This window comes from Streptosporangium sp. NPDC000396, assembly GCF_042898655.1.
GTDB lineage: Bacteria > Actinomycetota > Actinomycetes > Streptosporangiales > Streptosporangiaceae > Streptosporangium.
In genome coordinates this window covers 57,672-114,228 of the sequence record NZ_JBIAZA010000023.1, presented here as the reverse complement: position 1 = coordinate 114,228, position 56,557 = coordinate 57,672, and the positions used below count along the sequence as shown (strand labels likewise).

Genomic DNA, 56,557 nt, shown 5'->3' with positions numbered 1-56,557 from the left:
CCAGGAAGGTCCTGCTCCAGGCGCCCTGATCGGCCGAAGGCCCTCATCGGGCCGTGCCCGTCACAAGACGGGCCCGCCCGGAGCCGGAGGGCCTCAGAGCTGGACGGCCTTGACCTCCAGGTATTCCTCCAAGCCGAACTCGCCCAGCTCGCGGCCCAGGCCCGACTGCTTGTATCCGCCGAAGGGAGCCCGGGGGTTGAACTGGCCTCCGTTGACGGCCACCTGGCCGGTGCGCAGCCGCCGTGCGACGGAGACCGCGTGTTCCTCGTCGCCCGCCCACACCGCACCGGCCAGGCCGTACGGCGTGCCGTTGGCGATGGTGACGGCCTCGTCCTCGCCGCGGCTGTAGGGGATGATCGTCAGGACCGGGCCGAAGATCTCCTCCTGCTCGATCACCATCCCCGGCTCCACCCCGGCGAACACCGTGGGCTCCACGTAGAAACCCCGCGGAAGGGGACGGTCGGCGCCTCCGGCGACCAGCCGGGCCCCCTCTTCCTGGCCCCGGTTGATGTAGCGGACGACCCGGTCGCGCTGCGCCGCGGAGACCAGCGGGCCGAGGCGGGTGAGCTCGTCGAACGGGTCGCCGACGGTGTATTTCCGGGCGGCCTGGACGGCCAGGCCGACGGCCTCGTCGTACTGGTCGCGGTGAACGATCATGCGGGCCCAGGCGGAGCAGGTCTGACCGGAGTTGAGGAACGCGTTGGCCACGGTCACCTTGGTCGCCGTGGCCAGGTTCGCGTCCGGCAGGATCAGGCTGGCCGACTTCCCTCCGAGCTCCAGAGCCACCCGCTTGACCGTCTCGGCGGCGAGGGAGGCGACCCGGCGCCCGGCCCTGGTCGAGCCGGTGAACGACACCATGTCCACGTCGGGATGGGTGACCAGGGCCTCGCCGACCACCGGGCCGTATCCGCTCACCATGTTGAACACCCCGGCCGGCAGCCCGACCTCGTCGAAGATGCCGGCCAGCGCGTAGGCCGCCAGCGGTGCCACCTCGCTCGGCTTCAGCACCACCGTGCAGCCGGCGGCGAGCGCCGGGCCCACCTTGCACACGACCTGGTGGAGCGGGTAGTTCCACGGCGTGATGGCGGCGACCACTCCGGCCGGCTCCCTGAAGATGCGGGAGTTGCCGACCTGACCGCCTTCGAAGTCGTATGTCTCGGCCAGCTGGGCGTAGGAGGCCAGCACCCCGGCCGGCATCAGCGTCTGCACCTTCAACGCCACGCCGTACGGCGCGCCCATGTCGGTGGCGATGATCCTGGCTATCTGGTCGGAGCGGTCCCGTATCAGGTCGGCGGCGGCGGCGAGGACCTTCCCCCGCTCCGCGGGAGCCGTGCCGGACCACGAGGGCAGGGCCGCGCGAGCGGCGGCCACGGCGGCCTCGACATCGGCGGGTGACCCCGCGGGGACCTTGTCGATCGTCTCCTCGGTCGCGGGATTGACGACATCAATGCTCTCGCTCGACGCCGAAGGCCGCCAAGCTCCGTTCAGATAAAGATGGCGCATGCCCCTCATCCTTACGCGCGGATCGTCATAAGGCGAGAGTCCAGCAGGTCAGAGGATGCCTTCCCAATCGCACGAAGATCGCAAATAGGTGGACGCGGTCCCTCGCCGTGGCGAGCACTCGGCCGCCCTTGCGACGAGAGTACGGCGAAGCACGCTTCCGGGTGACAAATAGTCAAGATCTCTAAAAAATCGCGATATCTGGATAAGCACAGACGGGTGTTCGCGGAGGCCCGTATCAGGCATCCGCCTCATCTCCCCGCCCGCCCCGCATCCCCGCCCGCCCCGCCGCGACCTGGTCCGGTCCGGCGGGGCGAAGCCGAGGGATCAGCCGGGATCAGTCGAAGATCGGGGGCCGGGTGCGGGAGCGCTTGAGCTCGAAGAAGCCGTCGACGCCGGCCACCAGGCGGACGCCGTCCCAAAGCTTGGCGGCCTCCTCCCCCTTGGGCGCGGGCGAGATGACGGGGCCGAAGAACGAGACACCCTCGACCGAGATCACCGGAGTGCCGACCTCCTGGCCGACCCGCTCGATGCCGTCGTTGTGCGAGGCGCGCAGGGCCTCGTCGTGCTCCTCGGAGTCCATCGCGTCGGCGAACGCGCGGTCGAGCCCGGCCGCCTCCAGCGCCTCCTCCACGGTCTCGCGGAGCTTGTCGAGCTCCTCGATCCTGCCCTGGTTGTGGAGACGGGTGCCGAGCTCGGTGTAGAGCCGTCCGACCGTCTCGGAGTCGTACTTCTCCTGCACGGCGGTGACCACCCGGACCGGGCCGATGGCCTTGGCGATCTTCTCGCGGTAGGTCTCCGGGACGTCCTTGCCCTCGTTGAGCACGTTCAGGCTCATGATGTGCCAGCGCGGCTCGATCGGCCGCACCTTCTCCACCTCCAGCAGCCAGCGGGAAGTCATCCACGCGTAGGGGCAGAAGGGGTCGAACCAAAGGTCGACCGGGGTACGCTCGGTCATCTCTCAGCTTTCTGGTCGTGAGGCGTCTTCGCGATAGCCACAACCTGAGACCAAGAGTTTCCTATTCCATGCGCGGATTATTACGTTGACGGGCGGCTTTATCCTCAGATGTGGTGATCGATGTGCCCCTTCCCCTCAGGGGAAACGATCTTCCGTCTCACATGGCAGGATTCAGGAATTCCTTCGCAGCGGAGCGAGGGAGGTTGTGACGAGGAGCAGCTGTAGTGGCAGGCAATCTGACCCGTGACGAGGCCCGCGAGCGCGCACGACTGCTGAGTGTGCAGTCATACGCGGTGGAGCTCGACCTGACCGAGGGTGAGGAGCGCTTCGAGAGCGTCACCACGGTCCGGTTCACCAGTACGCAGGCGGGTGCGGAGACGTTTATCGACCTGGCCGAAGCCAAGGTGCGCAAGGCCGTACTGAACGGCACCGAGCTCGACGTGAGCAGCTACGACCCCGCGACCGGGCGGCTACCGCTGCCGAACCTGGCCGAGACCAACGAGCTGCGCATCGACGCCGACTGCGTCTACACGCGCACCGGCGAGGGCCTGCACCGTTTCGTCGACCCGGTCGACAAGAGCGTCTACCTGCACAGCCAGTTCGAGACCGCCGACGCCCACCGGATGTACGCCTGCTTCGACCAGCCCGACCTGAAGGCCACCTTCGAGCTGACCGTGCTCGCGCCCTCCGGCTGGGAGGTCGTCTCCAACGCGGCGCCCGACTCCGTCGAGGAGCTGGAGGAGCACCACGGCCGTCACGGCGTGCTCCAGGCCGCCAGGCGCTGGCACTTCCCCGCCACGCCGGTGATGTCGACCTACATCACCGCCCTGTGCGCCGGGCCGTACCACAAGGTGACCTCCGAGCACGACGGCATCCCGCTGGGCCTGTACTGCCGGGCCTCGCTCGCCGAGCACCTCGACCCCGACAACCTCTTCGAGATCACCCGGCAGGGCTTCGACTTCTTCCACAAGGTCTTCGGCCTGCGCTACCCGTTCGGGAAGTACGACCAGCTGTTCGTCCCCGAGTTCAACGCGGGCGCGATGGAGAACGCCGGCTGCGTGACCTTCCTGGAGGACTACGTCTTCCGCTCCCGCGTCACCGACGCAGTGATCGAGCGCCGCGCCGAGACGATCCTGCACGAGATGGCGCACATGTGGTTCGGTGACCTGGTCACCATGCGCTGGTGGGACGACCTGTGGCTGAACGAGTCGTTCGCCACCTACGCCTCGGTGCTCTGCCAGGCGGAGGCCACCCGCTGGGGCCAGGGCGCCTGGACGACCTTCGCCAACGTGGAGAAGTCCTGGGCCTACCGCCAGGACCAGCTGCCCTCGACCCACCCGATCGCCGCCGACATCGTCGACATGCACGCGGTCGAGGTCAACTTCGACGGCATCACCTACGCCAAGGGCGCCTCGGTGCTCAAGCAGCTCGTCGCCTACGTCGGGCTGGACAACTTCCTGGCCGGTGTCCGCGACTACTTCAACGAGCACGCCTGGGGCAACACCGAGCTGAAGGACCTGCTCAGCGCGCTGGAGCGCACCTCGGGCCGCGACCTGTCCTCCTGGTCCAAGGAGTGGCTGGAGACCTCCTGGGTCAACACGCTGCGTCCGTCGTTCACCACCGACGCCGAGGGCCGCTTCCTCTCGTTCGACGTCCTGCAGGAGGCCCCGGCCGACTACCCGACGCTGCGTTCGCACCGCGTCGCCATCGGCCTGTACTCCCTGCAGGGTGACGCCCTGGTCCGGACCACGCGGGTCGAGCTCGACGTGGTCGGCGCGCGTACGGCGGTCGCCGAGCTGGTCGGCGAGGTCCAGCCGGACCTGGTGCTGATCAACGACGACGACCTGACCTACGCCAAGGTCCGGCTCGACGAGCGCTCGCTGCAGACCCTGGTGAACGGCGGCATCGCCAGGTTCACCGAGTCCCTGCCCCGCGCCCTGTGCTGGTCGGCGGCCTGGGACATGACCCGTGACGCCGAGATGTCCACCCGCGACTACGTCGCCCTGGTGGTCTCCGGCATCTCGTCGATCAAGGACATCACCGTCGCCCAGACCGTGCTCCGCCAGGCCCGCCTGGCCGTCCAGCAGTACGCCGACCCCGCCTGGCGCGCCCAGGGCCTCGCCCTGCTGGCCTCCTCCCTCCGCTCCCTCCTCACCGAGGCCGAGCCCGGCTCCGACCACCAGCTCGCCTACGTCAACGCCCTGGCCGCCGCGTCGACCTCGGCCGACGACCTGGCGTTCCTGAAGGGCCTGCTGGACGGCTCGACCGTGCTCGACGGCCTGACGGTGGACACCGACCTGCGCTGGACGCTGATCCACGCCCTGGTCTCCGGTGGCGTGCTCGGCGAGGAGGACATCGCCAACGAGCTTCTGCGCGACGCCACCGCCACCGGCGAGCGCTCGGCCGCGCTCAGCCGTGCCGCGATCCCCACCGCCGAGGGCAAGGCGAAGGCCTGGGCCTCGATAACCGAGGGCAAGCTGAGCGGCGCCCTGCTCCGCTCGACGATCGCCGGTTTCATGGACCCGCACCACGCGGACCTGCTGGAGCCGTACGCCGCGAAGTACTTCGACGAGATCGGCCGGATCTGGAAGACCTGGACCTCCGACAGCGCCCAGAACTTCGCGAACGGCTGCTACCCGGTCCTGGCCATCTCCCCGGAGACCGTCGCCAGGACCCAGGACCTCATCTCCGCGAGCCAGCCCCCGCACGCCCTCAAGCGCCTCCTGCTGGAGGGCGCCGACGGCGTCAGCCGCGCCCTGCGCGCCCAGGCCAAGGACGCCGCCTCGGCCTGACCTCACCTGACCTCCTGGTGCCGGCCGACCGGAACGCCCCTCGCCGTCACGGCGGGGGGCGTCCCGCTTTTCCGGGCAGCGCCCGGCGCCCGCCCGCCGTCACCGCAAGGGGCGGACCGGCGCTCCCAGCAGTTCCAGGTGCCGGGCCGTCACGAGGTCGTGCCTCAGCGCCAGGGAGACGATCGCCGCGCGCTGCCAGTCGGACTTCCCGGGCTGCTCCGGGGTCTTCACGCGGAGTTTCACGCGGGCGAGATAGTCGATGTGGAAGTTGACCGCCGAACGGCCCAGGCCGAGATGGGCCAGGCGGATGATGATCTCCGGAACGGTCGGGATCACGGTGGAGAGCGGGTCGCGCAGGCGGGGTTCGCAGAGCGCGACCAGGATCAGGAAGTATTTCGCGGTGACGTCCAGGGGGAAGGCCAGCACGGTCTCCGTGCCCTCCCGGGGCGCGTCGGGGTGGAACAGCGTGTGTTCGGGGGCGAACACCAGGAAGGACACCGATTCGGCGGGCAACCGTACCCGGGCCAGCTCGAAGGGGATCGGTGCCCGCACGCGGCCCGGCGGCACCTTGACGAACTCGCCGCCGCCCTCGGGGTTGTCGACCACGTAGGTCGACGCGCGGCTCAGGTTGGAGATCAACCAGTAGTCGTCCACCACATCGATCCGCCCCGCCAGCCGAGAGACCGCGGGATCCGGAAGCACCAGGTCGGCCGGCCCCCTGCCGAAGGTGACGTGCTCGCCGGGGGCGACCTCCAGCACCTGCTCATCTCTCTGGATGAGGATCCCTGAAACCTTACAGATACTCACGGTGAGGATCCTTTCGCAAACTGTGAGCACCCGAGAGAGAAAGGGAGAACACAGATGCGCCTCAACGCCATCATCGCCGCACTGCTCGCCGGAGCCGCGATCACGGCCGCAGCCCCGGCCGCCCAGGCCGAGACCAAGTACTGGGTGGACACCCACGGCACCGCCACGGGCTTCTACCACGGAGGATTCCTCTACGCCGGCACGAACTACGTGTTCTGCAAGCGCTGGGGCGACCGGGTGGGCACCGGCAACGAGTACAACCACTGGTGGCTGCTCACCGACATGGACACCGGTGGCCGCGACTACATCTCGGCGTACTACCTCAGCCGCTGGGGCAATGACGAGGCCAAGGACAACTCGGGCGCGGAGATCCCCAACTGCTGACAGAAAGTAATCGACACGCGACGATGGGTGAATGGACGTCCCCCTTGAGATCGGCCGCTACCGCGTCGAGCGGCTCCTGGGCCAGGGCGCGTTCGCCACGGTGTGGCTCGCGCACGACGATGATCTGAACGCCCCCGTCGCCGTCAAGGTTCTGGCCGCGCACTGGGCGAACCACCAGCGGATACGCCGGCGGTTCGCCCAGGAGGCCAGGATGATCCGGCGGGCCGAGTCACCGCATGTGGTGCAGGTGCACGACATCGGCACACTGCCCGACGGACGGCCGTTCTTCGTGATGGGCCACGCCGACCTCGGCACCCTGCGCGACCGGCTGGCCGGTGGCCCCGTGCCGCTGGGTGAGGCGGTCCGGCAGACCCTGGAGATCGCGATCGGCGTGGCCGCCCTGCACGACCACGGCATCGTCCACCGCGACCTCAAGCCCGCCAACATCCTGATCCGCTCTCTGCCCGGCGGCGGGGAACGGCTGATCGTGGCCGATCTCGGCATCGCCAGGGAACTCGCGCAGACCTCCGGCTTCACGCTGCCGGGCGGCACCCCCGGCTACATGGCGCCCGAACAGCTCAGCCCCGCCTCCGCCCCCGACGAGCGCGCCGACGTGTACGGCCTGGCCGCGGTGGCCCACCACCTGATCACCGGCGAGCCGCCCGGCCGGACCCCGAGCCGGATCTCCTCACCCGCGGGCGAGGTCATCGCCCGAGCCCTGGCCGACGACCGCGACGCGCGCTGGCCGGACGTCCGCGCCTTCGCCTCGGCACTGGCCACGGCCGCCGGTGAGCCCCAGCCGCTGCCGGGCGGGGCCGGGAAGAGGCCGAAACTGCTGCTGGCCGCGCTGCTGACCATCACGGTCGCCGTCGCCGGGGGTGTCACGCTCGCCGTCCGGCGTGACGACGGCGCGTACGAGCGATGGTTCCGGGCCGGCGCCGACATCCCCGAGGAGTATCGCGCCGCGATCACCGAAGCGGGAACCTGGTGCACCGACGTGCCCGGCCTGAGCCCCGCGCTCATCGCCGCCATGCTGAAGGCGGAGAGCGGTTTCGACCCGGAGCTCGCCGACGACACCACCAAGGAGTACGGCATCGCCCGGTGGACTCCGGACGTCCTGGAGCCCTACCTGCCCGCGAGCTACTCGCGCTCGCCGCGGGCCGGGGCCCTGGACCCCGAGGTGGCCATCCCGGCGATGGGCCGGTTCCTGTGCACGCTCGGCCCGAAGGTGCGCGACGTGCCGGGCGATCCCGCGCTCAATCTGGTCGGCGTCTACCGGAGCTCGGTCGCCACGGTACGGCAGGCGAAAGGCGTTCCGCCGAGGTGGCGCGACCATGCCGGAAAGGTCAGCGCCTACCTGAGGGCCTACCGGCCGTGAGCGTTCCGCCCCGGCCTGCTCGGGGCCGGGCACGCGTCATGTCGATCGGTCTTCTTCCGGCCCGGTGATCCGCTCTGACGCGACCTTGAGCTCACTTTGAGGGCCGCCGCGAGACTCGGATGCGATAACCCCGCACTCAAAACCCTAGGAGAGGCGGAAAATCAATTGCGGCCCAGTGAGTGATCTCGTACGTTGCGATCGGCATCGTCGAATACGTCGTGAGGACAACCGCGTGACCCCGCCTGCTCTCTTCGCCTGACACCTTCCCACAGCGCTCTGACGCCGACACGGTCGGCTCCGCCGGGCTGCCCCAGGCCGCCCTGGCCCTTCAGCGTTTCAGGCCGCGCGAGCGCGGCCTTTCGTCAGGTCTTAGAGAGATCATGTCCTCACAACCCCATAGAGATCATTTCGTGCTGTCCTGGACCGTGCGCCGGACCCGCCTGCCCCTCCTCTCCCTTCGCTGCCTGCGGTGCCGTGCGGCGGTGGCCACCGCCGCGGAGGGCAAGTTCCGGGTCAACGCCAACGGCAAGCTTCTCGACGTGTGGCTTCTGGTCCATTGCGTCTCCTGCGGCCAGACCTCGAAGGTCACGGTGCACGAGCGGGTCCCGGTCCGGTCCATCGACCCGGTCCGCCTGCACGCGTTCGAAACCAACGATCCGGCGCTCGTCGCCCAGACACTCCTGGACCCGCTGGTCGCCCGGCGTAACCGGTTCGCCCTCGACTGGAGCGACGCGTGGTGTCTGGTCACGCCCCCGGGTCCGCCCGCGGACGCGGGCTGGCCAATCCGGGTGGAGGTCGAGTTCCTGGACCCCGTCCCGGTCCGTCCGCAACGGCTGATCGCCCAAGGTCTCGGCATCAGCAGGAGCGAGACCGAACGCCGGATCAAGTGCGACGTCCCTCTCGTCCGCAGGACGAGCACGGATTTCGCCTTCATCGTCCATCCCGGCCCTCAGGGATGGGGGTGAGGTGTGATGAAGGATCGCCGCCGCGAGCGGCATGATCAATGCGGCCAATCTGATCAGATGATGATAAAAATAGCCCCTACCTGCGAGAACGGACCAACACCCACTTTGCGCAGATAACACCCCCCTTCACTCACAGGCCATGAGAAGGTGATCATGTGGAATCGGCGCGCGATCTGCTCGTCTCCCTCGCGCGGAGATACGCCTTCGCCGACCTCGGAGCCCTCGCCTCGGACGTCGTCGAGAACGCGGAGGTCATCGAGGCGGTATGCGAGTTCGGGCAGCGGCTGCTCTCGCTCGACGCGGAGGACTTCGCCGCCGAGGCGCGGGCCGTACCCAACGATCTGAGGCGGCGGGCGCGGGCGTGCACCATGCCGCAGACACCCCGGGAGCAGCCGCGTGGCGCGCTGGAGTCACTCCGGCCCGCCTACGGGCTGCTGCTGGAGGTGATCGCGGTCCGGTGGCACAGGCGCGAGCTGAGCCCCATGGTCGCCGCCCTGCACATCGCCAGTGAGTACCTGCCGCTGCTCGCCTTCGAGCCGGTGCTCGGCCACGCGGGCGACCCCGCCCGCTGGCCCCAGGGCTTCAGCGCGCCGGGCAGCAGGTTCGGCGTGATCGGCGACCGTGAGTGCGACCACACCAAGGCGGAGCAGTCGGCCACCAACCGCACCCTGCGGGTGTCCGGGGAACCGGCCGAGGGCTGGCGGGCCTACTTCGACCGGCAGCACAGCCAGGTGGCGGGGGCACTCGCCACCTGCGTGGCCACCTGCCGCAACCCGTGCACCGCCATGGACTGGGTGGAACGGGACCGCCGCGAGGACCTCGCCCTACGCGCCCGGGTGGCGCTGACCTTCGCCGACACCCCCCTGGTACGGCTGCGCCACGCGGCCCCCGTGGGTCACGGGTTCGGCGTGCCCTCCCCCGAGGAGGTCCTCGAAGCGTGGGAGCGCAGCCGGCTGGTCCTGGCCAAGAACGAGGTGGGCAACGCGGCCGGTGAGGACGACGGTTTCCCCCTGCCGGGCCTGCCCAGCCTGGTCTCCGCGGTCGCGGCCGCCCCCGTGGTGCCCTCGACGCTGCTCACGGACATCACCACTCACCTGGTGAAGCTTCTCCGGATGTGATCTCGCGGATCCAGCATGAGCGCCGAGCGGGGCGCCTGTGTCCGGTGAACGGCCGGAGCCATGGGCCTGCCGAACAGGTCCCACGATGTCATGACCTGGCCGATGACCACCGAAAGCAGGCAGCAGACGACGGAGATCAGCAGCAGGAGCGTCCCCCTGCGGATGTAGCGGTCTTTGGCGGCGGCGATGGAGCTGAGCTTTCTGATCCGCAGCACGAGCCGGTCGGCCCGGACCCGGGTGTCCTGGCTCGCCATGCGGGCTCTCAGGTCGGCGAGCGCGCTGTCGGCGAAGGCTCCGGCGCGGGAGTCCTCGGGACGGGGGACATCGGCGCGGGGGCTCGGGGCGTGCGCGCGGACGGAGTAGAAGCGCCGGCGCTCCACCGCCCGCCCGGCGAGCCGCACGATGCGGGGATAGACCGCACCGGCCAGCACTACGATCGCCATCACGCAGAAGAAGACACCGGCCCACCAGAGCCACTCCACCTGGCCGGGCAGTTCCTGCGGCCTCAACCGGCCGGCCAGCAGCCCGCCGAAGACGGCCGCCGCCATCAGGGCGACCGCCTTCCGGTCCGCCCTGAAGATCTCCTCGCGCACGTCGGCCAGGGTCTCCGCGATGTAGGCGAGCGTCCCGTCCCGCTCCTGCCTCGCAGGATCTCCCGGGGAATCCCCGGAAGAGGCGCGACCCGGCAACGTGTCCCGAACGATCTTCAGCACGACCCGATTGTGACTCCTGCGCTCCCGGCGAAGAGCGGCTTCTCGCTGCCCCCGGCGGGAATGGACGACGGTCAACTTCTGACCATTTTCGAATGGAAGAAACCATAACAGGGAGACGATTCAGGAAAGGCGAGTCCTCCGCTGCGGGTCTCCGGCGTGAACGCCCTCCCCCGGGGCGGGGAGGAGGCACGGAACGGTCTCGTACGGGGTGAGAACGGAGCCGGGAGAGCCAGGAGAGCCGGGGAGAGAGTCACCTCCGGCGCGAAGCCAGATCGGCGAGCAGCCACACCCCCGCGACGAGCCCGCCCACCAGATCCCCGGTGTCGAGGACGGCCGCCATCGACATCGCGGCCAGGCGGCACGCCCCGTCCGGGATCCTTCGTCTGGCCAGGGGGCCCGTGACGATCTCCAGTGCCCTTCCCGCGGGATCCACGAAGACGAGCACGGCCCTGCCCGCCTCCTCCGCCAGGGCGGCGTGCAGCCGTTCGGAGAAGTGGCGGCGGGGGCCGATCGCCGGTCCGAGGTAGACGGCGAAGCGCAGGCCGCTGCGGTGCTCGGCGGCGCGCAGCGCTTCCCTGATGTCGTCGACCTGCGTCGGGGTCAGAGTCCGCATCGCCGTCACCATCCCGCCGACGCCCCGCCGAGGCCGCGCCCCGGCTCGGAGATCTCCGCCAGTGAGACCCAGTCGACCCGCGGCTCCCGCGCCGAGGCCTCCTGGTCCACCAGCACCAGGCCGGAGACGCTCACGCCGTACTCGCTGCGGAGAGGGCCTCCGAACCACACCGCGCCCGCCGAAGTGCTCTGTGCGGCGCTCGCGCGCACCCTGCCGGGCAACATCACCAGCAGGGTGATGAGCAGGAACAGACCCGCGGAAACTCCGATGAGAAACCCGAGGACCTGAATCGCGCTGTCCACACAAACAACGGTAAGCCCCTGGTGAGAGCCCGTCGAGAGGCCTTCCGGACAGGTCGGGAGACCTACCAGACGGCAGGCCTGCGCTCTCCCCAGAAACCGCCGCGGGCCGCCTCGATCTGGGCCGAGACCGAGATCAACGTGCCCTCGTCGCCGAACCGCCCGGCGAGCATGACACCGATCGGCAGGCCCTCGGACGTCCAGTAGAGCGGGAGGTTGACCGCAGGCTGGCCACTGACGTTGTAGATGGCGGGGAAGGCGGCGAACCGCTTCATCCGCTCGAAGGTCTCCTCGGGGTCCTCGACCTCCTCGAACCAGCCCACCGGCCGGGGTGGCTGGGTGACGGTCGGAGTGAGCACCGCGTCGTACTCGTTGGTGACCATCAGCCCGAAGCGGGTGGCGAGCTGCAACGCCGACTGCGCCTGCAGGAAGTCGGGGGCCGGGGTCGCGAAACCGCGCTCGCGCAGCCAGGCGGTCAGCGGCCGGAGCCGGTCCTGCTTGGTCAGGTCCACGGGGTGCATGCAGGCGAAGGCGTACCAGAGCGTCACGAACTGCGGCACCAGGTCCGGCGTGAACGGCGGGGGGATGTCCACCACCTCGTGGCCGAGCGCCGCCAGCTCCGCCGAGGCGTGCTCGTAGGCGGCGAGCACCTCGGGGGCCACCTCGGCGCCTGGGACGAGCGGTTCGGCGTAGCGAGCGATCCGCAGTCGGCCCGGATCCCGGCCCACGTAGGCCTCGAACGATCCGAGCTCCGGCGATGGCGCGTGGTAGAGGTCGCCGGGGTTGTCGTGGGTCATCAGATCGAGCAGCGCGACGGCGTCGGCCACGGTCCGGGCGATCGGGCCGTTGGTCGACATACCGGCCAGGTCGGGGATGATCGGCGCGAAGCTGATGCGGCCCCGGGTGGGCTTGATGCCGTACAGCCCGCAGACCGAGGCGGGGATCCGGATCGAACCGGCGCCGTCGCTGCCCTGCGCCGCGGGAGCGAGACCGGCGGCGACCGCGGCGGCCGCGCCGCCGCTGGATCCGCCTGCCGAGCGGGACAGGTCCCACGGGGTGCGGGTGGGCGGGGAAAGGAAGGTCTCGGTGTAGCACGGCAGCCCGAACTCGGGCGTCGCGGTCTTGCCGAGCATGATCGTCCCGGCGTCCCTGAGCCGCTCGACCACGCTGTCGTCCACCGGGGCGACGAAATCGTCGTAGGTGGCCGAACCGAAGTGGATCGGCACGTCCTTGACCAGGTTGAGGTCCTTGATCGGAATCGGCACGCCGAACAGGGGCGAGGAGTCGTCGCCCGCGAGCACCTTGGCCTCGATCTTGTGCGCCTGCTCCAGGGCCAGCTCGGGGGTCACGGTCACATAGGCGCCGACCTCGGAGTCCAGTCGCGCGATGCGGTCGAGGTAGTGTTCGGTGATCTCGACGGGCGAGATTTCCCTACGTCGTACGGCTGCCGCCTGCTCCAGGGCGGTAAGATCATGTATGTGAGCCACGTCCCGCACAGTAGGCGCAGACGGCCCGGTTATCTAGAGAGGAAATGAGTAGATACCCGGTTCGGAGTAGCCGCAAGCGGGTCATGGCGGTCACAAAAGTATGAGAAACGCAATACTAGGCACCCTTATGGACGTCAGCTACCGTGAGTTACGTGGATTCCGGTCAGGTACCAGAAGACGGTAACACTACGTCACCTATTTGGGTCAGCGACCGACCGGCCGAGGACAGGCCGACGTCTCGACCCGCCGCGCCCGCGTCTACGTACGCGCCCATCGAACGCGCTTCACTGCGCAGCCTGCTCGACCACCCCAAATACGGCCACCTGCGGCGACGCGTCCTGATCGCGGTCGCCGTAGGAGTCGTCGCGGGCATCCTGCTGGCCAGCTGGCGACTGGGCGTGATGGCCGCGATCGTGGCCGCGATCGCCGACACGGTGCTGCGCGCCCGCTCGAATTCGAGCGTGCCCGCCTGGCGGCGTGCCTCGGTCGCGGAACGGCGCACGGAGGCCCAGCTCAAGAGGCTGGAGCGCGGTGGCTACCGCACCCTGCACGCCCGGGCGATTCCGGGGAGCGAGGCCCAGATCGACCATCTGGTCGTCGGGCCCACCGGGGTCTACGCGGTCGACTCCGAGAAGTGGGACAAGCGCCTGCCGGTCCGCGTCCAGTCGCACCGCAAGCTGTTCCACGGGCCGTTCAACCAGAAGCCCCGCCTCGACGAGGCGCGCTGGGAGGCGTCGCAGGCCAGCGAACTGATCGCCGAGGAACTCGGCCATGCGGTCACGGTCGTCCCGTCTCTGGCGATCTACGGCCCGGCGATCCCGTGGAAGGTTCTGAACGTCCGCGAGGTCGACGTCTTCGACGGCAGCCGCGTCCGTAAATGGATCACCAAGCGGGAGCGGTCACTCACCGACGCCGAGATCGACAAGATCTACGAGGCCGCCGAGAGGGTCCTGCCCGCCCGTTACCCCGAGTCCTGACCCCGGCCGGCCCCGGCCGGCCCCGTGGCGGCGGATTCGGCCGCCGCCACGTCACTCGTGCTCCCCGTCGCGCTCTCCCGCCGCGTCATCCGCCGCCTCCCGCGCTCCCGGCACGTCCCGTGGACCTCATCCGCCGCCGTCTCGCGAGATGGACCGAAGTCTCACGCACTGAACGGTGGCCGTACCATTTGAGGACACGGTTTCGATGATGGGAGAAGCCTTATGCCCGCCCTCAGGTCTCGTACGGTCACTCACGGCAGAAATATGGCCGGAGCCCGGGCCCTGCTCCGGGCGACGGGCGTAGAAGGCGGTGACTTCGGCAAGCCGATCATCGCGGTGGCCAACAGCTTCACCCAGTTCGTCCCCGGGCACGTCCATCTCCGCGAGGTCGGAGACGTGGTCGCGGGGGCGATCCGCGAGGCGGGCGCGATCCCACGCGAGTTCAACACGATCGCGGTGGACGACGGCATCGCGATGGGCCACGGCGGCATGCTCTATTCGCTGCCCAGCCGCGAGCTGATCGCGGACGCCGTCGAATACATGGTGAACGCGCACTGCGCCGACGCGCTGATCTGCGTCTCCAACTGCGACAAGATCACCCCGGGCATGCTGCTGGCCGCGTTCCGGCTCAACATCCCCACGGTCTTCGTCTCCGGCGGCCCGATGGAGGCCGGCAAGACGGCGGGTCGCAAGCTCGACCTGATCGACCCGATGATCGCCTCCGCCGACGACGCCGTCTCCGACGCCGAGCTGCTGGAGATGGAGGAGAACGCCTGCCCGACCTGCGGTTCGTGCAGCGGGATGTTCACCGCCAACTCGATGAACTGCCTCGCCGAGGCCATCGGCCTGGCCCTGCCGGGCAACGGCACGATCCTCGCCACGCACAAGGCGCGCAAGAAGCTGTTCCAGGACGCCGGGCGCCGGCTGGTGGACATCACCCGCCGCTACTACGAGCAGGACGACGAGACGGTCCTGCCGCGCAACATCGCCACCCGCGAGGCGTTCGAGAACGCCATGGCGCTGGACGTGGCCATGGGCGGCTCGACGAACACGATCCTGCACATCCTCGCCGCGGCCCGCGAGGCCGAGGTCGACTTCGGCCTCAAAGAGATCAACGAGATCTCGCTGCGGGTGCCGTGCCTGTGCAAGGTCGCCCCGGCCACGGCGAAATACCACGTGGAAGACGTCCACCGCGCGGGCGGCATCCCCGCCATCCTCGGCGAGCTCGACCGGGCCGGCCTGATCCACCGCGACACCCACACCGTCAACGGCGGCACGATGGGCGACTACCTCGACGCCTGGGACCCCAAGTCGGCGAGCGCGCTGCCCGAGGCCCTGGAGCTCTGGCACGCAGCCCCCGGCAACGTCCGCACCGTCAAGCCCTACTCTCAGGAAGCCCGCTGGGAGTCGCTGGACCTCGACCGGTCCGAGGGCTGCGTGCGCGACTTCGAGCACGCCTACACCCGCGACGGCGGCCTGGCCGTCCTCTACGGCAACATCGCCACGGAGGGCTGCATCGTCAAGACCGCCGGGGTGGACGAGTCGATCTGGAGGTTCTCCGGGCCCGCCGTGGTCTTCGAGTCCCAGGACGACGCGGTGGAGGGCATCCTGAACAACAAGGTCAAGCCCGGCGACGTCGTGGTGATCCGCTACGAGGGCCCGAAGGGCGGGCCGGGCATGCAGGAGATGCTCTATCCGACCTCGTTCCTCAAGGGCAAGGGCCTGGGCAAGGCCTGCGCGCTGATCACCGACGGCCGCTTCTCCGGCGGCACGAGCGGGCTGTCCATCGGCCACGCCTCCCCCGAGGCGGCCGAGGGCGGCACCATCGCCCTGGTCGAAGACGGCGACCTCATCGAGATCGACATCCCGGGCCGCTCGATCGAGCTCAAGGTCTCCCAGGAGGAGCTGTCGGCTCGCCGTGAGCGGCTCGTGACCGACCTGGGCGGCTACCGGCCGCGCGACCGCCACCGCCCGGTGAGCGCCGCGCTCCAGGCCTACGCCGCGCTGACCACCTCGGCCTCCACCGGCGCCTCACGGGACCTGTCCCAGCTGTCGCGCTGACGTCGCCGTTCTTGTCGGGTACGGCATCGCCGTACCCGACAAGAGTTCGAAAAATGTCGGTGGCCGTCCGTACTATTTGGGTATGGCTAACGTCATGAAGCCCTCCACCAGCCCGCTGACGACCGCCGAGATCGCCGCCCTCGCCCTGTCCCTGGCGCACCTGGGTTCGGGCCCGCAGGCCACCACCGCCCGGCGTGGCCTGCGCCACGTGTTCGAGCACATGGAGCTCGACGACGAAGTCATCGCCACCACGCTCGCGACCCTCACCGAGCCGATGCCCGTCCCGACCGCCGATCGGGCCCGGACCATCGCCAACGCCATCACCTCCCGCCTCGTGGTCCGCCTGCACTACCGGGATGTCTCCGGGCGGATCACCGTCCGCGACGTCGACCCGGTGACGTGCATGGTCCACCGCGACTACTGGTACCTCGTGGGCATGTGCCGCCTGCGCGGCGCGATTCGGGCCTTCCGGTTCGACCGGATCGTGGCCACCGAGCCCACCTTCATCCCCGCCCGGCAGCACCTGGCCGACCACTTCTTGCCCTTCCAGGGCAAGCGCGCGGCCTAGGTCCCGTCCTGTCACCCGGTGGGATCGGCGAAACCGGGTGACAGGCTCCGAGCATGAGGATCCGGCAGGGAGTTCCTAACCGCAGCAGCCGCCACCACAGCAGCCGCCGCCACCGCTCGGGCGGGGGGCCTGAGCGCCCGATCCGCCTGTGACGGCGACCGTGGACAGCAGCTTGACCGTGTCGTCGTGACCCTGCGGGCAGAGCGCGGGGTCACCCGACTGGGACATCGGGCGGGAGAGCTCGAAAGTGGACCCGCAGGCGCGGCAGCGGAAGTCATAGCGTGGCATGACACACAGATTACTCAGCCGAATCTGATGGAGACGTAGTCGGCGACCGGGCGATAGCCGATCGCCTGGTAGATCGCGTTGGACGTGGGGTTGGACAGGTCGGTGAAGAGCAGCACCTCGGTGGCTCCCCCGGCCTGCGCCCTGGCCGTCACCGCGTGGGTGACCGCCGTGCCGTACCCCTTGCGGCGAAACTCCGGGGACGTGTAGACCGGGCCGATCCGGGACACACCCGCGATGGGCGAGGTGACCGCGGCGAACGCGACGGGCCGGCCCTCCACCTCCCACAGGACCAGTTCCTCACGGCTGACCCGGCTGGCCACCAGCGGGGTCAGGTTGTCGTAGGCGACGGAACCGGCCTCGATCTGGAAGTCGCCGTACCATCGCACCAGCCGGTCGACGTCGGCGGCGACAGCCGTACGGGAGGCCCCTTCGGGGAAGGGCCGCGGCCGGACGAGCGAGCCGAGCCGGTAGAGACGCTCGGAGCGGCGCTCGGCCTCGGGCAGCCACCAGGCGCCGGCGAACGCCTCAGCCTGCGGGAGCGGCCCGGAGACGCCGGGAATCGGCCGCTCGCTGTCGATCAGCTCGGTGGCCAGGTCGCGCACGGTTTCCGTGGGCATGACCGGCAGCAGCAGGGGGCGGGGAGGCGTCTGGCACGCCGCGGCGACGGTCTCACCGTCCTGTTCCAGCCAGCCCAGCAGCAGGTCATCACCCCATACGCCGCTGCGGATCCCGCGCAGGACGGTGAGCGGAACGGTGTTGCGGACCGGGTCGCGGAGCAGCCAGGGCTCCGCTGCCCCGGCGTACACCTCGACGTTGGAGGTGAAAGTCCATCCCATGCACCGATTGTGCCGACATGGACGCGCCGGGGCGAACGGGTATCAGGCCGCGTTCTCCTCCAGGTAGGGAGCCCACAGGGGATCACCGACGTTGTGCGCGCCGATCAACCGCCAGTGGACTCCTCGTGGCACCACCGGGGCGACGCTCAGCGTCCACCCCAGTTCCTCCAGCATTCGGTCCGCCTTGCGATGGTTGCACGGCGTGCACGAAGCGACGCAGTTCTCCCATGTGTGAAGGCCGCCCCTCGATCGAGGGATCACGTGGTCGATGGTCTCGGCCCGCTGGCCGCAGTAGGCGCACCGGTAGTCGTCCCGGCGCATCAACGCGGTTCGGGTCAGCGGTATCCGCGACCGGTAGGGGATGCGGACATATCGGCGAAGCCTGATCACCGAAGGAACGTCAAGCGTGCGGCTGGCCGAGCGCAACACGGCGCCCCGCCCGTCACGATGCACGACGTCCGCCTTCTCCCTCAGCACGAGCACGACCGCACGGTGCAGGGAAAGAGTGGTCAGGGGTTCGTAGGTGGCGTTCAACAGCAGGACTTGGCGCATCAGCGTGCCTTCCCCGCCGAATGACGCGTCAACTGAGGGGGTACGCCGTGGCGTACCCCGGTTGGCGGCCCCTCTTGGGGCCCGGATGCTTCCGTCACAGGGACCTCCGCCGGACGGCCCAGCGGATGGTCACCACGGCACCGTCCTCCACCAAGTTTGGCTTCTGCATCGTCGTTCCCGCCACCCATAAATGACTGGAGGGACGCCTGATACGTTTTATGCCCGCATTACCAGTTTTTAACTCCTCCCGCGACAGATCGACTACGCCCGTCGCGCAATAGACTCGCGGCACCGTCCCGAAGTCGTAGGGTTCCTGCCATGACGCGACAGCCATACCCGCCAGCCAGCCGTGATGAACTCGTCGAAGAACTCCACGGCGTCCCTGTCCCCGACCCCTACAGGTGGCTGGAAGAGCCTGATGATCCGGCGACCAAGGAGTGGCTGACGGCGCAGGAGGAGTTGTTCGCAGCCGAGATGGGAGCGCTTCCCGGGCGTGACGCGTTCAAATCGCGGATCGCCGAGTTGCTCAAGTCCGGTTCGATCGGCGCACCGGTCTGGCGCGGTGAACGGCGGTTCTTCATGCGGCGCACCCCGGAGCAGGAGCACGCGGTGCTCTACACCGTCGATCCCGACGGCACCGAGCGGGCGCTCCTCGACCCCACGGCGCTCGACCCCACCGGGCTCACCACGCTCGACGCCTGGCAGCCCGACAAGGAGGGCCGCCTGCTCGCCTACCAGGTCTCGGTGGGGGGCGACGAGGAGTCCAGCCTCTACCTGATGGACGTGCTGGTCGGTGACCGGATCGAGGGGCCGATCGACCGCTGCCGCTACTCCCCCGTGGCCTGGCTCCCCGGCGGGGAGGCGTTCTACTACGTGCGCAGGCTTCCCTCCACCGAGGTGCCCGAAGGCGAGGACCAGTTCCACCGCCGGGTCTACCTGCACCGGGTCGGCACCTCCACCGAGGACGACGTCCTGATCTTCGGTGACGGCATGGAGAAGACCAACTACTACGGCGTCGCGGTCTCCCGCGACGGCCGCTGGCTGCAGATCTCCGCCTCCCGGGGAACCGCGCCGCGCAACGACCTGTGGGTGGCCGACCTTTCGGCATCCTCCCCCGAGTCGCCGGAGCTGGTCGTCGTCCAGGAGGACGTGGACGCCCAGAGTTCCCTGCACTTCGGCCGCGACGGCAGGCTTTACGTCTTCACCGACCGCGACGCGCCGCGCGCCCGGATCTGCGTGACCGACCCGTCCACCCCTCAGGCCGAGCACTGGCGTGATCTGATCCCGCAGGACCCCGAGGCCGTGCTGAGCGACTTCGCGATCCTCGACGACCTGGACCGGCCGGTCATGCTCGTCGGCTGGACCCGCCACGCGATCAGCGAGATCTCCGTCCACGACCTGGGCACCGGCGAGCGCCTCGGCGAGGTTCCGACGCCCGGCCTGGGCACGATCGGCGGCATCAACGAGCGCCCCGAGGGGGGCTACGAGGCCTGGTTCGGCTACACCGACAACACCACACCGCCCACCATCCAGCGTTACGACGCCCGCACCGGCGAGACGACCCTCTGGGCCGCCTCCCCCGGCGCCGTCGAGGTGCCCGCCGTCGACACCGAGCAGGTGACCTACCGCTCGGCCGACGGCACCGAGGTCCACATGCTGGTGATCTCCAAGCCCGGGGCCGACGGCCCGCGGCCGACCATCCTGTACGGCTACGGCGGCTTCGGCATCTCGATGACCCCCGGCTACTCGGCGTCGATCCTGACCTGGGTCGAGTCGGGCGGCGTCTACGCCATCGCCCAGCTGCGCGGTGGTGGCGAGCAGGGCGAGGAGTGGCACCGGGCCGGAATGCTCGCCAACAAGCAGAACGTCTACGACGACCTGCACGCGGCGGCCGAGCACCTGATCTCCACCGGCGTCACCACCGCCTCCCAGCTCGCCATCTCCGGTGGCTCCAACGGCGGCCTCCTGGTCGGTGCGGCCCTCACCCAGCGCCCCGACCTGTACGCGGCCGTGGTCTGCTCGGCGCCGCTGCTCGACATGATCCGTTACGAGCGGTTCGGCCTCGGGGCCACATGGAACGTCGAGTACGGCTCCGCCGAGAAGCCCGAGGAGTTCGCCTGGCTCCACGCCTACTCGCCCTACCACCACGTCCGAGAGGGCGTTTCCTACCCGGCGACGCTGTTCACCGTCTTCGGGTCCGACACCCGGGTTCACCCGCTGCACGCCTGGAAGATGTGCGCCGCCCTGCAGCACGCCCAGTCTTCCGGCAGGCCGATCCTGCTCCGCAACGAGACCGAGGTCGGCCACGGCGCCCGCGCGGTGAGCAAGAGCGTCGAACTCGCCGCCGACCAGCTCACCTTCCTCGCCTACCACACGGGCCTGACCTCGTAGGCGACGACGCGTGTCCCCGGGGCCGTTTCCCGGTCCCGGGGAGCCGACGTCCGGCCGGCGACTGTCGGTCGCGGTGTCTAAGGTCGAGACGTGGAGGATGCCGCGGTGGCCGATGGCCTCGTTTTTCTCAGGGGAGACCCGAGCGTTCCCCTCCGCCCCTACGTCACCCATCTGTCGGCCTACACCGAGCGTTACCGGGAGCCGCTGCCGCGCAGGCAGCCTCCCTTCGCGGGGATAGTGATGATCTTCGGGTTCGGCGAGCCGCTCACGCTGGACGGGCCGGGCTCGGACGCGCCGCAGCGTCTGGCCTCGTTCGCCGGAGGTCTCCACGACACCTATGTGGACACCTCCACCACGGGGATCGCCGAGGGGGTGCAGGTCGACCTCACGCCGATCGGGGCGCGGCGGCTGCTCGGGATGCCGATGAGCGAGCTGGCCAACCGGGTGGTCTCCCTGGACGCCGTGCTCGGCTCATGGGCGAGCACGGCGGTCGAACGGCTGGCCGAAGCACCTGACCGGCGCGCCCGGCTCACCCTTCTCGACGAGTTGCTCACCCGGCGGATCCACTCCGCGCCCGCCCCCGACCGGCGGGTCTGCCATGCCTGGAGCCGGCTCGTCGCCACCAGGGGAACGATCGGCATAGCGTCGCTCGCCGAGGAACTGGGCTGGAGCCATCGCCACCTGGTCTCCCGTTTCCACGACCAGATCGGCCTGGCCCCGAAGGCGGTGGCGAGGGTCCTGCGTTTCGAGCACGCCCTCGGCCGGTTACGGACCGGCACACCCCTGGCCGACGCCGCCCTGACCTGCGGTTACTACGACCAGGCCCACATGAACCGCGACTTCAAGGCCATGGCCGGAACAACTCCCCGAGAGCTGGCTGCGCGGCCGCAGGGCCCGGCCACCGTCTCGGGCTAGACCGGGTTCCGCGGGTCTCGCCCGGCGAGGTCAGATTCCTCCAATACGGTACGGCCGGCCCCCGAGCATGCTGGCGGTAGCCGTACAGGAGGGAGAAACCATGCGAACGGTGTATCCGCTGGTCCGCTACCGGAACCCGGTGAAAGGCATCGACTGGCTGGTCCAGGCGTTCGGGTTCGAGGTCCACGCGATCCACAAGGACGATGACGGGGTCGTCGGCCACGCCGAGCTGACCGTCGGAACCGGGATGATCATGACCGGGACAGGAGAGCCGGGAGGTCCCGGAATCTACGTCGTGGTGGACGACCCGGATGCCCACCATGCCCGGGCCGTCGCGGCCGGCGCGGAGGTCACCAGAGAGCTCGCCGACCAGTCCTACGGGTCACGCGACTACGCGTGCAAGGACCTGGAGGGCAACGAGTGGTTCTTCGGGACATACGGGCCATGACGATGCCCGCGGGCCCGCGGTGAGACCGAACGATCTCGGTCCGGTCCCGGGGGGCCACCGGAGTTCGGGTGACCGCCGATCTCGGTCCGGGCTCGGCGGTCACTTCGGCGGAGACGACTACCGGGGCCGTCTCCGCCGGGGATCCGCCCCGGGGCCGTCTGGGCAGAAACGGCCCCGGGGCCGCGGGTGTGTCCCGCCGCTCAGCGCGGGAAGACGATGGTCTTGTGGCCGTCGAGGAGGACACGCTGCTCGGTGTGCCAGCGGACAGCGCGGGCCAGGGCCTGGCACTCGACGTCACGGCCGATGGCGGCCAGGTCCTCCGCGGAGTGGGTGTGGTTGACCCGGGCGACCTCCTGCTCGATGATCGGCCCCTCGTCGAGGTCGGCGGTCACGTAGTGCGCGGTCGCGCCGATCAGCTTCACGCCGCGGGAATGAGCCTGGTGGTACGGCTTGGCCCCCTTGAACGACGGCAGGAACGAGTGGTGAATGTTGATCACGTTACCCGCGAGCTTGCCGCAGAGGTCCTCGGACAGCACCTGCATGTAGCGTGCGAGCACCACCAGATCGGCCTGGTAGTGGTCGACCAGGGTCAGGATCTCCGCCTCCTGCCTCGGCTTGGTCTCGGCCGTGACCGGCAGGTGGTGGTAGTCGATGCCGTAGGACTGGGTCAGCGGCCGCATGTCGGGATGGTTGGAGACCACCGCGACGATCTCGATGTCGAGCAGGCCGGAGCGCATCCGGTAGAGCAGGTCGTTGAGGCAGTGCCCGAACTTGCTGACCATCACCAGCACGCGGGGCTTGACGGCCACATCGCGCAGCTTGACGTCCATGCCGAAGTCGGTGGCGAGGGCGGCGAAGGCCGCACGGAGCTCGTTGCCGGAGATCGGGGAGGAGAACTGCACCCGCATGAAGAACCGCTCGGAGACGGGGTCTCCGAACTGCTGGCTCTCGATGATGTTGCATCCCTGCCCGGCCAGGAGACCGGAGACCGCCGCGACCACCCCGGGACGGTCGGGACAGGACAACGTCAGCACGAACTCGGCCATAGAGCTCATCTGACCTCCTTCCCCGGCCGCTCGGAGCGCGCGCCGGCTCGCGCGCTGGTCTTGTTGACTCGCTCGCTCATGCCTTCACCCTCGAGAGGTCGGATCGTACGGTGCCTTCAGCCTGACCTGGGCAGAGTACAGCGCGTGACCCACTTCTCTCCGCATCATGTCCACAGTGTGGTCACCACCGGACCGCCCGGACCCGCTTCGATCCAGCCGGACCTCTCCCGGATCCCGCTCAGATCCGGAGATGCCGTGGCCGGAGCCCCGATCAGGAGATGCTTCTCAGGCGATTCTGTCCCGGCCAGCTGCGCACACCGCGCAGGAGGGCGATGAAGGCCTGTTCCGCCGGGGCCAGCAGGCGGTCCCTTCGGTGGGCGAGCACGATCGGCCTGGGCCTGGGCGCCGGAGTGACCTCCAGCGCGGCCAGCCGGCCGTCGGCGAGCTCCCGCTCGACGCAGTGCTCGGAGACCAGGGAGACACCGAGCCCGGAGGCGACCGCCTGCTTGATCGTCTCGGGCCCCCAGATCTCGGTACGGCGGGCCTCGTCCAGCATCCACGTCTCCAGGGCCTGCTCCTGGAGTTCCCTGGTGGACGAGCCGGGTTCGCGGAGCAGGAACCGCTCCCCGGCCAGCTCACCGGGCTCCGCCGTACCGGCCTGGGCGAGGCGGTGTCCGGGTTCGGTGATGAGCACGAGCCGGTCCCGCAGGATCGGCTCGCTCACCAGCTGGGCCGCGCCGGGCTCGCCGGCGAGCACGGCGACGCCGATCTCACCGTCGACGAGCTGCTTCTCGACCTGCTGGCCGTTGCCCACATAGATGCCGACCTCGATGCCGGGGTGCTGGTCGCGGAAGGCGGCCAGCAAGGGCGGCAGCAGGTAGGTGCCGACCGTGGTGGTGCCGCCCGCGACCAGGGTTCCGGTGTGCAGGCCGGAGACCTGCCGGATCGCGGTGACCGCCTCGTCCGCGAGGAGGAAGACCCGCTTGGCGTAGGCCAGCATGACCTCCCCCTCGGGGGTCAGCCGGATCCGCGCGCCGCTGCGGTCGATCAGGGTGGCACGCAGCGACTGCTCAAGCTGCCTGACCTGGTGGGACACCGACGGCTGGCTGAGATAGAGCTTCTGCGCGGCGGCCGAGAAGCCTCCGCACTCCACCACGGTCATGAAGATCCACAGGCGGTGCAGGTTGAGCTGCAACGTCGGTCCCTACCCTTCATCGCCTCTTCACGGCCTTCTCCACGGCCTTATCCACGACCCTCTTTTCACGGCCCTCTTCACGACACCTTCGGACACGGAGGCCTTCGCGGAACCCCGGTGCGGGAAGCCCGGCGCGGGCCTCTCATATGCCGCGAGCGGCCTCGATCGACTCGCGAAGCGCCTCTTCGAGCCGCTCCAGGCGGTGCCAGGGAATCTCCCCCATCGTGCAGATGCGAAAGAAGTCCGCGGAAAGACGGCCCTGACCGGCGTAGATAACGTAGCCGCGCTTCTTCAGCTCGTCATGAAGGGCGGCATACGACACGTTGTCGGGAAGATGAATCATCGTGACGGTATTTGAACGGTAGGGCTCGTCCACGAGCACCTTCAGGCCCAGGCGGGCGAACTGGCCACGGACCAGGGCCGCCCGCTCCCGGTAGAGCTTGGTCCTGGCCGCGAAACCGCCGCCCTCCTCGAACTCGGCGATGGCCTCGTCCAGGGCGTAGCAGACCTGCACCGCCGGGGTGAACGGCACGTCACCGGCGCGCTGGCCCCGCAGGTAGCTCGCCGCGTTCAGGTAGAGCGACCGGACCGGAACCTCCTCGACGCGCCGGAGGGACTTGCCGCTGCACAGGATGAACGACACACCGGGCTGGCCGTGCAGCCCCTTGTTCGCGGTGCCGCAGATGACGTCGCCGGCGACCTCGGCCAGATCCTGGTCCTCGATCGCGGTGCCGCTGATCGCGTCGATCAGGAACAGCGCCTCGGTGCCGGCCACGATCTCACCGATCTCCCTGATCGGGTTGATCAGGCCGGTGGTGGTCTCGTGATGGACGCAGATGACGGCGTCCACGTCGTCGTGCTCGGCCAGCGCCCGCCGGACGGCCTCGGGGTCGGCCGGAACCGTCCATTCGCCGCGGATCTCGTGGAACGGGATGCCGTGCGCGGCCGCGATCTTGATCATGCGCTCGCCGTAGACGCCGTTGTTCACGATCAGCGCGGACCGGCCCTCACGGATCGAGCTGATCACCGCCATCTCCATCGCGGCCGTGCCCGATCCGGTGACCAGCAGCGCCTCGTGCGTGCCCGCCAGGTTCAGGCAGCGCGGCAGCCCCTCGCGGATGCGGGACAGCAGCTCGCCGAACTCCGGCTCGCGGTGGCACAGGTCCCCTCGGAGCAGGGCGTCCTTGACCCGCTGCGAGGTGCACGCCGGTCCGGGGTTGAGCAGAACAAGCTCCTCGTCCATCATCCACTCACCGTCTGGGTAGGTATGTCCGTATCGATGAACTGGACGCTACCCGGGGAGCTCGGACAGAGGCAGCCGTCATTCGCCTATAGACCTCATAGGCGAACCTGCCCTACCGTTCATCGTCTATTCAACAGGAACGGGCATTCGTTCATCGATGGGAATGGGGGAACGTGAGCCTGATCGCCTTGACGTCGCTCGCCGGGCTGTTCTCGGTCGTCACCGGGATGAACGACGGCGGCGCGCTACTGGCGACCGGTTTGAAGATCCCCAGCATCCGGCCGCTGACGGGCCTGATCGCCATGATGATCGCGGTCGCCATGGTCCCCCTGGTGACCTACCAGGTCGCTGTGACCTTCACCACCCGGCTGGCGAACATGTACGGTCCCGGCGGTCAGATCGCCCTGGCCATCGCGGTGCTGTCCGCGCTGGCCGTAGTGATCACCCTCAGCAACCGGGGGCGGCCCACCAGCCTGACCCTCGCCATCGTGGGCGCCCTCACCGGCGCGGGCCTGGGATGGGGCCTGCCGGTCTCGGGCGGCGCGGTGCTGCTCGTGCTCGTGGTCGCCCTGGCGGCACCGTTCGTGGGAGGCCTGCTGGCGATCACGATGAGCAGCCTGCTCACGCGGCTGGCGCACGGCCGCACCCTGCGGCAGTGGCACCGCGCCGGGTTCGCCCTGCAGTGCCTGGCCTACGCGGCCAACGACGGGCAGAAGATGCTGGCGATCTTCATGCTCGCCCTCGGCTTCCATGGCGCCCCGCTGCCCGTCTGCCTGATCGTTGCGGTGCTGTTCGGGGCCGGCGCCCTGTACGGCCTGCCCCGTGCCGGCCGTACCCTCAGCAGGGAGATCATCGCCTCGCGCCCGCTGCACGGCGTGACCGCCGAGCTGGCCAGCGGCACCGCCGTCATCGGGTGCGCCGCCATCGGCGCGCCGGTGAGCATGACCCAGACGATCGCCGGTGCCCTGATCGGGTCCGCGGTGGCCGAAAGCGTCGGCCGGGTGCGCTGGCATGCCGCCACGAAGATCATTTTAGCCTGGACGCTGACGCTGCCGGTGAGCGGGCTGCTGGCCGCGGCGATGGCGCTCATCGTTCGAGGGGTGGTCGCGTGAAGCGGTTACGACGTGTGCGCGATCTGATGACCGGCCGCATGGACGGCGCGATCGCCAAGGCGCTGATCGGTCAGCTGGAGGCCACCAAGGAGGGGGCCTGGCTGGCCATGGCCATGATCGGCGGTGACACCGGCCGCACCGACGCCCACGAGCAGATGCGCGCCATCGAGCATCGCGGCGACACCGAACGGGCCACCCTGGTGGAGGAGCTGTCCGGTTCCCTGGTGACGCCGATCGATCGCGAGGACCTGTTCCGGCTGTCCCGCTCGATCGACGACGTGCTCGACTCCCTTCGCGACTTCGTCCGCGAGTCGCACCTCTACCGCATCGGCGACCAGCGCCGTTTCGTTCCCATGCTCGACCAGGCGATCGTCGGCATCGAGGCCCTGGAGACCGCGGTCCATGACCTGGCCTCCCGCCCCTCCGCGGTCGTCCGGGGCGCGCTGGAGGCCAAGAAGGCCAGCGGGACCCTCCGGCGCATGTACCAGTACGAGATCGCCCGCATCTTCTCCGGCGAGATCAGCGCCGAGACCATGAAGGAACGCGAGCTGGTCCGCCGCCTGGAGATCGTCGGCAAGGCGATCGGCGAGGCCGCCGACGCCATAGCCGACGGCGCGATGAAACGCTGATCCTCCCGGCGGGAGGATCAGCGTGGCCGATCAGGTGATGCGCAGATCGTCGATGGCCCAGTACCAGTCGTTGCCCGCGTCGGAGTAGCGGAAACGAACGGTCATGTTGAGGGCGCCCGCCGGGACGGCGACCGGGACGGACTCGGCCTTGGCGACGGCGTCGGCGGTGTAGGTCTTCACGACCGTGCGAGGACCGCCGTCGAAGGAGACCAGGACCTGCGCCTTCTGGGCACCTGCCTGCCGGTAGTGGGTGAGGAAGCCGATCTTCACCGTGTCGCGCCCGGAGACGAGGTACGGCGGGCTGACGAGGGTGGAGTTGAAGGTGCCGGTGCCGTGGAAACGGTCGTCCCACTCGTCGGAGTCGGCCACGGCGAACACCCCGCGGCCCCGGACGAACAACTCGCGCCACTGGTTGCGCTGGGCGCGGGACCAGAACTCATCCGTTGTGAACGACCAGCCGCGCCACTCCCTGACACCCCCGGCGGGCAGTCCTCTGTTGTCCACCGACCAGCCGATGGGCGCGGTGTGGGTGAAACCCTTGACCGTGGCCGGAGTCCGGAGCTCGTGCACCCGCTTGCCGAGGGACAGGTAGTCGAAGGGGTCAGTGGATCTGCGGGCGATGGACTTTCCGTCCAGCTCCGCCGGGAGCGGAAGGCCCAGCTGGCCGAAGACCGTGGCCGCCACGTCGACCATGCGGGTGTCGGAAGGAGTGGCTCCGGCCGCGATGCCGGGACCGGTGGCGAGGACGAAAGTGCGGCGCTCCTCGACGGTGGAGCCGCCGTGGCCCCCCGCGTCGGTGTGGCCGTGGTCGGTGGTGACGATCACGGTCCATCGCTCGCGCGTGTAGGTGGAGCGAGCCCGGACCGCCGCGAGAAGGCGGCCGATCTGTGCGTCGACGGTGGAGATCGCGTTCAGGTAGGCGCGGCTGCCGGCACCGCTGCCGTGCCCGGCGATGTCGATGCTGCCCAGGTAGACGAAGGCCACGTCCGGGTTGCGGTTGCGCAGCACCCGCTCGGAGACCCGGGTGATCCGCTCGTCCTCGGCTGGGTATCCGTCGGAGTCGCCGTTGAGGACGATCCGCGCGTCGACGCCGGCGCCGAAGGTGCCCTGGTCGCCGAGGGACTTCCAGTCCGTGGCGGCGTAGGTCGAATAGCCCGGGTCGATCCCCTCAAGCCTGGTGAGGAAGTCCGGATAGAGGTCGTAGCGCTTGCCCGCGAAGGTGTTGTCCTTCACCTTGTGCTTGTCCGGCCATGTCCCGGTGGCGATCGTGGACCAGCCGGGGCCGCTGGATGTGACGGCCATCGGGCTGGTGTAGAGCAGGCTGGTGCCGAAGGTTCCGCGGGCGGTCAGGGAGTCGAGGTTGGGCGCGTGGGCCGCGGCGATACGGTCGTGCCGCAGGCCGTCCAGCCCGATGACCAGGACTTTGTCGGCGCTGATGCCGTCGGGGACGTCCGGCACGGGGACGGGCGCCGCCGTGGCGGTCGTGGTGTTCAGGACCTTCTCGGGCCGGGGGCTCGGGACGGCCGCCGCGGGCGCGGGGGTGTCGGGTTCGGCCACGGCCAGAGCCACCGTCGCCGGAATCAGGACCGCGACCACGACCGCCGTCGCCACCACCGTGTTGCGTAGGCGCATGTACATCCTCTCGCGCAGGACCGGAGAACTCCGGCTCTGCGCGAGGTCTCCGTGACGGGTAATCGCGTAAAGGCTGCCAGGATTAATGGCGTCTTCGCAGGTCATCCGGCTTTTCAATGGCAACTGCGGGAGCCGTTATAGGCGTATTGAATTGATAGATGGTGATAACGTCCCGGGCGTATGGGCGATTTTCAGGTGAGCGACCGGCCGGCGGCGCGAGTGATTTGCGTGGACGGTGACGGCCGGGTGCTGCTGATGCACTGGCACGACACGGTCAGCGGCAGGACCCTGTGGGAGCCGCCCGGTGGTGGGATCGACCCGGGCGAGACAGCCTTCGAGGCCGCCCGGCGGGAGCTGGCCGAGGAGACCGGGCTACCGGGCGAGGCGGTGCTGAACCGCTGGGTGCCGGTGCGCCGGGAGTTCGACTGGCTCGGCGTCCACTACGCCAAGACCGAACGGTTCTACCTGGCCGGGTTCGATGACACGCCCGAGGTGACCCCCGGCGCGCTCACCGCCGAGGAGAGCGGCACCTACCTGGGATTCGGCTGGTTCTCCCCGCCGGAGATGGCCGAGCTGCCCGACGCCCTGGAGCCCCCGGACCTGCCGGAGGTCGTCTCCCGGGTCATGCGCCTGGGCGACCGCGGTGGGCGGAAAGGCCTGTGAGGCCAGACCTAGGGCAGTGAGCGGTCGGCGGGGCCGTCGTAGTTGTCCGGGCCCTGCATGGCCAGGTCCAGCGGCTGGACCATGGGGGAATTGGACGAGGCGCGCCAGCCCTTCTCGCGGGTGGCCTCCTCGATGGAGTGGGCGCAGAGCGAGAGCGAGCGGCAGACGATGAACAGGGCCTTGAGCTGGAGCGGTTCGTAGCCCATGTCCAGGCCGATGCAGCCCATGGCACCGGGGCCGTTGATCCAGACGCGGCGGCCGAAGACGTCCTCGGTGGCGTCTTCCATCGCGCGGGCGATGGCGACGTAGCGGCCGGTGATGCCCAGTTCGTCGGCGAGGCCCAGCAGGCGGGCCGTACGCGGGTCGCGGATGTGCTGGGCGTGGTGGAATCCGGGCATCCGCTCACGGCGCTCGCGCATTTCGGTGACGACCTTGGCCGCGGCCTCCTGATCGCTCAGCCCGTCACGGCGAGCGCGCTCGGCGACGGCGAGGAACAGTTCGGCGGGCCGGTCGGCGGTGCCGTGCAGGCGCCCGATTCCGGCGACGCCCGCGGCGACCGCGGCGTTGAGCTCGGCACCGCCCGCGGTGGCGAAACGGACGGTGGCCGAGGAGGGCGACATGGCGTGCTCCGCCATGTTCACCATGATGGCCTCGGTCATCCTGCCGACCTCGGGCGTCGGCAGTTCGCCCCTGAGCACCAGGTGGAAGTGCTCGCCGAAGGTGATGTTGCCGGTCAGCTCGTTGACGTCGTACCCGCGCACGACGATGCGGTCCTTGTTCTTCCAGGCGATGGCCGTTTCCCAGGCGAACGGCTTCTTGTCGGTCAACGGGATTTCCTTTCGGGAAAGTAGACACCCGCGGGGTCGAGTTCCTCGCGCAGCAGGCGCAGGTCTTCGGGGTCCGGCGGGACGACGGTGGTGAGCTCCGGGGAGAACTCCGGGGTGAAGCCGGTGTTGTCGAGTACGGCCCGCGCCGTGGCGCCGGGCATCAGCGCGGTCACGGTGAGGGCCGAGTCTTCGGCCTCCATCACGCACAGGTCGGTCACGACCTTGACGGCCAGGGGTGGCAGCCCGGCCGCGGCACGGGCGCCGGGGCCCGACAGGAAGCCGGGACTGGTGACGTAGTCACAGCGCCGGGGGAAGCGCCGCCGCTCGTGGTCGGTGAGGATGACGACCTGGCCGCAGTGGCTGGCGATGTCGTTGGCTCCCCCACTGCCGGGCAGCCGGATCCGCTCCCCTCCGGCGCGGGGCACCCAGGTGGAGTTGATGTTGCCGTACTCGTCCACCTGGGCTCCGCCGAGGAAGCCCGTTCGCACCAGGCCCCGCTGGACCAGGCCTCCGAGGGCCTCGAACAGCGAGCCGTGGCGGGAGGCGCCGTGCATCAGCCGGGGGTCGACCACCGAGACCGGGGTCGGCACGACCTGGGGGAACATCACGCCGGACTCGATGACGAGCTTGGCTCCGGGTGCGTGGGTGCGCTGGGCCAGCGTCGCGGCGAGCAGCGGCAGCCCGGTTCCGACGATCACCAGGTCGCCGTCTCCGATCTGCCGTGCTCCCTCGACCACGAGCAGTTCGCGCGGAAGAACCCCGGGAGCCTGGACCATCATGCCCCCTCCATGTCGGAGACTTTCGGTCCAGAGGCTCTCGGTCCGGAGACTCCCGGTTCAGAGGCTCCCGGTTCAGAGGCTCCTGGGAAGGAGGCCTCGCTCGGCTCGCTCATACGAGACTCCTCATCTGGTCGGCCAGCCTCGACCGGAGCGAACCGCTGGGATCGCGAGTGGCCAGGAAGGCGTCGAAGTCGGCCGTGGCGCACACGTTCACGGCGAGCCAGTCACGCAGTTCCTCGCCGGCCCGGCCGAGGGCCTGATACTCCTTGATCTCCGACTCGGCGAAGTCGTAGGCGCGGTAGACCGAGGTGGGGAAGGCGCCGAACGGCTGCTCGACCACGGCCGCGACGTAGGCCTCCGGGATCGTGACCTGCTCGGGCCGGTCCGCGAACGATCCCGCCGGGACGATCTCCTCGACAGAGACGATCGCCACCCGGGCTGCCCGGACCATGTCCACCTCGTGCGAGGTAACACCCTCAATAACGATATTTCCCGAAATATCAGCACGGTTCGCGTGGATGATCGCCACGTCCGGAGTCATCGCCTTCAGCAGCACCAGCGGATTCCCGCTCCACGGGTCCACGTCCTGCCGGGCATATCCGGCCGCCACCATGTCGGCGAGCAGGTCGGTGCCGAGCAGGCTGCGCGTGGGCAGGTACGGCAGGCCGAGCGCACCGGCCGCGAACCTGGTGGCCATGGCCAGATGGCTGTGGTCCCCCACACTCACCTCGCCCCGCTCCACCGCCCGCCGCCAGGCGAACAGCGTGCCGTACCGCTCCAGGTTGCCGGTGCCCTGCTCGGTCCTGGCCACCAGCCCGGCCGCCACCAGCATGTCCAGCGGCAACGAAAGGTTGCAGCCGACCACGGTCAGCCCGCCGATCCGCTGCCGGATCACCTCGTGGACCAGGACCATCGGGCAGCGGTTGATGTTCTGCCCGCCCATGCCCACGACCGCGCCGGGTGCGACGAACCGCGCGACGGCCTCGGCGGCCGTGAACACCTTTCCCCCCGTCATCGTCCTCCCACCGCCTTTCTCGCGGTCGTCACCGCCGTCGGCGCGCTCAGTAACTTATGCACGCGGATTTCCATTCGGTGTAGAAGTCCCAGACCTGGGGGGAGCACTCCGGCGGGCCGAACTGCGACAGCTTCGAGCCCATGTGCGGCAGGTGCGCGTAGGCGCCGACGCCGGGCCGGTTGACGTGCAGCATGCCCGCCTCGAACCGCTCCAGCGCCTCGAACGCCTTGGACATGTCCGAGGTGAAGATCGTGCCGCTCATGCCGTACTTGACGGAGTTGGAGATGCGCATCGCGTCGTCGAAGCCGTCGCAGTCGATCACCGAGAGCACCGGGCCGAAGATCTCCTCCTGGGCGATCTCGCTGTCCCACGGCACGTCGCGCAGCACGGTCGGCTGGACGTAGCACCCTTCGGGCACACCGTCGGTGTGGCGTCCGCCGCCCGTGGCGATCTTGGCCCCGGCCTCCTGCGCGGATCTGACAGCCTCCAGGCAGGCCCGCATCCGCGCCTCGTTGACCACCGGGCCGATGTCGGCGCCCGCGTCGGTGCCGACGCCGACCTTCAGCGCGGAGACCCGCTCGATCAGACGCTCCAGGAACTCCTCTTTGACGCGCACGTCCACGACCACCCGGGAGGTGGCGCTGCAGCGCTGTCCGGACTGGCCGAACGCCCCGAACACCGTCGCCTGGACGGCTCTGTCGAGATCGGCGTCGGCGAGGACGAGGACGGCGTTCTTGCCACCCAGCTCCAGTTGCGTGCGCAGCAGCCGGGGCGCGCCCGAGGTGTGGATGGCCAGGCCGACCGGGAGGGAGCCGGTGAAGCTGATCCCGGCCACGCGCTCGTCGGCCACCAGCGCCTCACCCGCGGCGATGTCACCCTGGACGAGGTTGAGCACCCCGGCGGGCAGGCCCGCGTCGGCGAAGACCTCGGTGAGCAGCGCACCGCTCAGCGGGGTGAACGGCGACGGCTTGAAGACCGCGGTACAGCCCGACAGCAGGGCCGGGGCCACCTTCCACATGGGGATCGCCAGCGGGAAGTTCCACGGCGTGATCAGGCCCACCACGCCCAGCGGCGAACGGAAGGTGTAGGAGAAGGTCCGCGGCTCCTCGGCCGGGGTCGTCTCCCCGTTCAGCCGCCGGGCCTCGCCCGCGGTGAAGTCGAGGACGGCCAGCGCGCGCCTGACCTCGCCGCGTGACTCTTTCAGCAGCTTGCCCTGCTCGCGGGTGATCGCCTGGGCGAAGTCCTCGGCCCGCTCCTCGATGAGCCGCTCGGCGGTCCGCAGATATTCGGCCCTCCTGATCGGACCCAGCGCCTTCCACCCGGGAAACGCCGCCGCGGCGGCCTCGACGGCGAGGTCCACGTCGGCGCCGCCGGACTCGGCGAAGTCGCCGATGCGATCCGACAGGTCGCCCGGATTGATGTTGGGCCGGGTCTGCCCGCTCTCCGGCGGGCGCCACTCGCCACCTATGTGGTTGAGCAGGTAGCGACTCTCCATCGGGTTCCTTTCCACCGTGCGGCTGCCATCGGCCAGCCTCACCGCACGCTCCCCGCCCTCACAAGGGGGGATTACCCGATGCCCTCGATAGGCAGGAGCTATACCGCTTTGCCTATGGCCCGGATCAACAAATGATGCGTTGGCCCGGCCCCGGTACTGGGCTAGACATTCGGAAAACGCGTGGTCCTTCGCCGGCAGATGCCGTTAACCCCGAATTCATCCGATCGAAACTGCCCGGTGGGCTGATCGTCAATCAGGGAAAGCCGACAAACGCCATGGTTCGATGCGCAAAGCTCCCAGAAGGGTATTTTTCATGAAAAATCTCTACTTGAGCGCGGCATCGGCGACCGTACTGGCCATGCTCTCCCTCAGCGCCTGCGGCGCCTCCGGCGCGAGCGGCGGCTATGACTGGAGCGCCGCCCCGGACACCAGCAAGATCGCGGCCCAGGGCGCCGACCTGCCGACCTACGGCCTGGCGCCCGACTGGGCGAACTACGGCGAGGTCATCAAGGCCTTCTGCGCCAAGCACGGCGGCACCTGCAAGCACACCGACACCGACATGTCCTCGGCCGAGGAGATCCAGCGGATCGACGCGGAGAAGAGCAACCCGGTCGGCACCGCCGGCGACATCGGCCTGATGTGGGGCCCGGTCGCGGAGGCCAAGGACGTCGTCCCCTCCTACCTCCCACCCTCGGCGAGCAAGCTCAAGAACTGGCAGAAGGCCGGGCGAGGCGGCTGGATCGCCACCTTCGTCGGCGTTCCGGCGTTCGTCGTCAACACCGACAAGGTCGTCAACCCGCCCAAGAGCTGGGCCGACCTGCTCAAGCCCGAGTACAAAGGCATGATCGCCACAAAGAACCCGGCCTCCTCGGGAACCGGGCAGGCCATGGTCGCCGCCGCCGCGATCGCCAACGGCGGCTCGGCGGACGATCTGGCTCCGGCCTACGACTACTTCAGGAAGCTCAAGGACTCCGGCAATCTCAGCGACGTCAAGATGAGTGAGGAGAGCCTGGAGAAAGGCGAGGCCCCGATCCAGATCAACTACGACTTCAACGGCCTGTCCCAGAAGAACGCGCTCAAGACCAAGAACGTCAACGTGGAAGTGATCATCCCTGCCGACGGCTCGGTCTGGTCCCCGTCCGGGCTGATCATCAACAAGTACAACACCGCCAAGGGCGACTTCCTCAAGAGCTTCCTGGATTACGTCCTCTCCGACGAAGCCCAGATCCTGTTCGCCAAGTTCGGCGCCCGCCCCATCCGGTTCCTCAACGGCGACCTGCGACTCCCCGCCGACGCCAGGGCCAACTGGCTGCCGGACGCCGCCTACGCACCCGTCAAGGAGATCGAGATCACCAAGATCGACCCCGAGCGGATCGTCGCCGACTGGGAGGCCAAGGTTCTCGCGTGACCCAGCACATTCCCAGGCCCGCGGCGGGAGGAATTCTCCCGTCGCAGGCGGATGCCGAGACGACCCTTGCCTCAGGGCAAGACTTATCCCCCCAGAAGGGAAACACCTCGTCTTTGGGAGAAGAATCCTCCACCCCGAATCGAACCGGTGTAGATAAATCCACTTTTAGGGGAAAAATCAATACCCGCACCACATCCGGGGGAAAAATATCCCTCCAGGAGGAGCTGACCCCACCCCCGGTAGAGCTCTTCTCCACCTCCTCAGGCACACCATCCCCTCAGTCCACCTCCCCGGGCGCACCTTCTCCCCAGCCCGCCTCCCCGGACGCGTCCCCTCAGCCCACCTCCCCGGATGCGCCTTTCCCTGACTCCCCCTCCCCGAACTCGCCCTCCTCCCCGGATGCCTCCTTGCCCGGCTCCCCCTCTCCGAGGACGGCCTCCTCCCAGATGCCCCGGCCGCCACGGCGAGGTGCGGGCCGTACCGGGAAGGTCCTCACGGAATGGGCGCCCGCGCTCCCCCTGCTGGTGTTCACGTTCGCGATGCTCGTCCTCCCCGCGGCTCGGCTGATCCACGACACGTTCGCGCTGCGTGGCGGCGGCTACGGCCTCGACCATGTCCTGCGGGTGATCGGCAATCCCGTGGACCGGCAGGCCATCGCCGGCTCGCTCGCGCTCGGCGCGGTCCAGGCGACCTTCGCCACCGCGCTGGGCGCCCCCGCCGCCTGGCTCATCACCCGGATGCGTCTGGGCGGCCGAGCCTTCTGGCTGTCGCTGATGAACGTGGCCTCCAACTTCGCCGGCATCGGCCTGGCCTTCGGTTTCGTCGCGCTGATCGGTTCCACCGGCATGCTGACCCTGATCCTCGGCGGCGTCTTCGGCGTCGACGCCGCCTTTCCCCCGGTCGGCTCGTTCACCGGGATGAACCTCGTCTACCTGTATTTCAACGTGCCGATGTTCGTGCTGCTCACCCTCCCCGCGCTGAGCGTGCTCAAGGACGACTGGCAGGAGGCCGCCGCGGTCTGCCACGCGACCCGGTGGCAGTTCTGGCGCCACGTCGGCCTTCCCGTGCTGTCGCCGTTCGTGGTCGCCGGCTGGCTGCTCATCTTCACCTGGACCATCGGTGTCTACGCGGTGGCCTACGCGGTCGCGGCCGGCCCCGGCAGCCAGAAGCTCATCACCCTGCAGATCGGAACCACGCTGGAGTCCTCGGTGTTCGGCCTGGAGCGCGCGGCCGTGCTGTCGGTGCTGCTCATGCTCCTCGCCATAGGGGCGACCGTCCTCTACCGGCTCTCGCTGAAGCGAGCGCAGAAGTGGCTGTGAGTTGAAAAGGCGAATCTTCCTGGGTCTGCTCGGCGTCTACTTCGCGCTGCCCCTGCTGGCTGCCCTGCTGTACTCGGTCGCGACGCGCTGGACCGACACACCGTTGCCCGACGGGTACACCCTGGACCACTGGCTCGGCGTGTTCGGCAGGCCGGATGTGACCTTCGCGCTGCTCCGCTCCCTGTCGCTGTCGGCCGTGGTCGTGGTCGTCGACGTGCTGCTCGTGGTGCCCGCCGCCTACTGGTCGGTGGTGCGCAACCCCGGAATCGGCTCGGTCGTGCAGACCATCGCGGTGATCCCGTTCGCCGTCCCATGGATCGTCATCGGGGCCGGTGTCCAGCTCGTCACCGCGACCTTCGCCCCGGGGCTGTTCGGCACGTTCTGGCTGCTCGCGGCGGCGACGGCGGCCATCGCCTTCCCGTTCATGTACTGGGCGGTGGAAGGATCGCTCATCGCGGCGGGAGCCGTACGGCTCAGCGAGGCCGCCGCCACCTGCGGCGCGAACCCCGCCCAGACCCTGAGCCGGGTGATCTTCCCGGCGATCCGCGGCGGCGTCGTGTCCGGCGCGCTGCTGGTCGTGGCCACCGCGATGAACGAGTTCGCGCTCGCCAAGATCCTGGTCGGAGCCAAGTTCGAGACGCTGCCGATCTGGTCGGCCCGTCAGTTCGTCTCCCGGACCCTCGGCGACCCCAACGCGCTCGCCGTCGTCACGATCTTCACCTTCGGTTTCCTGTTCGCGCTTTCCGCCCTGGTCGTCCGTCTCGGGCGCGGCCGGGTGAGCACTATCGGAAGGACCCTGCGTTGAGTCACGTCGTCCTTGAGGGCGTCACCAAGCGCTACGCCGGTCATGTCGCGCTGGCCGGAGTGGACGTCAGCGTGGAGCAGGGGGAGATGCTGGCCCTGCTCGGCCCGTCCGGTTGCGGCAAGACCACCCTGCTGCGTTGCATCGCCGGTCTCACCGAGTTCGATGCCGGGCGGCTGACCATCGGCGGCGCCGACATGAGGGGAGTTCCGGCGCGCAAGCGCCCGATCGGCATGGTCTTCCAGTCCTACGCGCTGTTCCCCAACCTGACCGTGCGCGGCAACATCGGCTTCCCCCTGACCGTGCGCCGGGAGGCCAAGGCCCGGGTCTCCGCACGGGTGGAGGAGATGCTGGAGCTCGTCGGCCTCTCACGGCAGGGCGACCGGCTGCCCAACCAGCTCTCCGGCGGCCAGCAGCAGCGGGTCGCGCTGGCCCGCGCGCTCGCGCCCCAGCCGGAGGTGCTGCTGCTGGACGAGCCGCTGTCCGCACTGGACGCCCAGGTACGCCACCGCCTGCGCGACGAGGTCCGCCGCATCCAGCATCAGATCGGCATCACCACGGTATTCGTCACCCACGACCAGGCCGAGGCACTGGCCGTCTCGGACCGGGTCGCGGTGATGAACGCCGGGAGCATCGAGCAGTGCGCGGCTCCCGCGGAGATATACACCGCCCCCTCCACCCGGTTCACGGCGGGCTTCGTGGGTAACCGCAACACCCTTGAGCTGCGCGCGAGCGGCGCCCGCGTGACGGCGGGCGGCGCCTTCGACGTCGAGGCCCCCTGGGATCGGGTGCTGTGCATGTTCCGTCCCGAGGACGTGTCGGTGACCCTTGACGGTCCCGGCGCCCGCGCGGTCGTCGACGTGACGGTCTTCCTCGGCGCCACCACCCGCGTCTACGTCCAGGCCGAGATCGACGGCTCCCCCGCCACCGTCTTCGCCGACCTGCCCTCCCGCGCCGCCGCCCGGCTCTCCCCCGGCGACGCGGTACGGCTCAGCGTGGACCCCGGCCACGTCCAGATCTTCCCCGCCTGAGGGCTTCGCCTTTTCACCCGGGACGGCCGGGCTGTCCGGGCTGTCCGGGCAACCAGGTCTCGTGGAGATGACTCCAGCGATAGCCGTTCCGGGCGGACGGATCGGCGGTGAACACCACCGTGCTGACCCTGCTGTTCGCCCCCAGCTCCGAGGTCTGCCATTCCTCGTAGACGGCGACGGCGAGCCCGGCCTCGGCGGCCACGAGCCGGAAATTCTTGATCGTGATGTCGATTCCGGGTGCGGTCCCGCGCATGTCACCGAACCTGTCCACCACGTCGTGTTTCCGGGTCAGCGCGCCGGAGGGGTCGATCATGGTGAAGTCCGGTGCCAGAGGATCGGCGAACCGCGCCGGCTCCACGTCTCCACCGCCGAGCCGTGCGGCGATGACCTGGTGCATTTCGCGTACTTCTTGCTCGCAGAGCTGGGCCGGGGTCACCGCCGGGTCTCCATCCACTCGGACACGTTGGTGAGGTTGATGCCAAGCACGGGATGGGTGACGGGTGCGTACACCTGTCGGCCTTCCTCGGTTGCCAGATATCGGTAGATGTCGGCGATGGCCGTACCGACCGCCGATTCGAAGACTTCCAGCGGCAGCGGGCGGTACGAGCCGACACCGAGGGCGGCGGCGAGCTCGGGACCTGTCAGGGCGGCGGGACCGCCGAGGTCGAGTGCCATGCCCTCCAGGCCTGGCGCGGTCAGGGCGACCTCGGTGGCCGCCGCCAGATCCGCCTGGGCCAGCCACGACACCGGCACATCCGGCGGCAGCGGGTACGACACCGCGTTCCCGTCCAGCAGTCCCGGCATGAGCAGGTTCTCCAGATAGGCCGGCGGCCGAAGCACGACCGTGGGGACACCGCTGGAAAGGAACGCCTCCTGGGCGGCGCGCCTGGTCTCGAAAGCCGGCAGCGAGGTCGGCTCCTTCGGGATGGTCGTGTTGGCGTTGAACACCAACCGCTCGACCCCGGCCCGGCGGGCCGCGTCGATGACGTTGTCCACGTAGCCGGTCACGATCTTCTCCTCGTGGACCATCGGCAGGACCACCGAGGCGTGGGTGACGCCGTCGAACGCCCTGCGCACGTCCGAAGCCGAACCGAGGTCTCCCGTCGCGCGGCCGAAGCCGCGTACCTGATATCCCTTCGCGGTCAGCCGTCGCGCGACGGCACCGCCTTGGGCGCCGTTCGCGCCCAGCACCAGCAGCGATTTCATGCGATCCAGCTTGTTGGACGGCAGGGGTACGATCAATTAATCAAGAGCTGGATTTATTAAGGAATCGTCCGTGCCCGATCTTCTCGGCGAGCTGCTCGCTCCCCTCCGGCTCCAGGGGGTGTTCTTCAGCAGGTGGTCGGCGCGAGCTCCCTGGGGCGTGCGAAGCGAGGACGAGCACTGTGCCGTCCTGCACTACGTGGTCGGCGGCGAATGCCAGGTGCTGCTGCCCGGCGGCGGCTCGGTCGTCCTCCGCGCGGGAGACCTGGCGGTCTTTCCCCGGGGCGCGGCGCACGCCCTGGCCGACGCCCCCGGCACTCCCACCGTTCTCCTGGACCAGGTGATTCCCGACCGGAAAGCGGGAACGCACACCGTTCGGGAGATCACCGGCCCGGGAGCGGCGGTCGTGTTCCTGTGCGCGGGACTGCACTACGACGAGCTCGGCGACTCCCCTCTCTACCGGGCGCTGCCTGCGATGATCATTCTTGACCGGGACATGCTGCGCGCCGAGCCCCTGCTGGACCACACGCTGCGTGGCCTGGCCGCGGAAGGACAGGACGAGGAGCCGGGCGCCGGGCTGGTCGCCCTGCGCGCGTTCGAAATGGTCTTCGTCCTCGCCCTGCGCACCGCCCTGCGCAACCTGGACGTGCCGACGGCGCGGGCGCTCCGGCATCCCGGTGTGAGCCGCGCCCTGTTCGCCATGTACACCCGCTACCACGAGTCCTGGACGATCGAGTCCCTGGCCAGGGAGGCCGGCATGTCCCGGTCGGTCTTCAGCGCGGCCTTCCATGAGCTGGTGGGTGACTCTCCCGGCCGGCACCTGGCGGGACGGCGGATGAGCGAGGCGGCGCACCTGCTCAGGCACACCTCGGTCCCCCAGGCCACCATCCCGGAGCTGGTCGGCTACGGCACGCCGGTCGGCTTCCACCTGGCCTTCCGCCGTTGGTCCGGCATGACGCCGGCCGAGTATCGCCGTACGTCCCGATCCGAGCCCCAGGCCAGGCATGTGCCCGGACGGCAGGACGCCGGCCGTTGACGATCGGCCCGTCCGGCTCGGCCGGGCCTGACGAGGCACCGGGCGGTGCGCGTCAGAGCCCGAGGGCCTCGCGGACGTCGGGATCGCCGGGAGCGAGCCTCAGGGCTCGGCGCAGATCCTCCCGCGCCTCCTCCTCCCTGCCCAGGGCCCTCAGGGCGATCGCCCGGTTGAAGTGCAGCTCCGGGCTTTCCTCGATCTCGATCGCCCTGGACAGGTCGGCCACCGCGCCCTCCGCGTCGCCCGTCTCGTAGCGGAGAACGCCGCGGTTCGCCCAGGCCGCGCCAAGATGAGGTGCCTTGTCCAGAGCCGCGTCGAAGGCCCGCCCTGCGTCCTCGAACCGCCTGGCCGCGGTGTCCAGCTGTCCCTTCACGGTCAGCAGGTGGGGGTTGCCCGGCATGAGCGCCAGTCCGGTCTCGACGTCGGCCCACGCCTCGGCCTCCAGCCCGAGTACGGCCCGCACCCCCGCCCGGTTGATGTAGGCGTCCAGATAGTCGGGGTCCAGCTCCAGCACGTGGTCCAGGTCGGCCCGGCCCCCCTCCAGATCGCCCAGCGCCAGCCGGAGCTCGGCCCGGTTGTAGTACGCCTCGGGCATCGGCGGGCTGACCCGGATCGCGGTCTCGTAGTCCGCCAGGGCCTCCTCAGTCGACCCGAGCTGGAAGAACAGGTTGCCCCGCTCCAGGTAGTGGTCGGCGAAGAACGGGTCGACGGCGATCGCCGCGGCGTACTCCTCCAGAGCCTCCTTGGCCCGGCCCAGCTCGGCGAGCAGCCGGCCCCGGTTGGCGTACAGCACCATCCGGTGCACCGGGTGCCGCCCCGACGGCAGGTCCTCCTCGGCCAGCTCGACGGCCGAGTCGACCAGGGCGAGCGCCTTTCGCGGATTGCCCCGGCGCGTCTCGATGAGAGCCTGGCCGTTGCGGTCGAAGCCGAGCTTGAAGGCGCGTTCCCGCCGGTCGGGCAGCAGCGTGGAGATGGCGACGGCCTGGTTGATCCAGCCCGTGGCGCGATCCAGGTCCCGCTGGGCGGGGTCGGGGTGACGGGCGTCGAGCATGGCCGTGCCGTACGCCGACGCCGCGTGCACGGCGGGGTCCTGGCTACCGCGGCGGGCCCGCTCGTAGAGTTCCCGGGCCTCGTCCTGCCGGGACAGGGCGCCCAGGGCGGTGGCCGTACGCTGCGTGAACCGCCACCAGAGGTCCGATCCGGGCTCCGTCAGCCGTAACCCGCGCAGTCCCAGCTCGACCACCGCGTCCAGGAAGCCCTCCCTGACGCAGTGGTCGACGGCGGTCCAGAGCGCCTCGGCTCCGCGGCCGTGGGGGTCGGCGCCGTGTTCCCGGTGGAAGGGGATGGCACCCAGGCGCAGGGAGAACTCACCCGTCGCCTCCAGTTCGCCGGCCCGCAGGTCGTGCAGCCTGGCCCGCTCGGCCGGATCCAGCGCCTCGTAGGCGGCGCGCGACCCCTCCTCCGTGCAGTCGGAGGCCACATGGGCCGCACCGTCGGTGCCCGGCGCCCGTGTCCGGCCCGAGCCCTTGCGCACCCTCGTGAACGGCGACGGGCCGGAGCTCACCACGCGACCGCGGAACCAGCTCGGCGGCGGCTCCGGCGAGCAGAGCATCACCGTGAACAACGCGGGGTCCAGCCGCCTGACCAGGACGGCGAGCAGCTCGCGGTCGGTCGGATCGACCTCCTGAACGTTCTTCACGACCAGCGTGCGAGGCCTGTCCAGGCACGCGCCGAGGAACTCCGCCACCCCGTTGGCGAGCCGCAGGGTACGGCGGAGCGCGGGCACGAGGATCCGCTCGTCGTCGGCGATCCACGCGTCTATGGTCTCCCGTCGTGCGGCCACCCGATCCCGCAGATCGGGGGCCACACTACGGATTTCGATGTCGTGAACCGCCACGTGCGCGGGGGCGCTCTCCAATGCCTCGGGGACGACCGCGCGCAAGATCGCACCACCGACCGTGTACGGTCCGCGTGACCGCCGATGTCCGTTCACCACGAGGTGCGACGGACCCGGACGGGCACCCGGGAACGGCTCGGTCAGCCAGAGGTGTTCCGTCACCCTTTGTGAATGACGCTGGAAGAACCACTCAGTTTGGCAGTGCCCGGCTTGCGAACAATGATCTTTTTCATCGTACCCCCCACTGGAAATCACTACAGGTACGAAGAATAAGTATTCTGGCATTTCGCCAGATCGCAATGCTCAACGAGGAATCAGTCTTAATTTCACCTTAATGGAGCAAGGTGGAAGGCGGACGCAACCTGGAACCGATCCTTTTCTCCATATAAACCACGACGCATCCACCACGCTCTTCCCTGCCGGTCTCGCACCAGCCGTACTTCCGGTAGAGCTCGATCGCGGCAGGCTGGTTCAGCGTGGTGTCTCCGCAGAGCCGTGCGTAACCCAGTTCAAGCGCCCGGTCCTCCAGCGCCACGACCATCTGAGCCCCGAATCCACGCCGCTGGAACTCCGGATGCACCCGTATGCGGCACATCTCGGCAGTCTGGTCGTCGACACGGCGAAGGCCTCCCATGGCGACGACACGCCCGTCGGGGGTCTCACCCACGAGAAACTCCCCCCGGTCAGCGATGTAGATCTCGTTGATCCGCGGGAAGTCGTCTTCATAGTAGACGCCGTCTCCCGGCGCGAGGCCGACCTGGGCGAGGCAGATCCGATGCAGCGCCCAGACCGTTTCGAGGTCAGACCAGCGATAACGCCGAAGCCTCATGTAACGCTGCCCGTGCCCAGGTTCACCGCGGGCGTGGCGCGCAGCGCCTCCAGGTAGACCTTGAGTTCGGGGTGCTCGGGGTCTTTGGCCTCCACGGCCTTGGCCACCTCGTAGGCCCGCTGCATGAGGATGTCCGGCCTGCAGCCCTCACCCAGGCCCATGAGTGCGGTTTTCGCTATCTCCAGCGCCTCTTCCACCTCGCCTTCGAGAAGCTTGCACTTGGCTCGGTCGAACTTGATGATGGTGGGATCAAGCCAGTCCGCCGGACCGTATTTGGTGAGGGCCTGTTCCAGGATGAGATCGGCCTCCATCGCCTGCCCGAGCCTCACCAGCGCGTCGCCCTGGTGGAAATAGAGCTGGCGCTCGGTGTAACCGAAGGTCGCGTCTTCCTGATCGGCCGCGGTCATCTGGGAGAACGCCGCCCTGGCCCGGGACAGCGCACGCTTGGCCTGGTCGACCACGTCTTTCTTGCCCGCCCCCGACAGCATCGCAAGCGCGCGGGCCTCGAAGACCGGAGCCATGGCCTGGGCCGCGCACGGCGTCTGGCCGGCCAGATCGCGGCTCTTCCTGGCGAGGTTGAGGGCCTCGCGCGGGTCCCCGTAGTAGAGCGGGACCAGGGCCTCCCTGGCGATGACCCAGGCCCTCAGCGCGCGGTCGCCGGTGTCGTCGGCGGCCGTCCTGCCGGTCCTGAAGAAGGATCGGGCCATCCGGTGATCACCGAGATTGACCATGATCATGCCGCTGAGGCCGGCGAGCTGGGCCGCCATGCGGCACAACCGCTCCTGCAGGTCCACCGGCTGGCGTCGCTCCATGGCCTTGCGCACGGCGCTGAACTCCAGCAGCACGTCACAGAGCAGCCGGAGCGGCGGCGTGTTCATGTATTGGCGGCCGAAGCCGATGGTGGCTTCCTCCCACTGATCCAGCATCGCAGGCGAGACGGTGGCCGAGACCAGGGTCTCGTCCATCCTCCTGCGAATGTTCTCCACAGATCCAAGCACCTGCCCGTCCAGCGCCACGCTGCTGCCGGCCAGAAGCTGCAAAAGTGTTCTCCTCAACACGTTCTCGTCCTCCTCGCCCCCGTCCGCGGAAGAATCACCGCCAATCTGCTCGATCAACGGTTCGCGCGGGCCAGGGGAAGTGTCGGGTCTTCCATCCTGGAGATCACCTCGGACGACACCCTGCATCTTGTGGCCGTGACCACAGATGCACGGGCCGTCGTAGCCGAGAGAGATCGGCTCGACCCGGTAGGCGGAACACAGGTAATGAAGGTATTCGGGGCCCGGCCGCTTCAGCCCGCTCTCATAGGCGGACAGAAGCGTCTCCCCGATCCCCGGCGCCGACTTGCCGTCGCGTTCGAACAACGCCCGTATCTGTTCGATCACGTCGGCGAGGGCGACGCCGTGCGCGAGACGATGACCCTTGATGCGCGTGGTCCCGAACTGGGGACCACACCTGTCGTAGATCTCCTCGGCGATCTGGGCGGAGCCGCGCCCCGCCGCCAGGCCTCGCGCCCGGATCTGCCGCGCTAACTCTGTCTCCCTGTGCTGCCTGCCGGACATTCCGGCCCCTCTCTCGTGCCCAGCTGGGCTTGACTGGCGCACTAATCCCGACCGGTCCTCTCCACGCTGACGCAGCGTAACCTTACTGTCGCACTGCGCCTACAGAGAATAATGGACCACGTTTGACTCATCCGGAACGCATGAATAGAGCAATCGGCTAAGGATCGTCCTCCACTGGAATGTTTCTTTCAACCTAGTTGGGAGAAGGCATATCCCGATCTTGATTTTCCCGCGTTGACCCGTCAAGCAAGGTGAGTCATCTTTGGCCAACCAGCACTGATGAGCGTGACCAAACGAACACGATTCGGTGCAGGGCAGACATGACCAGGAGGAGGACGAGGTGGGGGAAGACGACTTCGAGCACCTGGAGCGGCTGGTGTCAGAACTTGACTCTCGCGGGTTGCACGCCCGGGTGGTACGGACCCAGTCGGGCCGCGCGTTCGTACGCGTGATCAACCCGAACGCGACCAGCCTGGCGGAGAACGTCACCTGCCGAGCACAGGCCGCCCCCAGCCACCGGGACCTGTACTACTGGTGGTCCTGGGGGGAGCGGATGCACACGGTGCAAGACCCGGCCGGTGCAGCGACCAAGGTCGCACGCGTACTCGCCGCGGTGGGGGACTGAAGCAGGCGGTGGACCCCGATGGAGTCGCAGCCATCCGGATCCACCGCGCCCACCGCGGCTCAACGGAGCCGGCGGGGTGACCGGTGCGGAGCGTCCTCGGACGCTGGACACCCCGCCGGCTCCGAAACCCAGACAGCGCAGGCTGCCGTCCGGTCCCACCCGGACGGTGATCGGAGGGATCCCCTCGGAAACGGCTCGGGACACGCTTCCGGGTGCGTGCCCCGTCCGAGCCGCCCGTCACCGGAACGTCCGAACCCGCCCTCCGCGGCCCCAGGTCCGGACGTGCCCGTCTTCCCCGGCGTGATGTGACGGCGGCCGGTCCGGTCGGCAATATGGGTAGTGTCATTGACTTGCCCCCGTTGCCGAACGAACCGATCCGAGAGGGATCCACTCCGTGTTACTGCTCTCCCCCAGCCCGGCGCCCTCAGCGAGCCCTTCATCCTCGGTCCTGGACGTGGCCGAGTTGGGCAAGGCGTTCAGCAACGTATGCACAGCTGGGGGCGGCGACGGTGATGTATTCTGCGGCCTCGTGCAGTCCGTCCTGCCCAACGCCGCCTGGGCCCCCGTGATCGCGGGCGCGATCGCCATCGTGCTCATCGTGGTCGTCGCGATGGTGCTGCGCAACATAGCCCACAGGCTGATCACCCGGGTGGTCAAGCGCGCCTCCTCGTCCAACGGCGGCTCGATCGCCGGGCGGCTGCGCGGCAAGCAGGCGGTGGCGCTGGAGGGGCTCGACGCGGTCGCCGCCGAACGCCGCAGGCAGCGCGCGGAGACCATCGGCTCGGTGCTGCGGCCCGTCGCCTCGATCGTCATCCTCGGCACCGCGGCCCTGACCGTCCTGGAACGGCTCTCGGTCCCCATCGCCCCCCTGCTGACCAGCGTCGGCATCGTCGGCGTGGCCATCGGTTTCGGCGCCCAGGAGCTCGTCAAGGACTTCATCGCCGGCATGTTCATGCTCCTGGAGGACCAGTACGGCGTGGGCGACGTGATCGACGCGGGCGCCGCGGTGGGCACCGTCGAGGCCGTCACCCTGCGGATCACCCGCCTGCGCGACGCCGACGGCCGGGTCTGGTACGTCCGCAACGGCACCATCACCCGCATCGGCAACGAGTCCCAGGGGTGGTCCCGCGCCACCGTGGACGTGCCGGTGTCCTACGCCTCCGACATCCCGGCGGTCCGCGACCTGCTCAAGACCGTGGTCGAGGAGATGTGGAACGACCCCTCCTACCGTGACACCGTCATGGTGGAGGAGCCCCAGGTCTGGGGGATCGAGCAGATCTCCGACACGGCCATCGTCTTCCGGATCAGCGCCAAGACCATTCCGGCCAGGCAGGCGGAGATCGCCCGCGAGCTCCGCGTCCGGATCAAGTCCGCCCTTGACCGGGCTTCCATCCCGATCGCCGGCTGACGTCGCTTAGGCTTGGAGACGTGTCAGCTATCCCCGAGGAACCCCTGACCTTCTACGACGCCGTCGGCGGCGAGGAGGCCTTTCGGCGTCTCGTCCACCGCTTCTACCAGGGTGTCGTGGACGACCCGTTGCTACGACCGCTCTACCCCGAAGACGACCTCGTCGGGGCCGAGGAACGGCTGCGCCTCTTCCTGATCCAATACTGGGGCGGGCCGAGCACCTACAGCCAGCAGCGCGGGCATCCGCGCCTGCGGATGCGGCACAACCCGTTCGTCATCGGCTCGGCCGAACGCGACGCCTGGCTGAAGCACATGCACGACGCGGTGGTCTCGCTGGAGCTCCCCGACGACCTGGAGAAGCGCCTGTGGGACTACCTCGTCTACGCGGCGCACAGCATGGTCAACGCCCCTGACGCATAAACCCCCACAGGCAGGGGCAATCCATGCACATGGAAACCCCCTGGTGGCGTGATGCCGTCGTCTACGAAATCTACGTTCGCAGCTTCGCCGACGCCTCAGGAGACGGCGTCGGCGATCTCACCGGTATCCGTCAGCGTCTGCCCTACCTCGCCGAACTCGGCGTGGACGCGGTCTGGCTGACCCCCTTCTACCGCTCTCCCATGGCCGACGGCGGCTACGACGTGGCCGACTACCGCGACGTCGACCCGCTGTTCGGTTCCCTGGCCGACTTCGACGCGCTCGTCGCCGAGGCCCACGCTCTCGGGCTGCGGGTGGTCGTGGACATCGTGCCCAACCACAGCTCCTCCGACCACGAGTGGTTCAAGGCGGCGCTGCAGGGCGAAGGCCGCGACCGCTACATCTTCCGCGACGGCGGGGAGCTTCCGCCCAACAACTGGCAGTCCACCTTCAGCGGCCCCGCCTGGACCCAGGCGCCCGACGGGCAGTGGTATCTGCACCTGTTCGCCCCGGAGCAGCCGGACTTCAACTGGCGCAACCCCGAGGTGCACGAGGAGTTCCTCGACGTGCTGAGGTTCTGGCTGGATCGGGGGGTGGACGGGTTCAGGATCGACGTGGCGATGGGTCTCTACAAGGCCGAGAACCTGCCCGACAGCCCACCGGACGATCAGGCGTTCAAGGCCGAGTCGCCGATCTGGGGACGGCCCGAGGTGCACCAGGTCTATCGGGAATGGCGCATGGTGCTCGACTCCTACCCGGGGGAGCGGATGGCCATCGGCGAGGTCTGGACCGACTCGGCCGAAGACCTCGCCCTCTACGTCCGCCCCGACGAGCTGCACCAGAGCTTCAACTTCGCTTGGCTGGAGGCACCCTGGTCGGAGGAGGCGTTCCGGAAGGTCATCGGCGACACCCTGGCCGCCATGACCGCCCCCACCTGGGTGCTCTCCAACCACGACGTGGTCCGCCACGTCACCCGGTACGGCGAGGGCCTGCCCAACTCCACGACGGGCCTCGCCCGTGCCCGCGCGGCGTTGCTGGCCATGCTCGCCCTCCCGGGCTCGGCGTACCTGTACCAGGGAGAGGAACTCGGCCTGCCCGAGGTGAAGAATCTTCCTCCGGAGACGCGCCAGGACCCCATCTTCGCCCGTTCCGAGGGCAAGCTGGCCGGCCGGGACGGCTGCCGGGTCCCCATCCCGTGGTCCGGCATCGCCGAGCCGTACGGCTTCTCGCCCGACGGCGCCCGGCCCTGGCTGCCCCAGCCGGTCGAGTGGGCCGCGCTGACCGCCGAACGCCAGGCGAACGACCCGGGCTCGACCCTGAGCTTCTACCAGGAGGCCCTACGCGCCCGCCGCGCGTTGCGCGGCTCGCTCCCCGATGAGATCACCTGGCTGGACTCCCCCGAGGGCGCGCTCTTCTTCAACCGCGGCTTCCTGACCTGTGTCATCAACTGCGGCTCCGATTCGGTACCGCTTCCGCCACACGATCGCGTCCTGATCGGCAGCGCTCCCGTGGACGGCTACCTGCTCCCCCCTGACACGGCGGCCTGGCTTCAAACCGGTTAGGGCCTTTCCGGCAGGAACCGGTTAGGGCCTTCCTGCGGGGAAGGCGGGGAAAACGACAGCGGGCGGTTCCCATGGGGGAACCGCCCGCTTCGTGGCGAGCCTCCGCGCCACCGCACGACGGCCTTTCCGGAAGGCCGTCGGCGGTTCGCGTCAGTCGCGGGTGAGCTTGCGGTAGGTGACGCGGTGCGGACGGGCCGCTTCGGCACCCAGACGCTCGATCTTGTTCTTCTCGTAGTCGGCGAAGTTGCCCTCGAACCAGAACCAGTTCGAGCCTTCCTCCCACGCGAGGATGTGGGTGGCGATGCGGTCGAGGAACCACCGGTCGTGCGAGGTGATGACCGCGCAGCCCGGGAAGTCCAGCAGGGCGTTCTCCAGGCTGGAGAGCGTCTCGGTGTCGAGGTCGTTGGTGGGCTCGTCGAGCAGGAGCACGTTGCCGCCCTGCTTGAGGGTCAGCGCCAGGTTGAGCCGGTTGCGCTCGCCACCGGACAGGACGCCCGACTTCTTCTGCTGGTCCGGGCCCTTGAACCCGAACGCGGCGATGTAGGCGCGCGACGGCATCTCGACCTGGCCGACCTTGATGTGGTCGAGCCCGTCGGAGACGACCTCCCAGACGTTCTTGGACGGGTCGATGCCACCCCGGCTCTGGTCGGCGTAGGAGATCTTGACGGTATCGCCGACGACGATCCCGCCGTCGTCGGGCGTCTCACCGCCGGTGATCATCCGGAACAGCGTGGTCTTGCCGACGCCGTTCGGGCCGATGACGCCGACGATGCCGTTGCGCGGCAGGTCGAACGACAGGCTGTCCATGAGGACGCGGTCCTCGAAGCCCTTGGTGAGCTTCTCGGCCCGGATGACCGTGGTGCCCAGACGCGGGCCCGGCGGAATCTGGATCTCCTCGAAGTCGAGCTTGCGGTATTTGTCGGCCTCGGCGGCCATCTCCTCATAACGCTGGAGACGGGCCCGGCTCTTGGTCTGGCGGGCCCGGGCGTTGGAGCGGACCCACTGCAGCTCCTCCTCCAGGCGCTTCTTACGCTTGGCGTCCTTCTGGCCCTCAAGCTTGAGCCGCGCCGCCTTGGCCTCCAGGTAGGTGGAGTAGTTGCCCTCGTAGGGGTGGCAACGGCCGCGGTCGAGCTCCAGGATCCAGTTGGCCACGTTGTCTAGGAAGTAACGGTCGTGGGTGACGGCCAGGACGGTCCCGGGGTATTTCTCCAGGTGGGACTCAAGCCACTGGACGCTCTCGGCGTCCAGGTGGTTGGTGGGCTCGTCGAGCAGCAGGAGATCGGGCTGCTCGAGCAGCAGCTTGCACAGCGCGACCCGGCGGCGCTCACCACCCGAGAGCTGGGTGACGTCGGCGTCGGGCGGCGGGCAACGGAGTGCGTCCATCGCCTGCTCAAGCTGGCTGTCGAGGTCCCACCCGTTGCGGTGGTCAAGGGCGTCTTGCAGCTTGCCCATCTCTTCCAGCAGCTCGTCGCTGTAGTCGGTGGCCATCAGCTCGGCGATCTCGTTGAACCGGTCGAGCATGCCCTTGGTCTCGGCGACGCCCTCTTCGACGTTGCCGAGCACGGTCTTGGACTCGTTGAGGGGGGGCTCCTGCTGGAGCATGCCGACGGTGAAGCCGGGCATGAGGCGGGCGTCACCGTTGGACGGCTGCTCCAGACCCGCCATCATCCTCAGCAGCGTCGACTTTCCGGTGCCGTTGGGCCCCAAAACACCGATCTTGGCGCCAGGCAGGAACGACAGCGTCACGTCGTCGAGGACGACCTTGTCACCGTGCGCCTTGCGCACACGCTGCAGTGTGTAGATGTACTCCGGCATGCCCTCTAGCTTAGGGCCTGTCAAGCTTAGCTAGGGGCGGCCTCGGAACCCGGCCGATGCACCGGGGGAACGGTGGTGGCCGGCAGACAGACCCGGTCGCGCCCCAGCTCCTTGGCCCGGTAGAGGGCCAGGTCGGCGGCCGCGAGCAGTTCGATCAGGTCGTCACCGTGCATGCTCATGATCGCGACACCGGCCGAGATGGTCACGGTGACCATGTTCTCGTCGGCCGGAACCGCCATCCGCCCGATGCGGGACCGTAGCCGCTCGGCGACCCTGCGGGCCTCGGTCACGTCGGCCCGGGGAAGCAGGACGACGAACTCCTCGCCGCCGAACCGGCCCACCACGTCGTAGTCACGCAGCTGACTGCGGATGGTGGTGGCCACCCCGATCAGAACCTGGTCGCCGATCAGGTGACCGTAGGTGTCGTTGACTCGTTTGAAGTGATCGATGTCGACGATCAGCAGGGCGAGCGTCTCGCCGGTGCGGCGAGCCCTGACGATCTCGGTGTCCGCCTCGCGCTGCCAGGCCGAGGCGTTGAGCAGACCGGTCTTGAGGTCGGTGCGAGCCGCCGCCTGTAGCTGGGCGTGGAGCAGGCTGCGCTGGAGCAGCACCACCGGCGGCAGCGCCAGCACCAGCAGCGCCAGGTTCAGCCCGCAGGTGATGGCGACGATGAGCCCGAGGCAGAGCTCGACCACGTCGAGCAGCAGGCTCTCCCTGTTCCACAGCACCTCCCGCCAGCGGCTGTCGGGAGCGGCGGCGTGCGCGGCGACGGCGATCAGCGCGGTGTTGAGCACGGTGAACAGGGCGGCGCAGCCGACGGCGACGAGGATCGGCCCGCCGGTGCCGGTGGTCAGGGCGGTCAGGTCGCCGACGACGGCGTGGAACAACACCGAGGCCGCGCATCCGGCCAGGCCGATCGCGGCTGAGCTGAACACCCTTCGGTAGACGACCGTCTCCCGGACCCGTTTCTGCAGGAGGATCTGGAGCGGAATGGGCGCGAGAAGCGCATAGATGGGCGGGAGGAGCAACGCGGCCGGCAGCCACCAGGCAGACAGGAGGTCACGGGAGACACCGGCGGGCATGCCGAGCCTACGGGTGGCTTCGATGCAAACGGCACCACAGGCCATCAGGGCGACGAAAGTGAACAGGTCATGCCAGCGAAAATCACTCAGTACAGCGAAAAACCCAATAGCAACCAAATCCAGCGCTACGATCCCGCAAAGGTAGACAACCAGCGAACGGTGCTGCCCAAGCAGGGGCCACCGATCGGCCAAGGTCGTCACGCCGTCGCGTGGTTTGACCGAGGTGTGACTGGGTGCCGTCATGTCGTCCCCTTCTCCGACTAACGATGTGTAACACGATAGTTGCGGAGTGTGCGCCGCGCGACGGGAACCGCTACCTTGGCACAGTGGGTCTACTCACAGGTGACTCACGACTTGGAACCGCTCTCTCCATGAGCGGGCCGTGTGGGAAAGGAGCAGCCATGCTGCTGGGCATCACCTGGACCTAACAGGTGCTCCAGTATCTGACACGGGCAAGACCGTCGGCCCGGCTCTCGGCGCCACCGCGCTCCTGTGGCGGGGCACCGACCATGCTCGGCCGATGCCCCCTCCCCTTCGGACCCCTTCCTCAGAACGCACGGCCTCCGGCCGAGGTCCACCGAGGTCCTGTCGTGAAACCGTCTCAGGCCGCCATGCGCGTTTCCACGGGCCAGGGCGTCTCGTTCTCCGTCTCTCCGGCGGTCAGCCTCTCCTCCCCCTCCTCCGGCTCCTCCTCGGTCATGCCGTGACCCGCCGTGCCGTACGTGTCATACGTGTCGTGCCTGCCGCCGGTGTCGCCCTCCCGCACCAGGCCGTTCTCCGCTCCGGCCGTGTCATCGCCCGTCTCACTCCTCACCAGGGTGAGAACACCGGAGGCACCCGTCGTGGCCGGGACGCCGCCCATGGCCCAGTCATGTGTCTCGCGGTCGAGCTCGGTCCGCTCGCCGTGACCCAGTGACGGGACGGCTCCGCCTCTCTGTGGCCTGCTGAAGCTCCCCAGCCCCCAGCGCAGGTCGTGCCCGAGCGAGTTGGCCTCCACCTCCGGCATGAAGCGACGCTCGCCCTCGTGGACGAACTCGCGAATCCGCAGCCGCCCCTGGACGACGACCGGCTGGCCCACGCGGACCGACTGGGCGACGTTGTCAGCCAGTCCGCGGAAGCACCGGACGCCGAAGTATGTCGTGTCGCCGTTGCACCACTGCTGGTTCTCCCTGTCGAAGTAACGGTTCGTCGAGGCGACCCTGAGCGAGGTGACCCGAGTCCCGTCGGGGAAGGTGTGCTGGCGCGGTGGGGCCGCGACGTTACCGGTCAGCGTGACGTAGATGTCGTTCATCGTGTCTCCCGTGAGAGCGGGCGGGCTGCCCGCGGCGTGGAAAACACGATGGCCCGTGCCGTTTCCGGTACGGGTGACCGAGCCGCGCTCTGTGGATTACCCCATGCCTGCGCCGAGGAGCTGTGGACGGCGTGGGCTCAGCCCTGCACGCCCCGCATGGCCGAGTAGAACTCGTTGTATCTGGTCAGCTCGCGTTCCACCGGCTCGATCACCATCTCCTCGGCGACCTTGGCGACTCTGCGACGCATCTCCCGTTCGAGCCGGTCACGCTCGTTGCCCGCGTCGAGCGCGACGAAGTTACGGCTGGCCACGGCGGTGAGCAGGCCGAGCCCGAGAACCGAGAGCATCATCAGCCCGACCCACGGCAACGACGCCGCCTCGCCGAACATCGCCAAACCGGCCGGCAGCTTCCCGAGGCCGAACACGCCGAAGGCGAGAGCCGTACCGAACCATGCGAGCCCCGCGAGGAACAGCAGGACGAGCAGGTACTGCCAGACGAAAAGCAGCCTCCACCAGCCGGGGACCCGGTCCAGGCGCGGTGCCACCTCCGACAGCTCCTCGGAGAGCACCTGGGGCAGCTGGGCCGAACGAGAACGCGCGGACTCCCTGATCCCGCTCTGCCAGGCCTCGTGCATGCCGGAGGTCAGCCCGTCGGCCAGAGCCTGCACCGCGTTGTCGACCTCGGCCGACTGCGCGCTGACCGAGCCTCCGGCCAGGCCCCGGATCTCCTCCTTGAGGTCTCCCAGGCGCAGGCTGTTCAGCGGGTCGGGGCGGAGTTTCGCGGCCCAGCGGGTGTACGGCCAGCCGACCCACTCGACGGACCGCACGCCGTACACGTTCTCCATCGCCTCACCGACGGCGGGCACGCCGACCGCGTCGCAAAGCGCGTCCGTGAGGCCGATCCGGCGGGCGTCGTCGATGGAGGGAGAGGGAGCCGGAACCCCGCCGACGGGCATCGCCTTCGTCAGGCGGAGCGTGAGCCGGTCGAGGTCGGCCTCCAGACGCTGGATGGCCGCCCTGCGGCCGGCGACGGTCTCGGCGAGAACGGCCTTGAGGTTGTCCACCCCCTTACCGGTGATCGCGGAGGTGGGAACGATGACGGGGGTGCCGACGCCCTCGCGGCGAAGCAGGCCGTCCAGATCCGCGACGCACTCGGCCAATTCCTCCGGCTCCAGCCGGTCGGCCTGGTTGAGCACGAAGACCATCACCGCCTCGTGCCCGGCCAGGTCTGTCACATAACGGCGGTGTGTGGAGGCGTCGGCGTATTTCTGCGGGTCGAGCACCCACACGACAAGATCGGCGATCTGGATCAGCCGGTCGGCCTCGGTGTCGGTGAGCGCTCTGATGGAGTCGTGGTCGGGCAGGTCGAGCAGGATCAGCCCGTGGAGCTGGCTCTCACCCTTGTCCAGAGCGCTCGCCCTGGCGAAGCGGTGACGCCACTGAATCTGCAGCCAGTCGAGCAGCGGGCCCGCGCCGTCCAGGCCCCAGACGCAGGCGTGAGTGCGTGCCGTGGTCGGGCGGCGAACCCCGGTGGGCGACAGCTCAAGCCCGGAGATCGAGTTGAACAGCGTCGACTTGCCGCTCCCGGTGCCTCCGGCGAGCGCGACCACGGTGTGGTCGGAGGAGAGTTTGAGCCTGTCACCGGCGCGCAGCAGCAGCTGTCCTGATTCGGCGAGGAGCTTGGGGTCGACTCTGCCCGGTCCCAGTTCCACGAGCCTTGACAGTGCGGCGAATCGGCTGTCAAGGCCCTGGCGCGTCTGGGTGGTGCCAACAGTGGTCATTGCTCGCTTACCGTTCCTCGTTCGCTTCGCGGACCGCTCGTACCTCGCGGGCCGTCGTGCCGGAGGCGCGCTCAGGAAACACTGTGCTCACTGCGTCGGATTCGCTCGGTCTCATTGGTCGCTCACCGCTCCTCGCTCGCTTCGCGGACCACTCGTACCTCGCGGGCCGCTCCGCTCACTGCGTCGGATTCGCTCGGTCTCACTGGTCGCTCACCGCTCCTCGCTCGGCGTCATCGAGCGACCTCAAGGTTGTACGTTGCCTGGTAGAGATGGGTGGCAGCTGACTCGTCCGGGATGCCCGCGCCGTCGAGGACCTGGAAGTAGCGCGACGTCTCGTCGTCGAACAGCATGCCGATCCGGGCGCGCAGATCGCTGCGGGCCTTGGCGCCGATGGTGCGCAGGGACTCGGCGCCCAGCAGCGCGTGCACCAGCCGCTGCGGCAGCCCGCCGGCATCGGCCGCCTTCTCGGCCTCGGCTGAGCCGTAGCCGAACAACCCGATCGTGAAGATCAACGACAGGGATTCGACGTCGAACGAGACGAGCTTGGCCACCGACCGCTTGGTCACGCCCTCGGTGCGGATCAGCTCGATGATGTGCTCCTGCCAGCCGCCGATGGTCTTGCCGGCCCTGCGCAACAGCTCGTCGGAGGCGTGGCCGAGGCCTGGGGCGGCGGCCAGGCTCTCCCCCACGCCGGGGCGCTGCAGCCAGCGCGAAACGGACTCCTCAGCGGCCCGCTGCGCGGCGGAGGCGATGACGGACTCCAGCCCTGCCCGGAGCGCGGATTTCAGCGCGCTGAGCCGCTCGGGGGCCTGTTTGCTCGCCTTCCCCGCGAACCGGCCCGGCCTGCGCAGGTGCAGGGTCCGCATCAGATCACCCGACCCCGCGAAATCCTGCCACCGGGCGAGCACCTCTCCATGCAGCAACGAGCCGTTCCTCGTCGCCTCCTCGATCTCGGCCAGCGCACCGGCGTAAGCGGCGTTCACATCGCCGCGAAGCTCGCTCCTGAAGAGCACCTGGGCCTCAAGCTGCTTGGCCAGGGCCGGGATCCGGCTGCGGAAGCTGTCCAGCACCCCGGACAGGGTCGCCTGTACGGCCCGCGTCCGGCGCTGGTCGTCCACCGACAGCTCGGTCAGCCAGAGCCTGAGCTCGGCGACCTCGTGGTCGGGGAGCATGCCGTCGGTGACCTTGCTCTCGTTGATGACGAACCGGTCGACCTCGCCGAGGCCGTACTCGGTGAGCATCCGGACGAAGTGCTTGGTGACGACCTCCCGGGACTTGGGCGGCACCCGGGAGAGCACGATGGCCAGCCGGGCCCCGCGTTCCTTGGCCAGGCGGAGCAGCCGCCAGGCGGGGGCGTCGGCGTAGCGGGCGGCGGTGGTGACGAAGATCCATAAATCAGCCACGTCGAGCATGCGATGGGCGATCTCGTGGTGCTCTTCGACGACCGAGTCGATGTCGGGGGTGTCGAGCAGGGCCACGCCCGGGGGCAGGCGCTCGGAGGAGGCGAGCACGAGACCGCCGGGCTCCGCCCTGGGGCTGGGCGCGTCCTGTCTCCGCAGGCTGCCGAGCAGGTCGCCTTCGACGAACCACTCGTGGTCGTCGGGGTGGCAGGCGAGGACCGGGGTGCCGGTGGTCGGGCGGCGCACACCGATGGCGCTGACCTTGGCACCGGCCATGGTGTTGAGGAGCGTGGACTTGCCCGCGCCGGTGGAACCCGCGACGACGATGAGCGCCGGCGCGGTGCTCATCCGGACCCGGGGAATCACGTAGTCGTCGAGCTGGGCCAGGATCTCGTTCTGAGTCCGCCTGG

General features: G+C 69.1%; 52 protein-coding genes (2 of these 52 only partly in view). 24 read left to right on the top strand and 28 right to left on the bottom strand.

The annotated features are described in order from the left end of the window. Nucleotides 1-29, top strand: the 3' portion of a protein-coding gene (gene def / locus ACFY2X_RS32305) for a peptide deformylase (protein ID WP_389945829.1). Its footprint begins 460 nt before the window's first position; only the last 29 of its 489 coding nucleotides appear in the window; its start codon lies beyond the left edge, outside the window; its stop codon occupies nt 27-29. A 64-nt stretch (nt 30-93) separates the two neighbouring features. On the opposite strand, the gene ACFY2X_RS32300 is transcribed toward def, so the two are convergent. Together ACFY2X_RS32300 and ACFY2X_RS32295 are read right to left on the bottom strand one after the other, a co-directional pair. Next, the gene (locus tag ACFY2X_RS32300) at nt 94-1,503 is read right to left on the bottom strand and encodes an aldehyde dehydrogenase family protein (protein ID WP_389945826.1); all 1,410 of its coding nucleotides are present in this window, start codon (nt 1,501-1,503) and stop codon (nt 94-96) included. Nucleotides 1,504-1,837: 334 nt separating this feature from the next. Next, nucleotides 1,838-2,458 (bottom strand): disulfide bond formation protein DsbA, encoded by a 621-nt coding sequence (locus ACFY2X_RS32295; RefSeq protein WP_389945823.1) that lies wholly within the window; start codon nt 2,456-2,458, stop codon nt 1,838-1,840. Nucleotides 2,459-2,682: 224 nt separating this feature from the next. Between ACFY2X_RS32295 and pepN the strand changes: the two genes are divergently transcribed. Continuing rightward, nucleotides 2,683-5,250, top strand: a complete 2,568-nt coding sequence (pepN, locus tag ACFY2X_RS32290; RefSeq protein ID WP_389945820.1) for an aminopeptidase N — start codon at nt 2,683-2,685, stop codon at nt 5,248-5,250. Between the two features lie 99 nt (nt 5,251-5,349). Here the strand turns inward: pepN and ACFY2X_RS32285 are convergent, their stop codons facing one another. Beyond that, nucleotides 5,350-6,057: a winged helix-turn-helix domain-containing protein gene (locus ACFY2X_RS32285; RefSeq protein WP_389945816.1), complete on the bottom strand. Its 708-nt coding sequence runs from the start codon at nt 6,055-6,057 to the stop codon at nt 5,350-5,352. A 54-nt stretch (nt 6,058-6,111) separates the two neighbouring features. On the opposite strand from ACFY2X_RS32285, the gene ACFY2X_RS32280 reads away from it, so the two are divergent. The 4 genes from ACFY2X_RS32280 to ACFY2X_RS32265 all read left to right on the top strand — a co-directional run bounded on the left by ACFY2X_RS32280 (nt 6,112) and on the right by ACFY2X_RS32265 (nt 9,902). Further along, nucleotides 6,112-6,441: a hypothetical protein gene (locus ACFY2X_RS32280; protein ID WP_389945814.1), complete on the top strand. Its 330-nt coding sequence runs from the start codon at nt 6,112-6,114 to the stop codon at nt 6,439-6,441. Nucleotides 6,442-6,472: 31 nt separating this feature from the next. After that, nucleotides 6,473-7,819, top strand: a complete 1,347-nt coding sequence (locus ACFY2X_RS32275; RefSeq protein ID WP_389945811.1) for a serine/threonine-protein kinase — start codon at nt 6,473-6,475, stop codon at nt 7,817-7,819. Between the two features lie 410 nt (nt 7,820-8,229). Further along, entirely contained in the window at nt 8,230-8,784 is a 555-nt protein-coding gene (locus ACFY2X_RS32270) for a DUF1062 domain-containing protein (RefSeq protein WP_389945808.1), read from the top strand. Between the two features lie 155 nt (nt 8,785-8,939). Continuing rightward, nucleotides 8,940-9,902 (top strand): hypothetical protein, encoded by a 963-nt coding sequence (locus ACFY2X_RS32265; protein WP_389945805.1) that lies wholly within the window; start codon nt 8,940-8,942, stop codon nt 9,900-9,902. Here ACFY2X_RS32265 and ACFY2X_RS32260 read toward each other — a convergent pair. From ACFY2X_RS32260 to ACFY2X_RS32245, 4 genes are all read right to left on the bottom strand, one after another. Then, entirely contained in the window at nt 9,875-10,615 is a 741-nt protein-coding gene (locus ACFY2X_RS32260; protein WP_389945802.1) for a Pycsar system effector family protein, read from the bottom strand. The genes ACFY2X_RS32265 and ACFY2X_RS32260 overlap by 28 nt on opposite strands. 250 nt (nt 10,616-10,865) lie before the next feature. Next, the gene (locus tag ACFY2X_RS32255) at nt 10,866-11,228 is read right to left on the bottom strand and encodes a DUF5130 family protein (protein ID WP_389945799.1); all 363 of its coding nucleotides are present in this window, start codon (nt 11,226-11,228) and stop codon (nt 10,866-10,868) included. A 5-nt stretch (nt 11,229-11,233) separates the two neighbouring features. Further along, entirely contained in the window at nt 11,234-11,530 is a 297-nt protein-coding gene (locus ACFY2X_RS32250) for a hypothetical protein (protein WP_389945797.1), read from the bottom strand. Nucleotides 11,531-11,592: 62 nt separating this feature from the next. Next, on the bottom strand, nt 11,593-13,014 hold the full coding sequence (locus tag ACFY2X_RS32245; protein WP_389945794.1) for an amidase: 1,422 nt from the start codon (nt 13,012-13,014) through the stop codon (nt 11,593-11,595). Between the two features lie 152 nt (nt 13,015-13,166). Between ACFY2X_RS32245 and ACFY2X_RS32240 the strand changes: the two genes are divergently transcribed. The 3 genes from ACFY2X_RS32240 (at nt 13,167) to ACFY2X_RS32230 (ending at nt 16,620) form a co-directional block, all read left to right on the top strand. Continuing rightward, nucleotides 13,167-13,991 carry a nuclease-related domain-containing protein gene (locus tag ACFY2X_RS32240; protein ID WP_389945791.1) on the top strand — a complete coding sequence of 275 codons (825 nt, stop codon included), beginning with the start codon at nt 13,167-13,169 and terminating at the stop codon, nt 13,989-13,991. 222 nt (nt 13,992-14,213) lie between these two features. Continuing rightward, the gene (gene ilvD / locus ACFY2X_RS32235; protein WP_389945788.1) at nt 14,214-16,052 is read left to right on the top strand and encodes a dihydroxy-acid dehydratase; all 1,839 of its coding nucleotides are present in this window, start codon (nt 14,214-14,216) and stop codon (nt 16,050-16,052) included. A gap of 82 nt (nt 16,053-16,134) precedes the next feature. Continuing rightward, a complete protein-coding gene (locus ACFY2X_RS32230; RefSeq protein ID WP_389945786.1) occupies nt 16,135-16,620 on the top strand; it encodes a helix-turn-helix transcriptional regulator in 486 nt (161 codons plus the stop codon). Nucleotides 16,621-16,695: 75 nt separating this feature from the next. Here the strand turns inward: ACFY2X_RS32230 and ACFY2X_RS32225 are convergent, their stop codons facing one another. From ACFY2X_RS32225 to ACFY2X_RS32215, 3 genes are read right to left on the bottom strand one after another with little or no spacing between them, the layout of a single operon-like run. Next, the gene (locus tag ACFY2X_RS32225; protein ID WP_389945783.1) at nt 16,696-16,908 is read right to left on the bottom strand and encodes a zinc ribbon domain-containing protein; all 213 of its coding nucleotides are present in this window, start codon (nt 16,906-16,908) and stop codon (nt 16,696-16,698) included. A gap of 14 nt (nt 16,909-16,922) precedes the next feature. Then, a complete protein-coding gene (locus ACFY2X_RS32220; protein ID WP_389945780.1) occupies nt 16,923-17,744 on the bottom strand; it encodes a GNAT family N-acetyltransferase in 822 nt (273 codons plus the stop codon). A gap of 42 nt (nt 17,745-17,786) precedes the next feature. Further along, on the bottom strand, nt 17,787-18,296 hold the full coding sequence (locus ACFY2X_RS32215; RefSeq protein ID WP_389945777.1) for an HNH endonuclease: 510 nt from the start codon (nt 18,294-18,296) through the stop codon (nt 17,787-17,789). 318 nt (nt 18,297-18,614) lie between these two features. Between ACFY2X_RS32215 and ACFY2X_RS32210 the strand changes: the two genes are divergently transcribed. The 3 genes from ACFY2X_RS32210 (at nt 18,615) to ACFY2X_RS32200 (ending at nt 22,050) form a co-directional block, all read left to right on the top strand. Next, a complete protein-coding gene (locus ACFY2X_RS32210; protein ID WP_389945774.1) occupies nt 18,615-20,687 on the top strand; it encodes a prolyl oligopeptidase family protein in 2,073 nt (690 codons plus the stop codon). 90 nt (nt 20,688-20,777) lie between these two features. Beyond that, nucleotides 20,778-21,602: a helix-turn-helix domain-containing protein gene (locus ACFY2X_RS32205; protein ID WP_389945771.1), complete on the top strand. Its 825-nt coding sequence runs from the start codon at nt 20,778-20,780 to the stop codon at nt 21,600-21,602. Nucleotides 21,603-21,702: 100 nt separating this feature from the next. Then, nucleotides 21,703-22,050, top strand: coding sequence for a VOC family protein (locus tag ACFY2X_RS32200; RefSeq protein ID WP_389945768.1), 348 nt, complete (start codon nt 21,703-21,705; stop codon nt 22,048-22,050). Nucleotides 22,051-22,250: 200 nt separating this feature from the next. On the opposite strand, the gene purU is transcribed toward ACFY2X_RS32200, so the two are convergent. From purU to ACFY2X_RS32185, 3 genes are all read right to left on the bottom strand, one after another. Next, nucleotides 22,251-23,105 carry a formyltetrahydrofolate deformylase gene (purU, locus tag ACFY2X_RS32195; RefSeq protein ID WP_389945765.1) on the bottom strand — a complete coding sequence of 285 codons (855 nt, stop codon included), beginning with the start codon at nt 23,103-23,105 and terminating at the stop codon, nt 22,251-22,253. A gap of 262 nt (nt 23,106-23,367) precedes the next feature. After that, entirely contained in the window at nt 23,368-24,291 is a 924-nt protein-coding gene (locus ACFY2X_RS32190) for a LysR family transcriptional regulator (RefSeq protein ID WP_389945762.1), read from the bottom strand. 142 nt (nt 24,292-24,433) lie between these two features. After that, entirely contained in the window at nt 24,434-25,534 is a 1,101-nt protein-coding gene (locus tag ACFY2X_RS32185) for a pyridoxal-phosphate-dependent aminotransferase family protein (RefSeq protein ID WP_389945759.1), read from the bottom strand. Nucleotides 25,535-25,707: 173 nt separating this feature from the next. On the opposite strand from ACFY2X_RS32185, the gene ACFY2X_RS32180 reads away from it, so the two are divergent. Together ACFY2X_RS32180 and ACFY2X_RS32175 are read left to right on the top strand one after the other, a co-directional pair. Beyond that, complete coding sequence (locus ACFY2X_RS32180; protein WP_389945756.1) at nt 25,708-26,646, top strand: anion permease; 939 nt, start codon at nt 25,708-25,710, stop codon at nt 26,644-26,646. Further along, a complete protein-coding gene (locus ACFY2X_RS32175; protein ID WP_389945753.1) occupies nt 26,643-27,275 on the top strand; it encodes a DUF47 domain-containing protein in 633 nt (210 codons plus the stop codon). The genes ACFY2X_RS32180 and ACFY2X_RS32175 overlap by 4 nt, the downstream gene beginning before the upstream one ends. Nucleotides 27,276-27,305: 30 nt before the next feature. Here the strand turns inward: ACFY2X_RS32175 and ACFY2X_RS32170 are convergent, their stop codons facing one another. Further along, nucleotides 27,306-28,907, bottom strand: a complete 1,602-nt coding sequence (locus ACFY2X_RS32170) for an alkaline phosphatase family protein (RefSeq protein WP_389945750.1) — start codon at nt 28,905-28,907, stop codon at nt 27,306-27,308. A gap of 195 nt (nt 28,908-29,102) precedes the next feature. On the opposite strand from ACFY2X_RS32170, the gene ACFY2X_RS32165 reads away from it, so the two are divergent. Then, nucleotides 29,103-29,570, top strand: a complete 468-nt coding sequence (locus ACFY2X_RS32165; RefSeq protein WP_389945747.1) for an NUDIX hydrolase — start codon at nt 29,103-29,105, stop codon at nt 29,568-29,570. Between the two features lie 8 nt (nt 29,571-29,578). On the opposite strand, the gene ACFY2X_RS32160 is transcribed toward ACFY2X_RS32165, so the two are convergent. From ACFY2X_RS32160 to ACFY2X_RS32145, 4 genes are all read right to left on the bottom strand, one after another. Then, nucleotides 29,579-30,397 carry a citrate/2-methylcitrate synthase gene (locus ACFY2X_RS32160; RefSeq protein ID WP_389945744.1) on the bottom strand — a complete coding sequence of 273 codons (819 nt, stop codon included), beginning with the start codon at nt 30,395-30,397 and terminating at the stop codon, nt 29,579-29,581. After that, complete coding sequence (locus ACFY2X_RS32155; protein WP_389945741.1) at nt 30,394-31,176, bottom strand: CoA-transferase subunit beta; 783 nt, start codon at nt 31,174-31,176, stop codon at nt 30,394-30,396. The genes ACFY2X_RS32160 and ACFY2X_RS32155 overlap by 4 nt, the downstream gene beginning before the upstream one ends. A 109-nt stretch (nt 31,177-31,285) precedes the next feature. Then, nucleotides 31,286-32,191: a CoA transferase subunit A gene (locus ACFY2X_RS32150; RefSeq protein ID WP_389945738.1), complete on the bottom strand. Its 906-nt coding sequence runs from the start codon at nt 32,189-32,191 to the stop codon at nt 31,286-31,288. Between the two features lie 46 nt (nt 32,192-32,237). Next, a complete protein-coding gene (locus ACFY2X_RS32145) occupies nt 32,238-33,686 on the bottom strand; it encodes an aldehyde dehydrogenase family protein (RefSeq protein ID WP_389945735.1) in 1,449 nt (482 codons plus the stop codon). A gap of 313 nt (nt 33,687-33,999) precedes the next feature. Here ACFY2X_RS32145 and ACFY2X_RS32140 point away from each other — a divergent pair, with 313 nt between their 5' ends. The 4 genes from ACFY2X_RS32140 to ACFY2X_RS32125 all read left to right on the top strand — a co-directional run bounded on the left by ACFY2X_RS32140 (nt 34,000) and on the right by ACFY2X_RS32125 (nt 38,246). Next, on the top strand, nt 34,000-35,094 hold the full coding sequence (locus tag ACFY2X_RS32140; RefSeq protein ID WP_389945733.1) for an extracellular solute-binding protein: 1,095 nt from the start codon (nt 34,000-34,002) through the stop codon (nt 35,092-35,094). 446 nt (nt 35,095-35,540) lie between these two features. Beyond that, complete coding sequence (locus ACFY2X_RS32135; RefSeq protein ID WP_389945730.1) at nt 35,541-36,413, top strand: ABC transporter permease subunit; 873 nt, start codon at nt 35,541-35,543, stop codon at nt 36,411-36,413. Nucleotide 36,414: 1 nt separating this feature from the next. Beyond that, the gene (locus ACFY2X_RS32130; RefSeq protein WP_389945727.1) at nt 36,415-37,218 is read left to right on the top strand and encodes an ABC transporter permease; all 804 of its coding nucleotides are present in this window, start codon (nt 36,415-36,417) and stop codon (nt 37,216-37,218) included. Then, nucleotides 37,215-38,246, top strand: a complete 1,032-nt coding sequence (locus ACFY2X_RS32125; protein ID WP_389945724.1) for an ABC transporter ATP-binding protein — start codon at nt 37,215-37,217, stop codon at nt 38,244-38,246. Before ACFY2X_RS32130 ends, ACFY2X_RS32125 begins: the two co-directional genes overlap by 4 nt. A gap of 13 nt (nt 38,247-38,259) precedes the next feature. On the opposite strand, the gene ACFY2X_RS32120 is transcribed toward ACFY2X_RS32125, so the two are convergent. Both ACFY2X_RS32120 and ACFY2X_RS32115 read right to left on the bottom strand, forming a co-directional pair. Beyond that, the gene (locus ACFY2X_RS32120; protein ID WP_389945721.1) at nt 38,260-38,700 is read right to left on the bottom strand and encodes a DUF4440 domain-containing protein; all 441 of its coding nucleotides are present in this window, start codon (nt 38,698-38,700) and stop codon (nt 38,260-38,262) included. Further along, nucleotides 38,679-39,452 (bottom strand): SDR family oxidoreductase, encoded by a 774-nt coding sequence (locus ACFY2X_RS32115; protein ID WP_389945718.1) that lies wholly within the window; start codon nt 39,450-39,452, stop codon nt 38,679-38,681. The genes ACFY2X_RS32120 and ACFY2X_RS32115 overlap by 22 nt, the downstream gene beginning before the upstream one ends. A 70-nt stretch (nt 39,453-39,522) precedes the next feature. Here ACFY2X_RS32115 and ACFY2X_RS32110 point away from each other — a divergent pair, with 70 nt between their 5' ends. After that, the gene (locus ACFY2X_RS32110) at nt 39,523-40,485 is read left to right on the top strand and encodes an AraC family transcriptional regulator (protein WP_389945715.1); all 963 of its coding nucleotides are present in this window, start codon (nt 39,523-39,525) and stop codon (nt 40,483-40,485) included. 52 nt (nt 40,486-40,537) lie between these two features. Here ACFY2X_RS32110 and ACFY2X_RS32105 read toward each other — a convergent pair whose 3' ends face one another. The 3 genes from ACFY2X_RS32105 to ACFY2X_RS32095 all read right to left on the bottom strand — a co-directional run bounded on the left by ACFY2X_RS32105 (nt 40,538) and on the right by ACFY2X_RS32095 (nt 44,767). Then, nucleotides 40,538-42,424 carry a tetratricopeptide repeat protein gene (locus ACFY2X_RS32105; protein ID WP_389945712.1) on the bottom strand — a complete coding sequence of 629 codons (1,887 nt, stop codon included), beginning with the start codon at nt 42,422-42,424 and terminating at the stop codon, nt 40,538-40,540. Nucleotides 42,425-42,710: 286 nt separating this feature from the next. After that, complete coding sequence (locus ACFY2X_RS32100) at nt 42,711-43,208, bottom strand: GNAT family N-acetyltransferase (RefSeq protein WP_389945709.1); 498 nt, start codon at nt 43,206-43,208, stop codon at nt 42,711-42,713. Further along, nucleotides 43,205-44,767 (bottom strand): XRE family transcriptional regulator, encoded by a 1,563-nt coding sequence (locus ACFY2X_RS32095; protein WP_389945706.1) that lies wholly within the window; start codon nt 44,765-44,767, stop codon nt 43,205-43,207. Before ACFY2X_RS32095 ends, ACFY2X_RS32100 begins: the two co-directional genes overlap by 4 nt. Before the next feature lie 307 nt (nt 44,768-45,074). Here ACFY2X_RS32095 and ACFY2X_RS32090 point away from each other — a divergent pair, with 307 nt between their 5' ends. From ACFY2X_RS32090 to ACFY2X_RS32075, 4 genes are all read left to right on the top strand, one after another. Next, a complete protein-coding gene (locus tag ACFY2X_RS32090; RefSeq protein ID WP_389945703.1) occupies nt 45,075-45,392 on the top strand; it encodes a hypothetical protein in 318 nt (105 codons plus the stop codon). Between the two features lie 529 nt (nt 45,393-45,921). After that, nucleotides 45,922-46,800, top strand: a complete 879-nt coding sequence (locus ACFY2X_RS32085) for a mechanosensitive ion channel family protein (protein WP_389945700.1) — start codon at nt 45,922-45,924, stop codon at nt 46,798-46,800. Nucleotides 46,801-46,820: 20 nt separating this feature from the next. Beyond that, a complete protein-coding gene (locus ACFY2X_RS32080; protein WP_389945697.1) occupies nt 46,821-47,219 on the top strand; it encodes a globin in 399 nt (132 codons plus the stop codon). Between the two features lie 23 nt (nt 47,220-47,242). Next, nucleotides 47,243-48,778: a glycoside hydrolase family 13 protein gene (locus ACFY2X_RS32075; protein ID WP_389945694.1), complete on the top strand. Its 1,536-nt coding sequence runs from the start codon at nt 47,243-47,245 to the stop codon at nt 48,776-48,778. A 150-nt stretch (nt 48,779-48,928) separates the two neighbouring features. Here the strand turns inward: ACFY2X_RS32075 and ettA are convergent, their stop codons facing one another. The 5 genes from ettA to ACFY2X_RS32050 form a co-directional block, all read right to left on the bottom strand. Beyond that, nucleotides 48,929-50,593, bottom strand: coding sequence for an energy-dependent translational throttle protein EttA (gene ettA / locus ACFY2X_RS32070; RefSeq protein ID WP_389945691.1), 1,665 nt, complete (start codon nt 50,591-50,593; stop codon nt 48,929-48,931). A 26-nt stretch (nt 50,594-50,619) separates the two neighbouring features. Then, nucleotides 50,620-51,675, bottom strand: coding sequence for a GGDEF domain-containing protein (locus tag ACFY2X_RS32065; RefSeq protein WP_389945688.1), 1,056 nt, complete (start codon nt 51,673-51,675; stop codon nt 50,620-50,622). A 601-nt stretch (nt 51,676-52,276) separates the two neighbouring features. Next, nucleotides 52,277-52,966 (bottom strand): single-stranded DNA-binding protein, encoded by a 690-nt coding sequence (locus tag ACFY2X_RS32060; RefSeq protein ID WP_389945686.1) that lies wholly within the window; start codon nt 52,964-52,966, stop codon nt 52,277-52,279. Nucleotides 52,967-53,103: 137 nt separating this feature from the next. Continuing rightward, a complete protein-coding gene (locus ACFY2X_RS32055) occupies nt 53,104-54,747 on the bottom strand; it encodes a GTP-binding protein (RefSeq protein WP_389945683.1) in 1,644 nt (547 codons plus the stop codon). 230 nt (nt 54,748-54,977) lie between these two features. Then, nucleotides 54,978-56,557, bottom strand: partial view of a GTPase gene (locus ACFY2X_RS32050; RefSeq protein ID WP_389945680.1) — the 3' portion only. The gene runs 265 nt beyond the window's last position; the window shows 1,580 of its 1,845 coding nt (coding positions 266-1,845); its start codon lies beyond the right edge, outside the window; the stop codon is at nt 54,978-54,980.

What these genes read in the sequence shown, in the direction of transcription:
- ACFY2X_RS32300 (WP_389945826.1), bottom strand. Translation starts at nt 1,503, where the DNA reads ATGCGCCATCTTTATCTGAACGGAGCTTGGCGGCCTTCGGCGTCGAGC.
- ACFY2X_RS32295 (WP_389945823.1), bottom strand. Translation starts at nt 2,458, where the DNA reads ATGACCGAGCGTACCCCGGTCGACCTTTGGTTCGACCCCTTCTGCCCC.
- ACFY2X_RS32280 (WP_389945814.1), top strand. Translation starts at nt 6,112, where the DNA reads ATGCGCCTCAACGCCATCATCGCCGCACTGCTCGCCGGAGCCGCGATC.
- ACFY2X_RS32275 (WP_389945811.1), top strand. Translation starts at nt 6,473, where the DNA reads ATGGACGTCCCCCTTGAGATCGGCCGCTACCGCGTCGAGCGGCTCCTG.
- ACFY2X_RS32255 (WP_389945799.1), bottom strand. Translation starts at nt 11,228, where the DNA reads ATGCGGACTCTGACCCCGACGCAGGTCGACGACATCAGGGAAGCGCTG.
- ilvD (WP_389945788.1), top strand. Translation starts at nt 14,214, where the DNA reads ATGCCCGCCCTCAGGTCTCGTACGGTCACTCACGGCAGAAATATGGCC.
- ACFY2X_RS32230 (WP_389945786.1), top strand. Translation starts at nt 16,135, where the DNA reads ATGGCTAACGTCATGAAGCCCTCCACCAGCCCGCTGACGACCGCCGAG.
- ACFY2X_RS32225 (WP_389945783.1), bottom strand. Translation starts at nt 16,908, where the DNA reads ATGCCACGCTATGACTTCCGCTGCCGCGCCTGCGGGTCCACTTTCGAG.
- ACFY2X_RS32220 (WP_389945780.1), bottom strand. Translation starts at nt 17,744, where the DNA reads ATGGGATGGACTTTCACCTCCAACGTCGAGGTGTACGCCGGGGCAGCG.
- ACFY2X_RS32215 (WP_389945777.1), bottom strand. Translation starts at nt 18,296, where the DNA reads ATGCGCCAAGTCCTGCTGTTGAACGCCACCTACGAACCCCTGACCACT.
- ACFY2X_RS32210 (WP_389945774.1), top strand. Translation starts at nt 18,615, where the DNA reads ATGACGCGACAGCCATACCCGCCAGCCAGCCGTGATGAACTCGTCGAA.
- ACFY2X_RS32200 (WP_389945768.1), top strand. Translation starts at nt 21,703, where the DNA reads ATGCGAACGGTGTATCCGCTGGTCCGCTACCGGAACCCGGTGAAAGGC.
- purU (WP_389945765.1), bottom strand. Translation starts at nt 23,105, where the DNA reads ATGAGCTCTATGGCCGAGTTCGTGCTGACGTTGTCCTGTCCCGACCGT.
- ACFY2X_RS32185 (WP_389945759.1), bottom strand. Translation starts at nt 25,534, where the DNA reads ATGGACGAGGAGCTTGTTCTGCTCAACCCCGGACCGGCGTGCACCTCG.
- ACFY2X_RS32170 (WP_389945750.1), bottom strand. Translation starts at nt 28,907, where the DNA reads ATGCGCCTACGCAACACGGTGGTGGCGACGGCGGTCGTGGTCGCGGTC.
- ACFY2X_RS32155 (WP_389945741.1), bottom strand. Translation starts at nt 31,176, where the DNA reads ATGATGGTCCAGGCTCCCGGGGTTCTTCCGCGCGAACTGCTCGTGGTC.
- ACFY2X_RS32150 (WP_389945738.1), bottom strand. Translation starts at nt 32,191, where the DNA reads ATGACGGGGGGAAAGGTGTTCACGGCCGCCGAGGCCGTCGCGCGGTTC.
- ACFY2X_RS32145 (WP_389945735.1), bottom strand. Translation starts at nt 33,686, where the DNA reads ATGGAGAGTCGCTACCTGCTCAACCACATAGGTGGCGAGTGGCGCCCG.
- ACFY2X_RS32140 (WP_389945733.1), top strand. Translation starts at nt 34,000, where the DNA reads ATGAAAAATCTCTACTTGAGCGCGGCATCGGCGACCGTACTGGCCATG.
- ACFY2X_RS32135 (WP_389945730.1), top strand. Translation starts at nt 35,541, where the DNA reads ATGCCCCGGCCGCCACGGCGAGGTGCGGGCCGTACCGGGAAGGTCCTC.
- ACFY2X_RS32115 (WP_389945718.1), bottom strand. Translation starts at nt 39,452, where the DNA reads ATGAAATCGCTGCTGGTGCTGGGCGCGAACGGCGCCCAAGGCGGTGCC.
- ACFY2X_RS32100 (WP_389945709.1), bottom strand. Translation starts at nt 43,208, where the DNA reads ATGAGGCTTCGGCGTTATCGCTGGTCTGACCTCGAAACGGTCTGGGCG.
- ACFY2X_RS32095 (WP_389945706.1), bottom strand. Translation starts at nt 44,767, where the DNA reads ATGTCCGGCAGGCAGCACAGGGAGACAGAGTTAGCGCGGCAGATCCGG.
- ACFY2X_RS32075 (WP_389945694.1), top strand. Translation starts at nt 47,243, where the DNA reads ATGCACATGGAAACCCCCTGGTGGCGTGATGCCGTCGTCTACGAAATC.
- ettA (WP_389945691.1), bottom strand. Translation starts at nt 50,593, where the DNA reads ATGCCGGAGTACATCTACACACTGCAGCGTGTGCGCAAGGCGCACGGT.
- ACFY2X_RS32065 (WP_389945688.1), bottom strand. Translation starts at nt 51,675, where the DNA reads ATGCCCGCCGGTGTCTCCCGTGACCTCCTGTCTGCCTGGTGGCTGCCG.
- ACFY2X_RS32060 (WP_389945686.1), bottom strand. Translation starts at nt 52,966, where the DNA reads ATGAACGACATCTACGTCACGCTGACCGGTAACGTCGCGGCCCCACCG.
- ACFY2X_RS32055 (WP_389945683.1), bottom strand. Translation starts at nt 54,747, where the DNA reads ATGACCACTGTTGGCACCACCCAGACGCGCCAGGGCCTTGACAGCCGA.